Genomic DNA, 57,671 nt, shown 5'->3' on the forward strand with positions numbered 1-57,671 from the left:
TCGTCGCAGCCAAGTAACCCCGGCACACCCCCGAACCACTCATTCACGGCACCCAATTGAGACCACGTGGAGTTGTTCCGCATGACTGACAGAAGTCGCTCGAGACGGCGACGCGGTACCGGCATGTCAGGGCTCGCCCTGGGCCTGACGCTGAGCCTTCTCGGCTCGGCATGGGCCGAATCCGCCGCCGCGGCCGAAGTGGGCCTGCCCGCGGACGCGCGCGCACAGGTCCTCGACGCCTGGCACCTCGGCGGCCGCGCGGTACGCGCGGAAGCGGAGGCCGCGCTCGTCGGCGGCGACGAGAACCTCAAGGCCTTTCTCGACACGGGCCTGGTCCGCGCCCGCACCGAGGACGAACGCGTCGCCGTCCTGGCGATGCTCAACTACGCCGGCCCGGGCGTACGGGCGGCGGTCCAGCGCGCGCTCTCCGGTTCGGACGTCGAACTGCACGCCTTCGTGACGGAGGGCTACAAGAAGCCCCTGAACGACGACCGCAGGGCCGCGGTGCTCAACATCCTGGGGACCGGCGGGAAGGCGATCACCCGCGAGGCCAACAAGGCGCTCGACGACGGCTCCCCCACGGTCCTCGAAGCCTTCCTCAAGACGGGCCAGCACAAGGCCCGCGAGGAGGACGAACGCGCCGCGGCCTTCACCATGCTCAACGACGCCGGGCCGAACCTGACCCAGGCCGTCAACCGGGCCCTCGACGGAACCGCGGCCGACATCAGCCGGCTGCTGGAGAAGGACCAGTACCTGGCCCGGGCGCGCGATCAGGAATCGCTGACGATCGGCCAGCTGGTGGAGCAGGCCGAGAGCGCGGGGCGCCGGGCCCGTGAGGCCACGCAGGCGGCCAAGGACGCCTCCGAGCGAGCCGAGGCAGCATCCGCCGAGGCCAAGAAGGCAGCCCTGAAGGCGGCCGCGGAGAGCGCCCAGGCACAGTCCGACTCCGTCAAGGCGTCACGCGCCGCCGGACGCGCGGCCGACGCGGCGCAGGGCGCCGCCGACGCGGCCCGGACGGCGATCTCGGCCTCCCGGACGGCGATCTCCGCCGCAAAGACGGCGGCCTCCGCCGCCCAGGCCGCGGCCGGCGCTGCGGCTGCCGCGTCGAAGGCCTCGGTCCGCGCCCGCGACGCCGCCTCCGCGGCGTCCCAGGACGCCTCCCAGGCCGGCGCCGCCAGCGAGGCCGCCAAGACGGCCCGTGACACGGCGAAGATGGCCCGCAGGGCGGCGGACGCCGCCCAGGCGGCCGCCGACGCGGGTGTCTCGGCCCAGCAGTCGAGCGAGGCCGCGGCGCGCGCCGGGCAGAACGCGGCCGCCTCCGCCGAGGCGGCGGCCGACGCCGCCGCGGCCTCCGGCGTCTCCCAGGCGCAGGCCGATCGCGCCAGGCAGGCCGCGAACCTCGCCCGGTCCGCCGCCAACACCGCGACGCTCGCGGCCGACCGGGCGGGGAAGCTCGCCGCCCGCGCCGCGACCGAGGCACGGGCGGCGGGAGCCGCCGCCAGCAGTGCCGCCGTGCACGCCGACGCCGCCGCGGCGGCCGCCGAGGACGCGGCCGCCCACGCCGGACAGGCGGTGGACTGGGCCAACAAGGCCACGGCGAACGCCAACGCGGCCATCGCGGCCGCCGAGGACGCCGGCCGAGCGGTGGAGCAGGCCAAGAGGATCGCCCAGCTCGCCCGCGACACCGAGGCCGCCCAGCTCGCCGAGGAGCGCGCGCTGGCCATCGAGGTGGCCAAGAAGTTCAAGGCCGAGGAGAGCCGGTACCTCGCCCTGACCCAGAAGAACCAGGCCCAGGAGCAGTCGACCACCCTGGAGACCAAGGACCTGCTGAACCGGGCGAGCACCGAGCCCGACGCGGCCAAGGCCGCCTCCCTCGGCCGCAAGGCCGCGCTCAACCTGATGGACTCCTCGGGAGTCTGGACGCGCCAGGCGGCGCAGGAGGCACTGACCACCGACGACGAGGGCGTGGTCGGCTGGGCGAAGGAGGGGTACACCCACGCGGCGCAGCTCGACGACCGGGAGAAGGTCCTCACGCTGGCCAAGCTCAACAGGGTCGTCCTCTCGGAGGCCGCGCAGCGGACCCTGGAGAGCGACGACCCGCAAGCCGTGACCAACTTCCTGGTCAACGGCGCCAGGGACGTGCAGGCGGACGACTACCGCGCGGCCGTGCTGAAGTCCCTGAACGGCGCCGGCAAGGCGGTGACCGCGGCCGCCAACGCCGCGCTGGACAACGGCAGCATCCAGGCTCTGCACAAGTTCCTGCTCGTCGACCACTCCATCGCGAAGACCGAGGACGACCGCGCGGCGACCCTGGCCGCGCTGAAGGATGCCGGGCCCAATGTGGAGGCCGCGGCTCAGGCCGCCCTCGAGGGCCCGCAGTGGATGGTGCAGCAGTTCGTCGACTACGCCTACTACAAGGCTCAGGAGGCGGACCGGGACACCGCGACCCACGTGGAGTCCATCAGCGCGCAGATCAGCGCGGCGGCGCGCATCGCCGCGACCGCCTACCAGGACGCCGCGGAGGCTTCCCAGGCGGCCGCCCTGGCCCGCAAGGCGGGCGAGGAAGCCGTGATGTGGGCGACGAAGGCGTCCAAGTCGGCACAGGACGCGCGCTCGTTCGCGGACCAGGCGGCCGCCTCGTCCAGGGCCGCCGACAAGTCCGCCGCGGAGGCGCAGATATCGGCGAACACCGCGGCGTCGGCGGCGGCGTCCGCGCGTAGCGCGAGCCGTCAGGCCAACTACTCGGCCAACCAGGCAGCCCAGTCGGCCCGCGACGCGGTGGCCTCGGCCGCCAGTGCCCGGGCCTCCGCCGATCTCGCGCACGCCGCCCAGCTCGCCGCCGGCAAGAGCGCCGACGAGGCCAGGGCCGCGCGGAACGAGGCCCAGCAGGTCGCCGAGCAGAAGCGCAGGGACGAGATCACCGTCGAGGCCGCGAAGGCGGCCGAGTCGGCTCGTCAGAACGAGGCGAACAACGTCGACCCGGCCGACACGCCGGCCAACGACAGCATCGTCATGGGCCCGACCGAGGCGGAGGAGAAGGCCTCCGCCGCCAGGACGGCCACGCAGATGGCGACGATCAGTGCGGGCCTGGGCGGGGCGGCGATCGCCGTGGCCTTCGTTCCGGGCCTGCAGCCGCTTGCGGCGGGTCTGGCCGGGGCGTCGCTGGTGTTCGCCGGCATCAGTACCCTCTACAACGGCAAGGCCTACGGCTGGAAGAGCAAGGAGTTCATCACCGGTGTCGGCGGCATGGCCCTGAGCATCGGTCTCGGTGGTGTGGGAAGTCTCGCGGCTTCCATGGCGGTCACCAACACCGGTAAGGCCGCGGTCAGCGGCATCAACAACGCGGCGTCGACCCTCGTAGGCTGGTTCACGAGGTGATAGGACGCTCGACCGGACGGGCGGCGAGGGAGTCCCTCGCCGCCCGTCCGGGACAGCACGCCTCATCCGCCCTCAGACGGAAAGAGCATCGGTGATAGACAGAGCCTCCCCGCTGTGGTGGGTCTTCGCAGCAGGCACCGCGGCGCTCCAGCTCGCGGTGCTGTTCCCGGGCATGGTCACCCGAGGACAGAAGATCTTCGTTTCCTGTGGTCCGGTGGCGACATTTCTCGCGTTGACGGCTTTCAGCGCGGTCACCGGATGGCCCCTCACCCGGATGCTTCCCTGTTACTGCGCGATCAACCTGGGCATCATCACGGGCATGTTGGGCCACAGGAGGGCGCTTCGCTCCTACATGGCCGACCGGGCGGAGAACCCGAGCCTGCCCGAGGACGGAACGGCGACCCCGTGGGCCCTCCAGGTGGCGTTCACCCTCCCCGTCTTCCTCGGCCTGGCCTTCTGGTACATGCGCGGCTGAGCCCGCGTCGTTTCCGCCCCCATGAGGGAGCCTCGAGACCTGGCTCGCAGCTCGGCTGCTGCCCGGCAGAGCGTTCCGGAGATCTTCCCCAAACTCGGCACGACGGGCGAGGGCATCGAGCGGTACCGGGATGGTGGCGCTGGATGTCCCCCGGAGGCAGATTTGTCGCGGATCCTCAAGCTCCTGGAACACGGCGCGGCGGAGGGCTGGTGGCACTGGGCGGAGGGGCGCGTCACCGCTGCTTGGAGGTCGATGGACACAGGCTGAGTGGCAGGTCGCGACCGGCCCTACGTCCCCGCACCGGTCAACATGGGGCGGCATCCGCCGGCCAACCTCTGATCGAGCAGCGTCACAGCCACACATCACGATCGCCAGCCCGGGTGACCGGGGCCGGCTCGCATGCCTCGGCAACGGCCAGGCACCTGCCGAGCAACCTGCCGGACCCGATACGCCGCCATCCACCACCCCGAACAGGCATCGCACGATCCCCGAAACGACGAAGATCCCGCCCGATCTTGCGATCGGTCGGGATCTCGTCACCATTCCTGAGCTAACTCAAGAACAGTCGCCCGACGACTGGAGGAGACCGCTCGTGCTCCTTCCCCGCCCGCGCCGCCGGATCGGCCGGCCCCGCCCGCAGCGTCCCGGCCCCCGCTACCCGCAGCGCCCCGCCCGGCGCCCCGGCGCCTGGAGCAGGTGATGGACGATCAGGACCAGGACCTGGTCGACGTCGACCCACACGACCCCGGCGACGGTTCCCTCCCGGCCTACCGGTGGCGGCAGGCCGGCGCCGGGCTCGCGACCCGTCGCCAGCTGCCTGAAATGGGGCTGCGCCCCGGCGGCCAGGGGCCCGTCGCCCGGATCGAATGCCGCTGCGGCAAGCGCTTCGCATGGCTGTACCGGATCGACTTGGCGAAGCCGAAGTTCGCGATCACGCTCGCGAAAGAGGCCGCGCCCGACAAGGCGATGGCTGCTCGCCAGACATGTCCCGCCCCTGCCGCCGGCGCTGTTTCCACTGCCTCCCGCTCAAGACCTTGGGGGCCTGCCCGGATGCCTCAACCGCCCGAGGTGCGGTACCCCTGGGTGGCCGCGCGCAGGCGCTTGCCCCGCCGGCCCAGCACCACCTTCACCGGGACCAGCAACGCCCACCACAGCTCCGCGCCCGTCGGAGAGACGAAGGCGAGCGGAACGGCAACGGCGAAGACCAGCACCATCGACCCCAGGTCGAGCACGTCATTGCGCGCCACCGGATCGGACATCGCCGTGCTGCTCAGCCACGGGCGCTTCCACACCACGACCGTCAGAGAGAGCTGTACGGCCCCGATGGCCGCGACGGCGCCGGAATAGACGGCCACCGACTGCGACTCGTCCCCGTACTCGGCCAGCAGGGTGGTGGGGAAAGGCATCAGGGCGATGAGCCCCAGGCTGATCAGCCCGAGCTTGATGACGGTCCCGTCCACCTCCCGCACGTACCGGAAGACCTGATGGTGGCCCTGCCAGAAGGCTGCGATGACCACAAAGCTGAGGACGTACGCCCACAGGTTGGGCACGACCTCCCCCAGCGCCCCTTCGAAACCGGCCGAGTCCAGCCCGGCGGGCAGTCTGATGTCCAGTGCCAGCAGCGTCATCGCGATGGCGAAGACGCCGTCCGACAGCGCGAGGACCCGGGCCGCGCTCCCCTCGTCGTCGCGCGCTCGCTGGTAACCGTTCACCACGCCACCATAGGGTTGAACATCCCGAAATGTCTTGATCTACACGTACCCGAGGGCTGCCTCCGCCGCAGGGCCTCGTCCCGTAACCGGGCCCATCACGGGACTGTGACGCGGAACGGACGGTTCCTGCAAGCCAGACCACCGTGGTGCCGAAGGCGCCCCGTCGCCGACGGTGGCGGCGCGTATGCCCTGGACGAGGTCGGCGAGCTCCGGGTTCCGGGAGAGGTCCACGGTGACGTACGCGTGGAGCAGTGAGTGCCATCCCTCCCATGCGCCTTGGCCGTGCTGAAAGCGAAAGGGCTTCACCCAGAATCAGCCCTTCGGCGAGTCGGCCCAGGCATCGAGACGCCCCAGCCTTCCACCACGGTCGATCCAACTGCGGTCAGATCGAGCGTTCCCGGGCCGAACTCAAGCGCTCTGACCGCGCTTCAGCGAAGGCCCGTCGTGGTGTTCGCCCCGTCTGCTTTCGACATGGCGCTTCCCGCTGCTCAAGTGGTTTGAATGGTGGCTCGTCGGCCTGGACGCGGTCACCCTTCCGGCGTACTCGTCACGGAAGCGCGGCCAGAACCAACTGTGGCGCTCAGTCACACGTGCACGTCTTCACCGGCATGGCCGCCTCGGTGACCGAGGGCCTGACCCGCGCCCACCAGGTCTGCGATGCCGCGTTCGCCGCGCACCGCCGCACCGTCCACAACGCCGCGACTACGGCGACCGCCGCCACCCCATCGCGATCCAGCTCGACTTCTGATCCGAACCGGCACGCCGAAGGAGACCCGCTCATGGCCATGTCCGCCGCCGCGAAGGCGTACTACGACTCCCACTTCCAGGCCCTGCGCGAGCACGGCGCGATGAACGCCGCCCGCCTCGAGCCACGCCAGGCCCTGCAATACACCACCGTCAACGGCGCCCGCCTGCTGCCGTTCCCATCCCTGATGCCCGCCCGGTCCGTGGCACCGGCCGTCCACTCGGCAATCAAGAAGACCTGGTCCACGAGTACGACGTCGCCGCCCGCGACGGCTTCCCGCTGCGCATCGTCCACATCCGGCACGCCCCTGGCACCTGGTCCAGCGGCGAGGACGTCATCGACGTCTACGAGGTCCCCACCGCGGAGCCGTCCGTGCCGTAGCCGGTGACGGGCCTCCGTGCCGCCCCGGCCCCCGTTCGACGGAGGCCGGGGCGGTCGCCGTGGTCCCTCACCGCTTCGAAGAACGAAAGGAGATGGACGCCATGACCCTGCTCCCCCTCTACGAGGTCGACGTCCCGACAAGGAACACCGCCGGCCTGCGCCGTGTGCACGTCTTCACCGGCCACGCCGAAAGCCGCAGCGCCGCCGTACGGATAGCCCACGAGGTCTACGACCAGGCCGCCGCCGCACGGCAGGCCGGCCTCGAGGTCCCCGGCAGGCGGGCGGGCGGCTGGACGGCGCGCGGTTACCGTCCCGGCTGGGAGCTCGACTGGAAAGCGGCGACCGCCGGCCGTTGGAACGACCCGTCCAGCCGGACCCGCGCCGACGACGGCGACTTCGAGCTGTAGCCACGCCCCGGGACAGGCGTCCAGGCGTCCAGGCGTCCAAACCGACCGCCCGCCCCAGGGCCTTACCCATCCCTACGAGACGATCGCCAGTGGACTCCGTCCTCGCGTCGATCGCGGCCCGGCTCACGGCCTGGGCGGGTCCGCGCGCTGCGGTCGGCAGGCTCGGCGGCGATGAGTTCGCCGTCGCCCTGGACCTGCCCGCCCCACGCCGCGCTGCAGAGGGCCGCCGACGCCGCCCTGTACGACGGCAAGCACTCCGGCCACGCCGTCCTCGCCACCGCCGTGCACACCACGGTGCCGTCTGTCAACGGCCGCCGTGCCGGGCGCCCCGGCACGGCGAGCTGAGGGCGAGCAGCATGAGCCAGCCCACCGTGCCCGAAAGCGGCTGGATCCGGTACATCAGCATCAGGCAGCCCTGGGCCGCCTGATGCTGACCGGGGAGAAGACCGTGGAGAACCGGCCCCAGCCGTCATGGCGACCGGGCTGGGTACTGCTGCACGCGGCCAAGCAGATCGACCGGGCTGCCCTGCGCGAGCCGCTGGTCGCGTACGATCCGGGGCCGCGACCTGGTGACCGGCGCCGTGCTCGGCGTGGCCCGTATCACCGGCTCCCACCAGGGCCCCGACGGCTCGCCGCCCTGTTCCCCTTGGGCGCAGACCGGCGTCTGGCACCTGCTCCTCGACGACGTTCAGGAGCTCGCGCTGCCCATCCCGATCGAGCGGGGGCAGCTCGGCCCGTGGCGGCCGTCGCCGGACTTGGTCACGCAGGTGCTCCAGCAGTTGCCCCGCCTGCGGCCGTGACCCGCAAACGAGGCAAGCCGCTGTTCGAGCCGGGCTTGGTCCCGGCTCCCGGCGATCTCCTCGAATGGCGTGACAGCCGGCTCTTCGACGGCTGGCAGTCTCACCTCTCGCCGTGTGCGACAAGCCCACGCCTCTGCGCTCCCACTACGGGGAGCCAGCACGTGCGCCGAAAGCTGGATCGCCGCGAATCCCACCGAGGCGCGCCTCGGCCGGTTCGCCTCCGACGCCCGGCGCGGGCGCCGGCGCACGACGACCATGCCTGACCCCTCCAGCAGAAGGCCCCTCATGAGTAGCAACCGCGACGTCGACCACGCCTCCCCTGCCCCGAGCCGCCCGCCTCCCCGCTGTGGCATCGCCACGGCGTGAAGCCCCGGCCGTTCACCGATGCACAGCGCCAGCGCAACCGCGAGCTCCTCGTGCTCGCGCAGTACACCCCCCGACCCCGCTCCCCTTGCCTCACCGGGAACCGGGGCGGAGGCTAGTTGATGGACCAAGCACTGCGCCATCGACGGCCGGGGCGACGCGATCCCCGCCCCCGGCTCGCGCGGCACCCTTCGACCTCGTCGTCCGGCCCGCCGACATCGGCACGCTCGACGGGGACGCCCCCGACTGGGGTCGTTACTTGCAACGAGCGGAGACCCCCGCATCACGCACGAGCTGCTGAACGGCATCCAGTCGGCGACCTGCTGCGCGTCACCGGCAGCCTGGTTCAGCCTCTGGCGCCCGGTGAGCCCGCCCGGTTCACCGTCGACGCCGTGGAGGTCCTGGACACTGCGCTCGCCCCCGGTCCTGCGGGAGATGGTCATGGACCGGCACGGCGACTACTGCGTGATTTTCGACGCCGACCCGCAGCGCGGTCGGGTGCTTCGTCGTTCGGTGCGGGTGGCCGCGGTGGCACGGTGGATCTCGAGTCCGTTGATCGGCCGGGCGAGCAGTACGGCGACCGCGCTCATCGCGATCCCGCCGGCCCGGTGAGACGGCAGGCGGGCAATGTGGCGGCAGGCATCATCGGGAGGCTGTCGCACGCGGTGCGGCGGAGGTGTCGCACGTACTGCTCTCGAGGTATGAGAAGGGCGCCCAGGCCGCGGACGTGCGGGCTGTCCCGCTGGGCGTCGAGCAGCAGGCCGCCAGCCTGTCCGAAGCGCGCCGCGAGGTCGGCGACCGCGGCCTTCGAGGCACCGGGACGGTGAAAGAACATCGAGTCCATGCTGAAGACCGATCCGACCTGAAGACCGAAGACGCCGCCGACCAGATCGCCGTCCTCCCACACCTCGACGCTGTGAGCATGGCCCAGCTCGTGCAGGCGTACCAAGCTTGCGATCAGCTCGTCGGTGAGCCACAACGGGACGCGGTCGGCACGGCATTCGCGGACGACCTGCTCGAACCTCTGGTTCAGGCTGGTCGACCACGCCGGCCGACCGCGCAGCCGCCGGGCGAGGCTGCGGCTGATGTGCGCGGCCGGGACGGGCAGCACCGGCCTGGGATCGGGCGACCACCAGGAGGCGGCGTAGTGATCCGCTGATTCCTCCCCCACGAGCGGAATGCGGCCCTCGTCGACCTGGTCGGCGTAGACCACCTCGTTGAGGGCGCGGGCGTAGTCGTCGGATGCCGGGAACGGATAGACCCCGGCGCGGTACGCAGCCAGGAGGCCGGCGGGACTGAGGTCGGCACAGAAGGCCACCGGACCGTCGGGGGCCGCGTCCAGCACGTCGAGCGCCTCCCAGCTCGGGCATCGGCTCACCACCGTGCCGCTTCCCGTCCTTGGCTCCTCACCGGACGGACGGCGCCGGACCGTTGAAGAAAGTCGATGTGGCGGTCCATCATCTGCGCGTCCACCGGCGGAATGTCGATCGCGCTGTCCGCCAGGGCCCGCTCGGCGTTGTCGCGGGTGAACTCTGTGAAAACGCCCTGGAAGTACATTTCGCTCACGGTGATGTCGGCGTGCGCGCACCGGTCGACGAAGAGCGGGACGAACGGGGTGATCGGGTCGGTGGGGTGCCCGGCCGCGTACTTCACCAGAGCGGCGATCCACTCGGCGTACGGGATCTCCTGGACCGGGTAACCCCGTCGGCGAAGACGCTCGGCGAGCGAACTCAACAAGGTGGGCCGGGGGTTGGTGAGGTGGTAGACCTTGCCGCGGGCGGGGCAGCGGGTGGAGATGTGTCCGACGGCGCGGGCGAGCTGGTCGGCCGGCAGGAAGTCCAGCGGCAGCCGGATGGCCGGGCACAGCCCGGTCCGCGCGATGAAGTCGATGAGGGCGGCCATCTCGCTGCTGGTGTTCATCACGCCGGTTCCACTGCTGCCCGTGACGTCCATCAGGCGGTAGACGGTGACCGGCAGGCCCGCGTCGGACGCCTGCCGCAGCAGCGCCTCGCCCACCCACTTGGTCTCCACGTATCCCACCGACAGGTATTCGGGGAAGCGCAACGGGGTGCTCTCCGTCACCTCGCGCACCCCTGCGGGGCCGAATCCGGCGAGCACCGCCATGCTGGAGGTGAAGTGGACGGGTACGGCACGGCCGGCGGCGAGGCGGATGATCTCGAATGTTCCGTCGACATTGGCCGCGCGCAACTCGTGGTACGGGTAGATGAAGTTGACGTGTCCACCGAAGTGGTACACGGCGTCGATGGTCGATCCGAGCTCCTCGAACCGGCTGGGTGACAGCCCCAGCCCGGGCTTGCCCAGGTCGCCGACGACCGGCTGGACACGATCGCTGGACAGGTCGCCGAGGACGTGCCGCTGGTGACTCGCGCGGATCCGTTCCAGGCCGTGCTGTTCGTCGGAGGCCCGGACCAGGCACAGGACCCGTCCCGTCGTCCTGCGCAGTAGTTCGTCGATCATGTACGCCCCGCAGAACCCCGTCGCCCCGGTGAGGAGGACGTCGCCGGGGCGCCGGGGGTCCGGAGCCGGTGCGCCACGACCTACTTCCGGAAAGCTCCGGTCGGTCTCGGCGGTGAAGTCGACGCTCCCGCCGTCCGGGTGGGCCAGCGTCCCGGCACGTGCCTTCCGCACGGACTCGGCGAACGCGGCGAGCGTCGGATACCGCAGCAGTGAGCGGGTCAGGTCGCGGATCTGTGTGATGCCGATGCCGAATACGACGCGGGTCCGGGCGAGCATCTCCATGGCCAGCAGGGAGTTGCCGCCCAGCTCGAAGAAGTCGTCGTGCGGACGGACGTGGTCGACATCCAGGATCTGGCTCCACAACTGGGCCATCCCCTGCGGCACCGGACGGTCGTCGGCCCTGGCCGTCCGCGCCGCGGTCACGAGTTCCGGCACGGCCTTGCGGTCGAGCTTTCCTCCTGGCGTGAGGGGCAGTCGCTCCACCGCGTGGAAGGCCGCCGGGATCATGTAGCCCGGCAGGACCTCGGCGAGTGCCGACCGCAGCCGTGCGTACAGCACCGCCTCGCCGCCGGCCGACGGCGAGGTCGGCATGACGTAGGCGACGAGGTCCCGGTCGCCGCTGCTGCGTGTCCGGGCCACCACCATCGCCTGGCCGATCTCCGGGTGGGAGCCGAGCGCGGCCTCGACCTCGGCCGGGTCGACCCGGAAGCCGCGGATCTTCATCTGGTCGTCGACCCGGCCGAGCACTTCCAGGTTGCCGTCCGAGCGCCGACGGCCCAGATCCCCGGTGCGGTACATCCGGTCGCCGGGCGCCGAGCCATGCGGGTCGGGGAGGAACTGCTGTGCGGTCAGGGAAGGCTGGCGCCAGACACCGCGCGCCAACCCCGGACCGCCGATGTAGATCTCGCCGCGCTCGCCCGGCGGCACCCGGTTCAGTTCGGCGTCGAGTACGTGGACGCGAGTCCCCTCCAGAGGTCTGCCGACCGGTGCGAAGGCGGTGTCCGGCGCCGCGAGCAACTCCTCGTTCAGGTCGCAGAGCGTGGAGGTGATGGTGGTTTCGGAGAGCCCGTAGGCGTTGACGAGCCGGGCGCCGGGGATCCGGTGCAGGATGGCGCGACAGGCCTTCGCATGGACGATCTCGCCGCCGACGATGGCGAGCCTCAGCGATGCGAGGGCGTCGTCGTGGTCCGGGGCGGAGACGATCCGATGCCAGTAGGCGGGCGTCAGATCGGCGACGGTGATCCCGTGCTCCGGGAGACGGTGCAGCAAATCGGTGGGCGCCCACGTATGTGTTCCCGCGAGGACGAGTGTCGCGCCGCTGATCAGCGTGGCGAAGATCTGCTCCACCGAGGTGTCGAAGCCGAGTGCCGCGGCGTGCAGCACCCGGTCGCCGGGCGCGAGTTCGTAGGCCCTGGCCACCGCGGTGAGGGAGTGGGCCAGCGACCGGTGGCTGATCATCACTCCCTTGGGAGGTCCGGTGGATCCGGAGGTGTAGATCACGTAGGCCAGGTCGTCCGGCCGGGGGCCCGGTTCCGGGGCCGGTTCCGGGGCCGGCGGGGCCGGTTCCCCGGCGTGGAGGATGCGCGCCTCGCACCCGGCGAACTTCAGGGCGTGCTCGCGGTTGGAGACGATGAGACGTGAACCGGTCTCCCCGACCAGTCCGGCCATCCGTTGCCGCGGTGTCGCGGGGTCGAGGGGCAGGAACGCGCCGCCGGAGCTCAGCACCGCCAGCAGCGCGACGGCCAGCTCGGGCACACGGTCGAGGCACACGGTGACGACGGACTCCGCGTCGACGCCCGACTCCCGCAGTCGGCGGGCAAACCGGTCGGCACGGCCGGTCAGCTCGGCGTAGCTGAGCCGGCCCTCGTCCGAGAGAACCGCGAGAGCGGACGGCTCACGTCGCGCCCGCTCCCGGATCAGCTCGGGCACACTGCTCGGCCAGGGCTCCGGGGGCCGCCGCCCGGCGTGGGCGCTCGCGGGCCGCATGTCGGTCCACAAGCGGTCGACCAGACCCGCGCACCACCCGGCGGACTCCGGCCCGCCGACCTGACGCCACCCGGCCGGAGGCCGGCGACCGGCGGGCCAGATCGCGTACTGTTCCTCGGCGTTGCGCACTACGACACACAGCGCAGCCGGCTCTGTCGGAGGTCGGTCACGTTCCGTCACCTTGGGTCTCCTGCCTCGCGCAGAGTGTTGCGGACCACGACCTGCGCCACTCGCGGGAGAGGGCCGCCACGATCACGGCTTCCTATGCGCGGATATTCCGCGCAGTCCGGCCAGTTGGCCGAGCGGTGGGGCGAGGACGAGGTGCTCCGCCTCCTCGGCACTGACCGGCTCGGCGAAGAGGTACCCCTGGCCGAACGGGCAGCCCATGGAGATCAGCGACTCCTGCTGCCTCACGTCCTCCACTCCTTCGGCGATCACAGTGAGGCCGAGCGTGTCTGCGAGATGCGTGATGCCCTCGACCAGGGCGTACTGCTCGGGCGAGCGCCCGAGTTCGTCGACGAACGACTTGTCGATCTTGAGTATCGAGATCGGAAACTCCCGCAGATAGCTCAGCGACGAGTAGCCCGTTCCGAAGTCGTCGATCGCGATACGGATACCGAGGTCGGTGAGCGAACTCATCTCGGCCAGAATCCGTTCATCGTTGTACATCAGCACATTTTCGGTCAGCTCCAGTACGACGGACGACGGTTCGACACCGGAAAGCTCCAGAGCGCGCCGGATCACGTGGTAGAAACCCTCGTCCCGGAACTGACGCGGAGACACGTTCACGCTGACGTAGGGAGCGCTGTGGTCGGCCGTTCTCTCGCGCAGCACGGAGTTCTCCCACCGGACCGCCTCGGCCGCGGCCTGGTCGAGCACCCACGCTCCGAGCGGAACGATCTGCCCGCTCTCCTCGGCGAGCGTGATGAACTGTTCCGGTAGCACCATGCCCTGCGTGGAGTGGGGCCAGCGAACGAGTGCCTCGAAGCCGGCGATCCGCCCGCTGGCCAACTCCACGATGGGCTGGTAAAGCACCATGAAGGAACTCTCGATCGGCGAACTGTCCAGCCCTTCCTGCAACCTGGCACGTTCAGCCATGCCGCGCTGCAGATCCGGGTGGTAGCGGCGCCACTGGCGCTTGCCCGCCGTCTTCGCCGCGTACAGCGCGAGATCGGCATGCGTCAGCAGTTCGACCGAGTCGACGCTGTCCTCCGTCGTCGCGACGCCGATGCTGGCGTACGTGCTCAACGGCCCCACACTGAGCCGGAACGGTTCCGCGAACACGGACATCACGTGTTCGGTGAACCGCTCCACGCCCGTCGGCGTGGCGGAGCCCTCCACCAGCAGGGCGAACTCGTCGCCGCCGATGCGCGCGGCGGTGTCGGAGGCACGGACAGCGGTCTGCAGCCGGAGCGACAGCGCGACGAGGAGTTCGTCGCCCACACCGTGGCCGTGTATGTCGTTGACGACTTTGAAGTCGTCCACGTCGAGGAAGAGCACGCCCACCACCGTGCCGTCGCGCTGGGCCTGCACGAGGGCGTGGTTGACCCGCTCCTCGAAGAGCACGCGGTTGGCCAGGCCGGTGAGCGAGTCATGGAACGCCTGGTGGGTGAGTTCGCGTTCGAGCTTGCGCTGTTCGGTCACGTCCCGCAGGGTGAGCACCACCCCGCCGACGGTGGCCTCCTTGCGCAGGTCGCTCCACCTCACCTCGACCTCGATGGTCGCCCGGTCGGCGCGGACCATGCGCCAGTGCTCGCTCCTGGTCTGGTACTCGTGGCTCCGTATCCGCGCAAGCGTCTCGGCCACCGCGCGGCTGTCCTGCGGGGGCACCAGATCGACGATGTGGGCCCCCTCGAGGTGGTCGACGCCGAGCATCTGGTCGGCGGACGGGCTGGCGTAACGGACCCGGTCGTCGTCGAGGATCAGAATGACGTCGGAGGCGTTCTGCACCAGTGTGCGGAAGTACATCTCGCTGTTGCGCCGGTTGACCTCCTGGGCGAGGGCGACCCGCGTCACGGCGAGTGCCCCCTGCGCGGCGAGGGTCGCCAGCGTTTCGCGGAGCACAAGCAGCTTCCGCTCGTCCCCGGCCACGATCAGTGCCCCGATCAGCGGATCGCCCGACGGGTGATCCTGCGAGGTGAGCGGGCAGACCAGCGCATGGCCGGTGCGGGTCGGCTCCCCGGCCCGGCCCGTGAGGTAAGAGGTGAGCTCGGGCCCCACACCGTCGATCGTCACCAGGCGGGTCCCGTCCGACGCCATCAGTTCCCGGACCGTTGCGGTCACCGGCGCGGTCAGGGGGCCTCGTACGCCGCCGTGCGTCCGGTCCACCCAGAGCGTGTTGTCCGGCACGGTGAGCAGCGCGGAACGCGGCGGGCCGTGCGGCATCAGCTCCGCCACCGCGGAGAGGACGGCAGTGGCCACATCCCGCAGATCGCCCGCCCCGCCCAGCGACGACACCGCCTTGCGCAGCACCTTCTCCCGCCCCACTGCCCGCCGGTGGGTCGCCGCCACGCCCGACAGGCGGTACAGCACGAGGACGAAGAGCACCGCGGAGAACACCCCGATGACACCGACGTCGGCGTTCGCCCCGCGTACCGCCTCCGTCAGGAGGATGGCCGGCGCGATCAGCGACGCGACGGTGAGCAGGCTCAGCCGGCTCATGCCGGTCTCGCCGTGCCATGTCACCGGCTGGGTCAGCGACCGCATCGACGGATGGAGCGCGGCGGCCGCCCAGGCGCCGTACAGGACGGCCCAGCCGAGATCGACCGCGGTGCCGGTGCGCCAGGTCCCATGCAGTTGTATGAGGCCGTATGCCACGTCCGCCACGAGCAGGGCGAGGGTGCCCGTGGTGAGCAGGAGGAGCGAGAGGCTCTTGCCGCCCCGGCCGGCGAGCAGGCGCAGCAGCATCGCCAGGACGAGGATGTCGCCGAGCGGATAGGCGATGGAGAACGCCTTCTGTACCCAGGTGAGACCCGGGACCTGGGAGTAGGGCTCGATGAGATAGAGCCACACCAGCAGTGCCAGACCGACCGTCAGCGTCAGCGCGTCGACGAGGCTCGCCCGGTCGCGCCACCCCGTGCGCCAATGGACGAAGCCCAGCAGCCCGGCCGCATAGAGCGGATATGCCGCGAGATAGAAGCCGTCATGGATCGACGGAAACGGCAACTGTCCGGCGTGCGTCTCGATGAGGACGATCTGGGTGGCTTGGCCCGCGGCAAAGGCGAGATTCCCAGCGGCGAGCAGCAGCCAGGGAAGTCGATGTGCCGGGCGGTTGAAATAGACGCCCAGGCCAATACCGATGACGCCGATCGCTCCGATCACTACGAAGATCAGCCGCTGTTCCGGAAATATGTAGTAGAGCGCGATCAGCACGACGACGCATACGCTCACGGCGACCGTCGCGGCCTGGCTTCGCGGTCGCTGGTTCACCCCAAACCCACCTCCTGGCAGGGCCAGTTGTCGGGTGGACCGGGCTGGGTGAACGGCACCGGACGTCAGCTGTCATCCCGAGGAGTCGGGCTGACGGCTGAACGGGGAGAATTCTCCGGCCGGTCTCAGCCCTGGTCAACTGGGAACGCGTCCGGTATACCCAGTAAAGGTATACTCGCTCGCTCGCTGAAATCGCGGCTTTCTTGCTCCTTGCCGCCGAGACGACGTGTCCTTCCTCCAGCTTACCCAGCTCGGAATTTCCCGCACGCGCACGGGGGACACATCCCGCGTCGTTCCGCGAGCCACCCCGTTCCGCGCGTGGCCGAAGGCCCGGACCGACATCGGTTCCGGGCCTGCGCCGCTCCGTGGTGGCGCCGGACACTGGTTCGCCGTCGGTGCGGACCGGTGCGGCCCGTGAGGGCTGAACACGGCGTGCCGTTCAGTCGTCCGGCTGGCAGCGTGGACACCACACCGTGCCGCGGCCGGCCATGCGGGAGCGGTACGGGGGGAGCCGCAGCGGGGGCGGGCCGGGGCGGGGTCGTCGCGGTGGCCGGTGGGCCAGGAGTCGCGCGGCGGGATCCGGCCGGCGGTGACCGCGGAGCGCAGGGTGCGCCGCAAATGTGTGCAGAGGCGACGGCGTGCGTTCGGCTTCGGTGAGGTCGCTCGCCCGGCGGGTGGGGTGCAGTCCCGCACGCCACAGGATCTCGTCGGCGAGCGGATTGCCGAGTCCGGCCAGGACGGACTCGTCGGTGAGGTCGGTCTGACGCGGCCACGGTGGTGCAGGAGCCGTTCGACGCAGGGGTCGTCGGCGAGCCACAGCCCCCGGAGTTTGCGCTGGTCGCGGTAGCGGAGCCGACGGCCGTCCCCTACGGTGAACAGGACGCGGTCGTGGGGCCCGGCCGTCTCGTCGGGGTGGCCCCAGACCAGCAGGCCGGCCATGCCGAGACCGAGCACCGCGAGCCGCAGCCGGTCGGCGCCGCCCCGAGGCGGCCCGGGGGGGCAGGTCGTCGACCTGATGGCCGCGCTCAACGCCTCCGTGGAGCAGGCCCGGGCCACCCGCGGAGAGAGCGGTGAGCACGCCACCGTCCACGAGATGCCCCGACCGAAGAAGACGGCGGCCACGAAGACCGCCGAGAAGAAGACCCCGCCCGCAAGACCCGCAAGGACGGCTGACCGGTCCGCGGCTGCGGATACGCCCGGTGGGCGGCCACCATCACCGTGTGGGCGGCCACCTGCCGTCCGCCCCCCTGCCCCGTCCGCCGACGGCGGACGGACCCGGCGGGTCATAGGCGGGAGGTGCGCCCAAGTGGTGCGCGGGGTTCGCGGCGGGGCTGGATCCGGCCGGTGAGCAGGATGAGGCGGGCAGCCCGGTGGCGCTGCCCGGCCTTGGGGGGGCCAGGAGTTGCAGCATGTCGGTGTCGTCGGGGCCGCCGCGGCCGGTGAGGACGTAGCCGATGCGGCCGGGCAGGCGGAAATCGCCGAGGGTGGGGCGTCGGGGGCCGCTGGAGCGTCGCGGGCCTCGGCCGCACCGGCCCTCATCGCCGCTGGGCCCGGCCCGCGCGGCCACACCACCGCCGGCGACCGCTGCACGAGCGCCACCGCCGAGCTGGAGGTGGGGGTCGCCGGCGGCACGACCCGGCACGCCGTGCACGTCAACTCCCTGCTGCTGCAGAACATCCTGAGCGAGGAGTAGTGGCAGAAGCGGCTCACCGGCGCCGACCGGCGGGCCCCTGTCCCCGCTGTCCTGGACCCATGTGAACCCCTACGGCCGGTTCGAGCTGGGCATGAACTCCCACCTGGACCTCGCCGCTGCGGCGGCCACGATGCCCGGCCCTCGCACCGCGCCCGAGGCGGAAGCCGCCCGATCTGCGGCGGACAGTGGGTCCGGGTCGGCCGCCCGAAGACCCGCCCGCCCGGCGTCGCTCCCGTCAGCTGGATCGTTGACCGGGTGGGGGGCCGGGCCGGGGAGGGGCCCGAAGCCACCGTGCTCGCGGACCGCTCGGTTCGACTACGCGTCGCGCCTGTGCAGCAGCAGGCTGCCGACCAGCAGCGCGGCCGCGGCCCACGCGGCGAGTACGCTCAGGCCGGCCCATGGGCCGATGGGCAGCTCGTGCAGATGGACGGTGGCTTGGATCGCGAGCCCGGCGGTCATGGGCGAGATCTGCTGGAGGTGGCGCTGCCACTCCGGGTCGTTGATCACCTGGGTGACGACCGGGAAAAGGTAGAGCAGCCCGAGCACGATCCCGATGGCGCTCGCCGCCTCCCGTACCGCCGTCGCCACGCCGAGGCCGATCAGGGCGATCAGGACGAGGTAGAGGACCGAACCCACGGCCGCGCGCAGGGTCGGGCCGTCGGCCAGGGACAGCGGGGCATAGCCGCGGGCCTCGGTGAATCCGTTGCCTGGCAGGATGTAGCGGCCGGCAAGGAGCGAGGCGAGGACGGCAGCCGTCCCGGAGGTCAGGACGACCGTGGCGAGGACCGTCGCCTTGGCGGTGAGGACGGTGAGCCGGTTCGGCACCGCCGTGAGCGTGGTGCGGATCATCCCGGTGCCGTACTCGCCGCTGACGGCCAACACCGCCAAGACGGCGATGACCGCCTGCCCGACGGTGACGCCGGTCAGGGCGAGCTTGACGGCGTCCTGGCCGCACCCCGCATCCGGGCACTTCACGGCCTTGGCGGCGCCGCAGCCGACGGCCACGGTCAGCGCGACGGCGAGCAGGAGCAACCTGCCGATGTCCCCTGCGGTGCGCAGCTTCGTCCACTCCGCGCGCAGGGCGCGCCCGAAGTCCCCTCGCCACGCGCCGTCCGCCGTCGTGAGTCGTGCACCGCTCAGGAGACTCATACGTCCCTCCTGCGCAGCCGCACCACAGCCGGACCGAAGGCGAGCGCGGCGTATCCGCACAGCACGGCGAGGCCGGCCCATGGCTCCAGCGGGTAGTAGCCGGTCGACGGCTCGTACACGCTGAGCACCTGCGCGTACCGCGGCAGGGTCTGCTGGATCGCGAAGCCCGCAGCCGGGGTCACCCGCAGCAGCCACTCCGAGGCGCCCGGGGGCAGTACGCCGGAGGTGGCAAGCAGGAAGGGCAGCACGATCGACGCGATGACCAGGGCGACCGCCGTGCCGCTGCGCCGCAGCAGGGCACCGACGCCGAGAGCGAGCACGGCGGCGGCTGCGCAGAGCAGGCCGGTGCCGGCCATGACGCGCACTTCGGTCGCCGACGTGACGGGGAAGACATGGAAGCCCCTGCCGCGCGCGCTGCGTTCCCCGATGGGAAGAGTGATCGCGGCGGCCACCAGGCCGATGGCGAACGCGACGCCCCCGGCCACCAGTGCCTTGGCGCCAAGCACCCTGCCCCGCACGGGAGTTGCCGCCATGGTCGTACGCAGCAGACCGCGCCGGTACTCGCCGGTGATGAAGACCGTGCCCACGGCGATCACCACGATCAGCCCGGCGAAGGTGCCGACGAGAAAGTTCTCGACGGAAAAGCCGACGCCCATGACGGGCCCGCCGACGACCGGCGCGATGTCACCGGCCCCGGTCACGATGAACCCGCCGTCGTTGGTCGGGGTGAAGCCGCCCTTGGTGGTGTGGGAGTAGCTGCCGGAGGTGCCCGCGTCGCCGCCCACCTGTGTGCCGCTCCACGCGCTCTGGGACCAGTCGCCGGTGAGGGCGGGGCGGCCGAAGGCGCCGGTGGCCACGGCGGGGCTGAAGCCCGTGCCCGCCGCGGTGTCCTGCTTCGCTTGCGGTGACGTGGCGAAGAGCCCGGCCTGCACGGTGCGCGCAAGCCCTGGAAGCTTCGCATGGCCGACCTCGGTCCAGTGGGAGCCGTCGGTGGAGGTGGAACCGGTGAGGATGTCGCCGGAGCGGACCAGGCGCAGCCAGCGCGGGGACTGCCGGGTGACCTTGCCGGAAGGGCCCGCCGTGTCGTGCGTGTACTCGTACTGCATGCGCACACCGTGGCCGCCGGTGGCCATGACCGCCGCGTACGGGGATCCCTGGGTGAGGCTCTCCTTCACGATGATCCCGGCCTTCGCCCAGGGCTGGGCGCCGTGGGCCGTCTTGCCGGTCCCGGTGTCGGCCACACCGGTCAGCGACCGCAGCGGAACGGTGAGGGTGCCGTCGCCGGTGAGCGTCTTGCGGACGAAGTAGAAGCTGTCGTTGACGGCCTCGCCGCCGGGGCCCTTCGGGTACGAGGAGGACTCGGCGCCGCGACCGCCGGGGGCGGGGGCGGCCGTGCCGAGCAGGCCGACCACGATCGTCACCAGGAGCGCCCCCGCCATGGCGAGGACCCAGCCGCGTACCGTACGGAACTTCGTCCACTCGGCGTGCAGCGTCCTGAGGAACCCGCCCCGCTCGGCGCGCGTCGTGGCCGGGGGGCGAGGCGTGAGGGTGTCGGTCATGGCGTGACCTCCCCCGCCGGGATGCCCCGGTACTCCACCGCGTCCCGGGTGAGCTCCATGTACGCCTCTTCGAGCGTCGCCCGGTGCGCGGACACCTGGGCGAACGGCACCCCGTTCCGGGCGAGCAGGGCCACGATCTCCTCGTCGGGCAGGCCTGTGACGCCGAGGGTGTCGGGGCCGGTGGCGAGCACGGTGGCACCCGCGCCGTGCAGGACCCGGGCGGCGCGCGGAGGCGTGGAGGTACGCAGGGTGACCCGGCCGCCGGACGCCTCGGCAAGCAGTTCGGACACGCTGGTGTCCGCGACGACCCGGCCGCGGCCGATCACCACGAGATGGTCCGCGGTGTCTTCGAGTTCGCTCATCAGGTGACTGGAGACCAGAACGGCGCGGCCCTGCCGGGCCAGCGTCGACAGGAAGCCGCGCATCCACACGATGCCGTCGGGGTCGAGGCCGTTGAACGGCTCGTCCAGCATGACGACCGGAGGGTCACCGAGCAGCGCCGCCGCGATCCCCAGTCGCTGGCGCATGCCCAGCGAGAAGCCGCCGGCCTTGCGCCGGGCCGCCGTGCCCAGGCCGGCCTGTTCGATGACCTCGTCCACCCGCCGAGCAGGCAGGCCCTGTGAGTGGGCCAGCCACAGCAGGTGGTTACGGGCGGTGCGGCTCGGCTGCAGCGCGGAGGCGTCGAGCAGTGCCCCCAGATGCCGCAGCGGGCGACGCAGGGTGCGGTACGGCACCCCGTCGACCAGGGCCTTTCCCTCCTCCGCCGCGTCGAGGCCCAGGATCACGCGCATGGTGGTGGACTTGCCCGCGCCGTTCGGGCCGACGAAGCCGGTCACCCGTCCGGGCCGCACGGTGAACGTCATCCCGTCCAGAGCCAGCTGGGGCCCGAAGCATTTACGCAGACCGATGACCTCGATCGTCGCCTTCGTACTCTCATCGCTCATGGCCCCACCCTGTGACGGAGCGAGTTACAGGGGCCGAACGGCCATTGTCATCTCGCTGTTAGGCGCCTCGGCTTAGCCTGGCCTGGTACGTGTCCTGGTGCGATGGCGAGAGGGGAGCATGCGGATGACATGGGGTCCGCCCCGACGGCCCGCGGGCCTGACCGCCCGGCTCGGCCTGCGCCGTGGCACTGCCCGCACCCGCTTCACCGCCTTGTACGTGGCTCTGTTCCTGCTGTCGGGAACGGCGCTGCTGGCCATCGCGGCCGCAGTGGCATCCGGCGGATCGCGCTCCAGCCAGACCGCCCCCGATGGCGGCACCGATCAGCCCGCCACGGCGGCACAGGCGCAGGGCCGCATCGACGCGCTGGAGCAGCAGCTGGCCCAGGCGCACGACACCCAGTCCCGGCAGATCCTGATCGGCTCCGCCATCGCTCTCGGCGTGATGGCGGTGATCTCGGTCGGCCTCGGCTGGTTCATCGCCGGCCGGGTGCTGCGCCCACTGCGCGTGATGACAGCGACGACCCGCCGGATCACCGCCGACAGCCTGCACGAACGCCTGGCCATCAGCGGCCCCGGCGACGAGGTGAAGGACCTCGCCGACACCATCGACGACCTCCTCGGCCGCCTGGAGGGCTCCTTCGACGCCCAGCGTCTCTTCGTCGCCAACGCCTCCCACGAGCTGCGCACCCCACTCACCACGATGCGGGCCTCCCTGGACGTGGCCCTCGCCAAGCCGGGCCCGGTACCCGAGACCACGGCCACGCTGGCCGCCCGGATGCGCGCCGAACTCGACCAGGTGGACCGGCTGCTGGAGAGTTTCCTCGTCCTGGCTCGCACCCAGCACGGCGAGTTCACCGACTCGGCGCGCCTCGCCCTCGGCCAACTCGCGGTGACCGCCCTGACCGGACGGGCAAAGGACATCGCGGCCAAGGGCCTGACCGTGCGTGAAAACCGGATCGACGACTCCGCGTGGGTGTGGGGCAGCCGGACGCTGCTGCGCCGCGCGGCCGACAACGTGGTCGACAACGCGATCGCGCACAACGACCCCGGGGGCTGGATCAGTGTCGCGGTACGGGCCGAAGGAGACGACGCGGGCGCGGTGTCCCTCGTCGTCGAGTCCAGCGGGCCGGTCCTCGACCAGCAGCCGGTGGCGGAGCTCACGCAGCCTTTCCGCCGCCTTGGCGCCGACCGGACCGGCACCGGCCGGGGCAGCGGCCTCGGCCTCTCCATCGTCGCGGCCATCACCCAGGCCCACCACGGCACCCTGGACCTGCGGGCCCGCCCCGACGGCGGCTTGCGCGTCACCATCACCCTCCCCCGTACGGACGGCAGGGGGATGGCGGAGTCCCCCGACACAGAGATGGGCGCGGCGCGTTGAGAGTCCTGGTGGTGGAGGACGCCCGCCCCCTCGCCGAAGTCATCGCCGAGGGACTGCGCGACCAGGGCATGGCCGTGGACGTGGCCCACGACGGGCTCGGCGCCGCGGCCAAGCTGGACGTCAATAGGTACGACGTCGTCGTGCTCGACCGCGACCTGCCAGGCATCCACGGCGACACCCTCTGCCAAATGATCACCGAGCGGGACGGCCGCGTGATGGTCCTGATGCTGACCGCCGCCGACTCACCCGGCGACCGCGTGAGCGGCCTGATCCTGGGCGCCGACGACTACCTCGCCAAGCCCTTCCACTTTCCCGAACTCGTCCTTCGCATCCGTGCCCTGGCCCGCCGCCGACCCGCCGCCCGGTCCCGCACCCTGCGCGCGGCGGGCATCGAACTCGACCCGATGCGCCGCACCGCCGGCCGCGACGGCCACCAACTCGACCTGTCGGTCAAGGAGTTCGCGGTACTGGAAGCACTCCTGAACGCGAGCCCCGCCTTCCTCAGCACGGAGGACCTCCTCGAACAGGTCTGGGACGAACACGCCGACCCGTTCACCAACACCGTCACGGTGACCATCAGCCGCCTGCGCCGCAAACTCGGCAACCCCCCGGTCATCTCCACCACACCCGGCGTGGGGTATCGGATCATCGAACCAGCCGTCCCACCCGACTGAGCAATCGACGGGGCCGATGGCCACCCAGCACGGCTTTGACGAGGCACTTTTGTAGCCTCCGGTCGAGGCGCGCACAACGGTCCCAGCCTCGACACCTCCCGGTGACCTCACCTGGCACACCCGAGTCCTGCGTCGATACGGATCCGCAGGGAGCGCAACGCCTGCCTGAGCTCTGCCGGTTCGATGTCTGTGATGTCGGCGTCGAAAGTCAGGAGCAGTCCTGCCAGACCTGCCCATGACCACGCACCGAGCGTGAGTCGGCAGCTGGAGTCGGTTTCGTGCTCGACCATCGACCCGCCGGGGGCGAAACGGGCGACGATGGGTGCAGGCAACGCGACGAGAGCCGACCCGCAACATGGCCATTCCGCCAGAGTGTCGCCGCGGTCGTGCGTGCTCATGACGAATGCGACCGGATCGCCGTACGGGACGTCGCGGCGGTCGAAGGTTCTCCCCGTGGGCATGCGCGGTTCGAGGCGGTCGACGCGCATCGCGCGCCATCGGCCCGCGTCCGGTTCGAACGCGACCAGGTACCACCGTGCCGCCCACACGACGAGGCCGTGCGGTTCCAGCGTGAGCGTCGCCCGTTCGTCTTCGCCGGTGCAGTGCACACGAACGACGTGCTGTCGGTTGATCGCGCCGCCGATGACGCGGATGATCTCGGCATCAATGGGTGCTGCAGGGAATTCCCAGTAGTTGCGCGCCGCGGAGACGCTGAACGACTCGGTGCGGATACGGCTGCGGGCGGGCATCGCTTGCTGCAGCGTGGCGAGGGCGCGTGCCGAGTTCTCGCGGATACCGGAGAGGATCGTGGGGACGGTCTGGAGCGCCACGGCCGCGGCGACTGCTTGGTCCTCGTCGAAGACGACCGGCGGCAAGCGGGTGGCGCGGCCGAGCCGATAGCCTCCGCCCACCCCGCGCACGGCCTCGATCTCGTACCCGAGCTCTCTGAGTGTGTCGATGTCGCGTCGCACGGTCCGAAGGGAGACGCCGAGCCTTTCGGCGAGCTCCTCGGCGGTCAGGGTGGCGCCGATACCGAGGATCGACAACAGCCTGAGGGTCCGCGCGGAGGTCACAGCCATGATCCCCCCGGAAACCGGTCATTCGATGGCAACTATAGCTGTGACCCTGGCCGGCATGACCACTCCGCAAACATCCCGAGAGGGCACACGTGCCCCCGACGCTTCTCCCGCACCCCTGTCAGGCGCAGGTGCGAACGTGGCGCTCCTGGTCGTGCTGTTCGGCTCCTTCATGGACCTCGTCGACGCGACGATCGTCACCGTCGCGGCCCCGGCGATTGCCCGTGACATGGGAGCCGGGGACGCTCAGATCCAATGGACGATCGCTGCGTACACCCTCGCCCTGGGCGCGGGACTGATCACCGGCGGACGGCTCGGTGACCAGTTCGGCCGCAAGCGCCTGTTCATGACCGGGCTGGCCGGGTTCATGGTCACCTCCGCGCTCTGCGCGCTCGCCGTCACTCCTGGAACGCTCATCGGCATGCGCGCCGCACAAGGACTGACCGCGGGGATCATGGTCCCGCAGGTGTTCGGGGTGATCCGAGCATCGTTCGCGCCGGCAGAGCGTGCCAAGGCATTCGGCGCCTACGGGGCGGTCCAAGGGCTCGCCTCGGTGGCAGGCCCACTACTGGGCGGACTCCTCGTCGAGGCCGACCTGTTCGGTCTGGGGTGGCGCACCATCTTCTGGATCAACGTCCCCGTCTCGATCCTCGCCCTCGTCGTCGGGGGGAGGGTCTTGCCGGAGTCCCGTTCCGCCTCCACCGCGCGACTCGACCCCGTGGGTGCCCTATTGGCGGCCTCGGGCATCCTGCTCCTCCTGCTGCCGATCATCCAAGTCGAGACATGGGGATGGACCGCGGGCAGCTACGCCCTCCTGGCGGCCGGAATCGCCCTGCTCACGATCTTCCTCGTATACGAGCGCAGCCTCTCCATCCGCGGGGGCGAACCCGTCTTCGACCCGGCCCTGCTCAGGAATCGCGCCTTCATCATCGGCCTGAGCGCATCCGTGCTCTTCTTCGGCGGTATCGGATCGTTCTTCCTCACCCTGTCGGTCTACCTTCAGCTCGGCACCGGCCGGACCGCGTGGGAGACCGGCTTGGTGATCCTGCCCTACGCCCTTGGCTCGATCATCACTTCGGGACTCGGCGTCGCTCTCGCCGCCAAGGCGGGCCGAGTCCTGCTCATCACCGGCTCACTCACCATCGCGGCATCTCAGCTCGTGCTCTTGACCGTCATCGGGGGCGGCAGCGACCCCGGATACTGGCTCCTCGCGCTCGGCCTGTTCATCGGCGGCCTCGGACTCGGTCTCGCCGCACCCATCCTCGTCAACGTCGTGCTCGCCGGTATCCCCGGACGCCATGCGGGCGCGGCGGGCGGCGTCCTTTCCACCGTCAACCAGATCGGCGGATCCATCGGCATCGCCGTTCTCGGAACGATCTTCTTCGCCGCCGTCACCGGACCGACGACTGATGCACCAGGACCGGCCGACTACGGTCACGCGTTCAGCATCGTCCTCGTCGCCACCGCGGTGCTCTACCTCGTGACCGGCCTCGTGATGCTCGCGCTCCCGAAGGCCGCGGCCCAGCATGCCGACCAGTGAACCCGTGCGGGAGGGAAGCACACCGCTTGACCGGTGAGCTCGGTCTGCAAGCCGGTCAACTCCAGCTCGTGAGCACCGACCTCGACGAAGGGGTTATGTGGCAGTGGAACGAAGGGCAGTCAACCCGGTGACGTGGCGGCGGAGAGGGGATTCATCCACGGTGAGCTCGTCTCCGGGCACACCCGTGCCCTGTACTGCTCCGGGCAGACCGCGATGAGCGGCGACGGCAAGCCTCAGTATGACGGTGACATGTCCGCACAGTTGGCGCTGAGCCGTGACTATCTGGAGGCCGTGCTCGGCGAGGCCGGCATGGCGTTCGTGCACCTCGTCCGGTTCAACGTCTACACGACGCCGATCTGCTGTTCCCGCAGTACGGCGTGTTGACATCGCGGTTGCGCGCCGCCGGGGTGGCACCGGCCACCACGATGCTCGGGGTGACACAGCCGGCGATCCCCGGCCAGAGGGTCGAGATCGAGGGTTCCGCCGTCGCGTGATGCGACCTCGCCGTCTCTGCCGCTCGTGCCGGTCGAACCGGCACGAGCGGCTGTCGTCGGCGGTGCTCGGGCGGACCCGGCCGAAACGGTTGGCGGACGGGGGGCCACTGACGGGACCGAATCCGACCGACCGCACCAAGCCGGGATCGAAGATCCACCTGATCACCCACCGGAACGGACGGCCCCTGTCGCTGGGCATGTCCGGTGCCAACAGGCACGGCAGCCTCGGCCTGGCACCGCTCGGGCGCGGGATCCCGCCCATCCGCTCCCGACGCGGACCGCGCCGTTGAGGGCGAGAGCGGCTACAGCCGCCGGGACGGGGCCGCCGGGCTGGCGGCGCGGCTCTACATCGACGACTGGGAAGGCTGGGAGCCGAACTCTGCATCCATCATCCGCACCGGCACCACGGTATCGACCTCGCGCAATGGCGCGGGACACGTCCCGGCCTTGATGCGCCCTGTCCACGAGCCCGCCGCAGTGAGCCTCGGCGATTCGGCCAATCGCCCTATCCCACCGCCCCGTTACGGCAGAAGGGTCCGTGCACTCACCACACGCCGACGCGCGCTCCATCTCGGGAATCCGGGGCGACCGAAATACACCAGTTCGATATCCCGGCGCAGTCGTTGAGCATCACGACCACGCCGGACAACTGTCAGGGGGACCGCGTTGACAACGGCTGCCAGGAACGCGCAACAGCCCACCGAGCCTCCTCACCCGCCGCCCGCGGAGATCACGTACCGCGGGCAGTACTCGGTCAATCCGCTCGCCGAGGTCTCCTTCCGGCGGATGTGCGCGCAGATCCCGGCCGTCCTGGGCCGGATCGCGCGGCTGTCGTGGCGGACAGACCGGCGGGCCGTGCAGCTCCTGCTCGGCTGCCAGGTGGTCACGGGCGTCTCTGCCGCCGTACTGCTGGCCGCCACGGCCCGCGCCATGGCACCGGTCCTCGGGGACGGCACCGCCGGCGAGCGGCTGCGCGGCGCCCTTCCGGCGCTGCTGGTGGTGGCGCTCGCCGCCGCGCTGGCACGCGCGGCGGGGGCGGTCGCAGCGTACGCCGAGCGGCGGATCACTCCGCGGCTGACCACGGAGACGGACACCGCGCTGGTCGAGGCGGTGTGCCGGGTGGAGGCCTCGGCCTACGCGGAGGACGGCTTCTCGGACCGGCACGAGGCGGCCGAGATGGGTGTGATCCGTACGCACGTCATGGTCACCGACGCCCAGCGGTTCCTGTCCGCGCTGATCCGCATGGTCACCGCCGGCGGCGTGCTGTCGGTGCTGAACCCGTGGATGCTGCCACAGCTCCTGCTCGCGGTGCTGCCGGCCGGCGTCGGCGCCATCCTGACCGCACGGGTCGACTACGAGATCCACTACGCCAACATCGCCGACCGCAACGTACGCGGCATGATGCGCTGGTGGGCGACCGAGTCGAAGTACGGCGACGAGGTCCGCGCCAACTCGATGACCGACTACCTCATCTACTGGTACCGGGCCCTGTCCGACCGGTGCGACCGGCGCACCCTGGCCGCCGCGCCACGGACCCTGCGGATCGCCCTGCTCTCCGCGCTGGCCGGCGGTGTCTTCCTCGTCGCGACCTGGGGTGCGCTGGCGTGGCTGGCGGTCTCGGGCCGGGTCGAGCTCGCGGTCGTCGGCGCCAACGGATCAGGGAAGTCCACCCTCACCCGGCTGCTGACCGGGATCTACCTGCCCGACAAGGGCAGGGTCACGTGGAACGGCACCGACCTCGCCGAGGTGGACCCCGCCACGGTGTGGGCGAACACCGGACTGGTGCCGCAGATCTTCGCCCAGTGGCCGCTGCGGGTCCGCGAGAACGTCACCCTCGGCCAGCCCCGTACCCACGACGACGCCCCCGTGTGGGAGGCCGTCGACGCGGTCGGCCTGCGCGAGGCCGTCGAGGACCTCCCCGCGGGCCTGGACACCCTTCTGGCCCGTGACGTCTTCGGAGGCTCGGAGCTCTCCGGCGGCCAGTGGCAGCGCATCGCCTGTTCGAGGGCTCTGTACAGGCGGCCGGGGTTGCTGATCCTGGACGAGCCCACCTCTCAGATGGACCCGCGCGGTGAACACCAGATCTTCGAGCAGATCAAGGCCATCGCCGCCGACCGCATCACGATCGTGGTCACGCACCGCCTGGAGAACACCAGGATCGCCGACCACATCATCGTGATGGAGCACGGCCGGATCACCGAACAGGGCCGGTACGACGACCTTGTCCACGGCGGCGGGACCTTCGCCGAACTCCTGGAACTGTCGCAGGACCGCTGAACCGCCTCGCCCCCTCGTCCCGGCCCGCCCCGGCGGGACGGGCCCCGTCAAGGAGGACTCCGTGCCACCATCCCTCGCCTTCCGCTCCTCGTACGCATCGCATCCGAGCCCGAGGTGCACGGCGTGAGGCAGACCGAACCCCTGCCCACCGCTGTACGACGCTGGGCGGAGCAGCGAATCGGGCCGGTCGTGGCCGTGTGCGACGCCTCTCACGACTGGCACCGTTCCCGGGTGTGGGAGCTGACCGGGGAGGGCGGGGCCTGCTGGTATGTGAAGGTCTCGCCGTCGGTGAAGTTCTTCACCCGTGAGACCAGGGCCTACCGAGGCGTCGTTCCCGCGCTCGGGTACGGCCGGGCTCCCCGACTTCTCGACAGTTGCGCGGACGACTTGGCCCTGCTGCTCACAGTGGCACCTGGTGCTCCGGTGCCGGGGCTGGGTCTGACCTCCGCCCAGTGGCGGGCCGTGCACGCGCAGGCCGGCATGCTGTGCGCCCGGCTCCACGAAGTCGGTGCACTTGACCCTCGCGACCGGGCGGAGGCCGAGGCGTCGTTGGCGGCTGCGGCCGACGGCGCGGAGAAGTACCTGGGCCGCGCCGGGGACCGGCTCACTGAGGGCGAGCAGCAGCTGGTCCGCGACTACGCGGCCCGGCTCCGCCGCGTCGGGCCGGTGCCGCTCGGCTACATCCACGGTGACAACCAGCCGCGGAACTGGCTGTGGTCTGCGGCGGGGTTCGCGCTCGTCGACTTCGAGCGAACCCGGCCGGCTGCTCGCGTACAGGACCTCGTCATCCTCGCCGTCACCGAGTGGCTCGACCACCCCGACCGCGAGCAGGCATTCCTCGAGTCGTATGGGCCGACACTCACCACGCCCGAGCGACAGGCGCTGCGCTGCCTGACCGCGCTGGACGCGGTCAACTGCCTGGCCTGGGGCCCGGACAACGGCCATCCGGAGGTCACCGCTCGAGGCCGGCGGACCTTGGACCGGCTCATGAAGGAGGACCGGCCGTGAGCGACGTCCACCGGAGCATCACGCACGTCATGGTCCTGCTCCAGCACCCAGCGGACGGTCGGGTTCTCACCGTCCGGCACCAGCCGCGTTCGTGGCACTCCCCCGGGCTGCTCACCGTCGTGGGCGGCCGGCTCGAAGCCGACGAGTTCTTCGACGAGGGCGCCGCACGCGAGCTCGCCGAGGAGACCGGCATCCTGATCGCCCCGGCCCGGCTGGAGTTCTGCCAGCTGGTCCACCTGCACGCCGCGGACGGGGAACGGGTGACCGGCGTGGTGTTCTTGGCCCGGGGGTGGGAGGGCGAGCCGTACAACCGGGAGCCGGGCACCCACAGCGAGCTGGTGTGGGCCGACCCCGCCGGCCCGCCCGAAGACTGCCACCCCTTTACCCATGAGGTGCTGCGCCACTTCGCCGCCGGAGTGCGGTACGCCAACGTCGTCGCCCCGGAACCGACCGGCGGAGGTGAGTCGCCGTGACGGTCGCCGCCCAGGCCGCGAAGGCCACCGCGTGGTCGAAGCCCGCCTTCCGGTACCTGCTCGGCAGCGACGCCGTGACCCTGTCCGGGTCGGCGGTGAGCACCGTCGCCCTGCCCGCACTGGCCGTGGTGGAACTGCACGCGTCCACCACCGAGGTCGCCGTGCTCGCGTTCTTCGGACAGCTTCCGAACGCGGTCGCGCTGTGGGCCGGGGCGCTGTCCGACCGGCATCCCAAGCGGCTCCAGATGATCGCCTCGGACCTGGCGGCAGCCGGTGCGCTGGTGACCATCCCGGCCGCCGCCCTCGCCGGGGCGCTCACCGTCGGGCAGCTGTGCGCGGTCGGCATCGTCCTCGGGGCGGCCAAGGTGATGCGCGACGCAGCGGCGATCAGCCTTCTGCCGGCTCTCGTCGACCCGGGTCAGCTCCGCGACGCGAACTCGAAGATCGGCGCGGTCTCCTCGGTGGCCGACAGCGCCGGCACCAACGCCGGGGCCGCCCTGGTCGGCGCCGTCGGCCCCGCCCCCTCCGTCCTTGCCGATGCCCTGTCCTTCGTCGTCTCCGCGGTGCTCGTCCGGCGCATGCGCGTTCCCGAGGCCGCCACCGTGCCCCGCGCTCGTACGAGGCTGGCCCGGGACATCGCCGACGGAGTGCGCTACGTCCCTCTGCAGAACCGTCCCGCAGCAGCGCGAGCCAGCCATCGACTCCTGGCGATTTTGGCCCCTGGACGCACTGCCTGGCCCGCTGTTCGTGCGAGCGCACAGTGCCTGACTGCGTGGAACCCGGATCTGCCGCTCGATCACCCGCCTGCCGACTTCCAGGCCTACCGAGTTCCCGGCCGCCCGTAGTGCGACATTCCACGCCCCACCGCGTTCGACAGGAAGGCACCGTACGAGCAGCCGACCGGGCACCCCGGCCCCATCCACACCCACCGCGTGACCTTGCTCGCCGTCCACGCCGCCGGGCTCCCTCATCTCTACCCGCACGCCGGCACCCGTGGCAGGCCTCACCGCCGACGCCCGACACCGGATCCTCGCCACCGAGTGGTTCACGCGCCTGGACACCAAACCCGTGCCCGACCCGCTGAGGCACCTGACGCCCTGATCCCCCTCGGACGGCCGGCAACGGCCGGAACTTCGCTGACCTCTCAAGGAGCGCCCATTGAAAGCACATCCGACGAACCTGCCGCTGTGGGACGTGATCGGCCGGCTCGCAGACCTGTTCACCAGCCTGGACTCGGAGCGCGGAATGACGCCGGAGCAGCAGTGGACGCTGCAGGTCCTCAAGCTCTCCGAGGAGGTCGGCGAGTCCGCCCAGGCCGTGGTCGGGGCCTGGGGCACCAACCCCAGAAAGGGACAGAGCCACACGTGGTGTGACGTTCAGGAAGAAGTGGCCGACACCGCGATCACCAGCCTAGTCACACTGCACCGCATGCTCGGTGACGAGGCACCCGCATTCCTGGCCGCCGTGCTCGCCCAGAAAGCCGCGAGGTTCCTTCCCCAGAGCAGCTGGGAGGAGGCATGAGCGGCATGAGGGGGTGAGGTGCGTGGTGTCGACAACCTCGGCTTCGGCGTGCAGCCACGTGCGGGCCGCCTCGGGCGTAGGGCTCGACGTGGGCGAGTGGGGAGGGGGGCACGGCAATCGTTGCCGTCGTATGGCACGGATGTGGGTCTCGACCGCCAAGGCCGGCTGTATCCCCTCACGGAAACGTCGCACCCCCTGCGCATGCCGCCCAGTCGGGACAACAAACCAAACCCCAGTGCTTCGGCTCAGCCGTTTGAGCCGCATCCCCCCATGATCGGTGCCAGCCGTACTACAGGTCGCATTCGATGCAGTCGATGTCGGTGAACTCCACCAGCAGATCCTGGGCTCGTCGGCCACGGTCCTTGCAGCCCGTTCCCTGTAGCTCCTCAGCTGCGATGATGCGCAGCTGTCGCTCGGTGGTGACCGGTTCTCGCCGCCTACGCCGGCCCCTGTCTCCCGCCGTTTCCATCAGCCGCGTGACCGGGCCGGCCACGCGGCTGGTTCAAGAAGGGCGTGCCGAGGGTGGGCAGGCCGGCCGAGGCGGCGCCTGGAGTTCGTCTGCTCCACCAGCGGCGACCAGCTGCACCCGGCGGCGCTGAAGGTCGACCGCGATGACCTTCACCGTGATCAGCCCGCCTTCATCGACAAGCTGATCCGGGGTCTCGGTCGATTCGTCAGCCAGCTCCGAGAGGTGGAGGAACCCCACGACGTCGCGAGCAAGCTGCACGAGCACACCAAATGGAAGGATCTTGATGATCGGCCCAGTGAGAAAGCAACCCACCTGATCCACGAACCGGATGAGTGGGTCCTCCTGCAGAGCCTTCAACGAGAGCGTGACCTGTCCGGAGCGCGTCTCTGTGATGATCACCTCAGCGGTGATCCGCTGGCCGGCTTCGACCGCCTCGGAGGGGTGGTCGATCCAGCCCCACGTCAGATCCGGCACCCGGATGAATCCGGTGCAGAAGCCGTTCGGCTCACCATCGAGGTGAACGAAGACCCCGAAGTCGTGGCCCCGGCGACCGTCCCGGTCACGACCTGCCCTCGTTCCACCGCGAGAAGGAAGGATCTCAGGGCCGGAATCTCGCACGCCCTGGCGGAGAGGTGGAGCTCGCCTTCGCGCCAATGGCCGATCTCTTCGGCGTCGATCTCCTGGCCGACCTCGAACAGCTCGGATGGATGGTCCACCCGGCGCATCGACACCTCATGCCCAGGGATCCGACCGATCTCGGCCTTCTCCCCTTCGGCATCCATGAGCTCCACCAGAACGTCCGCCCCGTCGAAACCGGTGACCTTCACCGTTCTCACGGCTCCCGGCCGGAGCTGATCGACCAAGGACCGCAGGCGTGGGTCAGCAACTGGCTCGGACACGCGGTCGAGCCTAGTCGAGGCCGGTCGGACTGCTCGACCAGGGTGCTCTTGCCGGACCGTTCGGCCCGGACAGACGGATGGCGGCGCCCTGCTTGATTCGGCACCGCCGCCGGGTCACGGCCGGCCAGACGGCGGGCAGCGACCGCGGCGACCGACAGCACGGCGGTGAGCAGCACCGCGTCGACGGCCGGGGTGAGCGCGTCGCCGAACACCGTGCCGCTCAGGCGCAGGAGCGCCGTGGGGGGGAGCATGAGCACCGCGGTCACGACGCCCTCGACGACATCGCCGTCGGGGGCCGTTCGACGCGCCCGCCGGTGAACGCCTCGGTGTCGGGGACTAGGTACCAGGTGGCGACGACGGAGCAGCCCGCCGCGACGGCGACGGTCACCAGCAGCAGGACGGCGACCGGCCACTGCGCGCCGCGGCACCCCGCACAGCGCGGCCGCCCCGAGGAAGAACGGCGCGGTCGACGCGAGCACGGTGAGAGCCGAGGCCACCGCCTTGGCCGCCGGCCAGGCGCCGGTCGGGCCGGGGGACCGGCGCAGCGCGTCGCGGCAACCGCGGTCCGCCTCGATGCCGGCCACCTGCATCGCCTCGCCGGTGGTGACGAGGGCGACCGCGGTGAACAGCCCGGCCAGCACGGTGCTGCTCAATTGCCGGAGTGAAGCGTCCAGTTGGACGGCGGCCCCTGCGCACGCGGCACCCGCGAGCATGCTGAGCCGCTGCAGCCGGGCCGTGCCACCGGCGACGGTGGGATCGACGCGCCGTCGCCGCAGCCAGGTCAGGTGCAGAACGACGGCCAGGGCGTGACGGCGGGCGGAACGGCCGGACCCCCCTCGAAGGAGCGGACCGCCCTGTCGTGCGTACAGGTGACACGGGCGGGCCGGTGGGTGGCGCGGGAGTCGCGCCGCTCGGTCGCTCGTAGCCGCGCCCACGTCAGCAGCGCGGCGGCGACGACCACGGCCGCGTAGCCGAGGGCGGCCCACGGGAGGTATTCCGGTTCGTGCAGGTGCGTCCACAGCCGGGGCGACCGGTGGCGACGGCCTGGCCCAGACGTCGCGCGAGGTCCGCCTCCGTCGGGCTCGCCGCGCCGGCGAGCGCCTCCACGAAGGGCGCGGCGAGCATGCCGGCCAGCCGGCCGCCGCGGCGACGGCCGCGCGGGGCAGGTGCGCGACCCTGAGCACGCGGACCATGTAGGCGCTGACCGGCAGGCTCCGCAGGCTCGCCGCGCAGGCGACCGCACCGCACAGGTGCACCAGCGGCCGGCAGCGGACCCCGCCAGTCCGGTGAAGCGGCGAGCCACGGCACCACGACGGCGGCGACCGCGACGACGAGGGCGAGCGCGACACCGGCCGTGGGCAGGACGAAACGCGCGGCGACCAGATGCCCCCGGCCGACCGGCAGGGTGCCCACAACCACCTCGTCGGAGGGCCGCACCAGAGACCGGCCAGCCGACGGCTGGGCCGTCAGCAGTTGTTGGAGCACGCACAGCACGGCGGGCGCCCAGGTCCACGCCGCGAGCTCCGCGGCGGGGAGACCCCGGTGGCCGGTGCGAGCGCCCCGAGGGTACGGCCGAGCAGGAGCAGGGCGCCGAGTCCGGCGGCCGTGCCCGCGCCCACCACGAGGACGGCGAGGCGACGACGGGCGCGGCCCTGCTCGGCGGGGCCCGTCAGGAGGTTCAGGTGCCTGCGCGCGTCGGCCACGCACAGGGCGGTGACGACACGCGGTCGACGGGCGCTTCCGGCGGCGCGGGACCGTCGTCCGAACGGTCCCCGACGGCCCCGTACGGCCGCGGTTTCACGCGGCATGGGGCGACGGCCTTGCGGCGGACCGTGCCCGGCGGCCGGCGGCGAACCCCTGGGCGGGGCACAGTACGGTGGCCGGGACGACGAGCGCGAGGAAGACTCCCGCCAGCGCATGCAGTCCGGGCGCGGCCGGCAGTCTCAGCGCCAGGAACCCCAGCGGCGCCCACCACACCACCCCGCTCACGATGACGACCAGCCCACCCGTCCGGGCGATGGCGACGAGCAGACCGACGACGATCAGGGCGACGCCGCTGATCAGCCAGACGAGGCTGAGCAGTTGCAGGATGTCCATGACGTTATGGGGGTCGCCGGTGAGGTCGGGGGACGTCTCGACCGCCCGGCGGGAGGCGTCGCGTCCAGTACCACATCATCAAGTGCCGGCTTGGGTGTTGTTGATCGGTGTCCGCCCACGCTCAAGCCCTGCTGCGGCGGTGCGAGAACGGCCGGCAGTGGTGAGCACCGCACCACACGGTCCGGTTCGGCTCCACGGAGGTACCCGGACGATCAGAGCGACCCCCGCCTCCGGGGACGGGATCGCCGAGGACCACGCATGGTCAGTCCTTGTGCCCCGTGGACCGCCTTGCACTGCTGTTGAGCGCCGGCTGGACCAGACCGACAGCCAGTCCGATCAATGCCAGCGTCAGCGCCGCTTGCCACGGAGTACCGATGAAGCCGAACAAGACACCGAAAAGCGCGCCCAGGACAGCACCCACCACGATGCAGAGCAGGACGTATGACCACCTGATTCCCCGCTTGCTATTCATGATCACCCCTTTCGGGCGTACCTGTTCGTCGGAGAGCGGCGCCCCGGTACGCGGAAGCAGCCCTGACCGGACATCGTGATCACTCCGGCCACACTGTCACATGGGGACGAATATACGACTCAGAGCAGTCGCCACTCGGTCCATGTGTTGACCTGCGTGAACGTCTCGCTCTCGTGGAAAATTCCCAGCGACCGGCCCACCACGAAAGCAGCACCGTCCCAGTCAGCCAGGCCCTCGGAAAGATCCACGAATAGATCGTGCCAGAACACGTTCAATCCCGGCGAGCGTATTCGGTCGCCGTGCTAAGGGATGTCCGACGGATCACGGCCGGGGCCGCGACGCCTGGTGCGGCACTCCCCCGTAGCCCTTCGGGCACGGGAGGTGGCCCCCACGCCGCGTTGCCGGAGCGCCCTCGTGGCGGAGCTGTGAGGGCGCTCCGGCGCCTTTCGAGGCACCGGACCAGGCGCCGCGGCCTGTCCGGCCCTGATCCGCCGGACACCCGCCAACCACCAGAGGGCAGGCCGTCACTGACGCGGGACCTCGATGCCCGCCGCGCGCAGGTGCCCCTCGACCAGGGTGTTCAACCGGGCGATGGACGGCGCCTCGTCCTCCCGGTGGTGGTTGACCACTCCGTACCGGGAGACCGCGTCGGGCCGGTGCCGTTGCGCGGCCGGCATGGTCAGCAGCGCGCGGTCGGCCAGCAGGTTGGCGGCCACCGCGGAGGCCAGCTCCTCGATCCGCGGGTCGTCGGGATGCCAGGACCTCGCCTCCCAGCCGCACTTGGTCAGCTCGATGAACTCGGGGTCGCCGAGTCGGTGTTCGAGGTTGGCCAGGAAGAGGTCGAAGAGCTCGGGAGCCAGCGCCCGCGACAGCACCATGGCCTCCCGCTGGGTGGTGACGTAGTCGGGGTTGAAGTCGAGCTCGGCGAGTCGCTCCAGGACCGCGCAGGCCCGGTCGGGCAGCAGGGCGCGGTCGCCGTGGGCGAGCCGGTGCAGGGTGTCGCGGCGGGCGGTCAGCTCCTCGATCTGTTCGGTGAGCCGGCGGTGGACGTCGTCCAGAGCGGTGGCGAACCGCTCGGGGTCGGCGTCGAGCAGCTCGCCGATCTCCGCCAGCGGCACGCCCGCCCCGGCCAGGGCCCTGACCTGGACAAGCCGCAGCAGGTCGGCCGACCCGTAGCGCCGGTAGCCGGAATGGTCCCGTTCCGGTTCGGCGACCAGGCCGAGCCGGTGGTAGTGCCGAACCGTCTTGACGGTGATCCCGACGAAAGCCGCCGCCTGACCGATCGTGAGCCCCTCTGTCATGGGGCGAGAGTAACGCTCCTCCTCCGCCTTGACCTTGACCTTGGGTCAGGGTCCAACCTCGTCTCGCACCCGCTGACACGAGATGAGGAATCACCATGAGTGAGCAGAACGCCGCCGCCGCGCAGGACCGCTCCGAGCTGCGGCAGGCCATGCAGGAGGTCGTCGACGCCGGTTTCGCCGGGGTGCAGCTGCGCGTGAACGACGAGCTCGGCGAGTGGATCGGAAGCGCCGGCGTGAGCGAGCTGGGCATGACCGCGAAGCCGCCGACCGACGGGCACTTCCGGGTCGGCAGTGTCACCAAGACCTTCGTCGCGACCGTCGTCCTGCGGCTGGTGGCCGAGGGCAGGCTCGGCCTTGAGGACCTGGTGGCCGACCACCTGCCCGAGCTCGGGCTCGACCGGCGGATCACGGTACGGATGATGCTGCAGCACACCAGCGGGCTGTTCAACTTCACCGGCGAGTTCTCCGCCGACGGGACGGTCGAGCCCGGTGTGGTCGCCGGCTTCGGCAAGGAGTGGGCGGACCAGCAGTTCGTGACGTACCGGCCGGAGGAGTTGGTGCGGGGAGCGCTGGCGAAGCCGGCGCGGTTCGAGCCGGGGACGGCCTGGAGCTACTCCAACACCAACTACGTACTGGCCAGGCTGCTGATCGAGAAGGTCACCGGCCGCCCGCTGCCCGAGGAGACGCACCGGCTGATCCTGGGCCCGCTCGGGCTGACCGGCACCGTGCTGCCGGAGACCCGGGAGGAGATCCCCGAGCCGCACGCCCACGGCTACTTCGGCTACGACGACGCCGGCCAGTGGAAGGTGGTCGACACCACCCGCTTCAACCCTTCCTGGGCGTCCGCCGCCGGCGACATGATCTCGACCACCCGGGACCTCCACACGTTCTTCTCCGCACTGAACGGCGGCAGGCTCATCCCGTCCGAGCTGCTGGCCGAGATGCGCGTCCCGGATCCCACGATGGGTTACGGCCTCGGGGTGTTCGTGGAGGAACTGGAGGGCGGCGGCACGGTCCTCCACCACAACGGAGGGTTCTGGGGCTGGGGTGCGCTGATGTACAGCACGCCCGACGGCACCAAGACCCTGACCGGCTCGCTGACCTCCGGGGACGTCGAAATGGACCTGCCCACCATGGCCGGGACGTTCGAGAAGGTGAAGCAGACGCTGGTCAAGGCGGTGTTCGCGTAGCGGCCTCCCCCACCGGGCACCCCCTAAGGGCTGTCCGGTGGTGCACGAGCGAAGCCACAAGCGGTTGGCCCGCTGATCCTTGCGCTCGGGAATGGTGTGCTTGATGTGCCGACGCCGCAGGTGCCGGCGCTTCCGGCGGGACGAGTACGCCTTGTCGCCACCCGGGTGATCAGGGCCGTGCGCGGGTGACCACCGGCCGGACGCGGGATACGGATGCGTTCGAGGACAGGGACACTGGCCGGGTATGAGGACGAACCCGAGCGAACGCCTGCCGCCTTCACCGGCCGGATGGTTCTTGAACAGGCCGGCTCCGCCGTCCGGGGATACGTGCCGCGCCGGTGCGGGCGCCCGCAGCATGCTGATGGGCACGCCAGGAGGTCGGGTCCACACCGACCATGCTCCACTCGATCCGGCCTTCCGCGCCGGCGTCGGTCTGGACGCCCCGAAGGCTCCTCTCCCAGGTGCCGTCCGCCGATCATCTTCGGTGTCTGTCGTGCACCGTCTTCCACTCCCCGAAACCGCGTCCCGGATCGCGCTCCGCGAGAAGGTGGGCGACGTGCAAGGGACTGTCGTCGGCTGTTGATCGGGCGTCCACCGGCGCGACAAGCACCGGTCGACGCCGGACCAGGAACCGGCCGAGTGAATGCCGCCGGCAACCGGCCATCTCTGCGTGTCCTCGCCGTCTGATCGGTCATCAAGAGATGTGGTGGAGCACGCTCCGTCGGCAGGCCCGGATTCCTTCGCGAGAGCGGCGGCGAAGCGACACTGCACGGCAACGATCGGGATGCGCTGGAGATCCGCAGCGGGGAGCGGAGTTGCCCGCGGGCGAGGACATGACGGTCGTCCACGCCCTCGGCGGGGACCCGACTGCCACCGCCGGAACGAACCTGCGGAACGGCAGCGCCTCGTGCCCGGGCTCCGGGCGCGCCCTCAGTGCGACAAGGGCGGCAATTCTGGCCATGGCGGCCTTCCACGTTCCGGAGGCTGGAGCGTGGCCGGCCCCGCCGCCTCGCTCGTAGGCGCAGGGGCGTCGGCAGACTCCGGGGCGTCATAGGGCATATGCGTCGGTTAGTCATACTGGATCAAGCCATCGTGCGTGCCGGATGATCTCGGTTGAGGTTCAGGAACGGGTGTGCGAGACAAGCCGATTCGGCGCAACTTCGCCGCCCGCAACAGATGGAGACTCCCACCCGTGATAGTCCCGCCGCTCTTCTCCCCCATACCACCGGCGATCCACCCGCAGTACGCGGAGCTCGACGCGCGGACGGCGGTATGGGCCCAGGCCCATCGGATCGGCTCCGACGAGTTGCGTCGACGACTGGTCCAGCACGAGATCGGCACCTTCGCTGCCCGCGTCATGCCGCAGGGCCGCGAGGAAGTGGTGCAGCTGATGGCCGACTTCGTGCTATGGCTGTTCGGCGTGGACGACGGCTGCTGCGAGGAAGGCGAGCTGGGCCAGAAGCCGGGGGAACTCGCTGGAGCGCTGCACCGTTTGCTGCGCGTCGCACAGAACCCGGAGACGCCCCTGCTGCCGGACGACCCGCTGGCCGACGGGCTGCGCGACCTGCGCGCCCGGGCCGACAAGTACGGCACGGCCAGCCAGGTCGCGCGGTGGGTCGGTCATCTGCGTGAGTACTTCTTCTCGGTGGTGTGGGAGGCATCTCACCGTAGTGCCGGCACGGTGCCCAGCCTCACGGACTACTCCCTGATGCGGCTGTACGACGGGGCGACGACGGTGGTCTTCCCCCTGCTGGAGATGGCCCATGGGTACGAGCTCCAGCCCCACGAGCGTGACCATCGAGCCGTGCGCGCGGCCGAGGAGATGGCGTCCTTCGTCATCACGTGGGACAACGACATCCTCAGCGACCACAAGGAGCGGGCCGGCCACGGCTACCACCTGAACGTTCTCAGGGTCCTGGAAGCAGGCGGTCTCACTTCCCAGGAGGCGATGGCCACGGCCATCGCCCAGCGGGACCGCGTACTGGTGGCCTTCGTCCGCCTGGCCGACCATCTCTCGGCCGTGGGCAGCCCGCAGATGCGGCAGTACATGGCGGGCCTGCGCCACTTCATCCGCGGCTCGCAGGACTGGGGCGTCAGCTCCGTCCGCTACACCACGCCCGCGGACCCGGCCGGGCTCCCCACCGACTTCACGGACACGCCCACCGACGACAGCGCCGAGCCGCTGGGGATCGACGTGGTCTCGTGGTGGTGGGAGGTGGTGCCGGCCGGGCCGACTCCCCTGGGGACCCCGGCGGGGCCCCGGCTCCGGCGGGAGCGGCTGGTCGGCGCCCGCTGACACACGAGGGCCCGGCGGCCCCACATCGCTGTTCTGGTCGGGGCACGCCGGGGCCGGGGCGGGCCGAGGAGGCTACCGGCGGGGTACGACGGTCATCGGGATGCGATCGGCGTGGGCGACCGCCGAGGCGACCTCTCGCGGGGTGTGCCCGGGCGCTGGGACGAGCTTCCACTGGCGGAGGACAGTGGCTATGGCCATGGTCGCCTCGGTCCAGACGAACAGGTCGCCGATGCACCGGCGGTTGCCCGCCCCGAAGGGAATGTAGGCTCGTCGGCCCGGTCCTTGAGCCTGCCGTTCGGGCAGCCACCGATCCGGGTCGAACGCGTCGGCGTTCTCGTAAAGACGGGCGTCCCTGTGCAGGGCGTAGAGGCTGAAGGCGACCTCGGTGCCGGTCGGCATCTCGACCCCGCCCAGGGTCACGGGCACCGTGGTCCGCCTCATCAGGAGCGTGACGCCGTGCAGCCGGATGACCTCGTCGATCACCCTGCGTATGCCCTTCAGCTCGGGAACGTGCTGAGCGGTGACCGGTCCGTCGCCGACGACCCGGCGGATCTCGTCGATCAGCCCTTCTTCCACATCCGGACGGGCCGCCAGCTCGTGGAAGGTCCAGGCGAGGGTCGCGGCCGTGGTCTCCGCGCCGGCGAACAGGATCGTGGAGAGCTCGTCACGGACATTCGCGTCCGAGAGCCGGGTGCCGCTCTCGGGATCCTGCGCGGCCAGGAGCAGGGAGAGCAGGTCGTCATGGTCCGTGGGGCCGGCAGCGCGTGAAGTGGCGATCACCTCGTCGATGACGGCGCGGAGGTTGGCGGCGGCCTTGTCGAAGCGGCGGTTGGCGGGGATCGGTAGCCGGTCCAGCGCTTTCGGGGACGCCGCGCGTACGAGCAGGTTCGTCAGCAGTACCGGCAGGTTCTTGCGGACGGCGTCGACGGCGGGCAGACCGATGTCGGTGGAGAACAGGGTGCGCGCCAGGGTTTCGACCGCGTATCCGGCCATGGCCGGCTCGAGGTCGATGACGTCACCCGCACCCCATGAGTTCGCGAGCGCCTGAGCATTGCTGCTCATGATCTGGGAGTAGCCGGTGATGCGCTCCCGGGAGAACATCGGCTGGATCATCCGGCGGTGCTTCATGTGCAGCTCGCCGTCCGAGTTGGCAAGGCCGTTGCCGGCCAAGGGCCGCAGCCGGTCGAAGAAGCGGCCCTTCTCGAAGCTCCCGGCCTGCCGGACGGTGACCTCGTGGACGAGGTCAGGAGTGGTCACCACGTACATCGGCAGCGTGCCCAGGTCGACCCGTACCAGGTCCTCGCCGCGTTGATGCAGGGACGACAGGAACCCAAGGGGATCGCGCCACAGGGCGAGGGCATGGCCCAGGAGCGGTATGGCTCCCGGCGCGCGCGGGACGGATGTGATCGACCGCAGCTCGGCGACTGACGACATGGAAGTCCTCTCTGACGTGCACACCTGGCAGGGTTTCGGCCACTGTCCAGTGAACGGGTGGGCGGTCTCGCGTAGAAAGAGACGTCGGGCAAGATCAGCGTTACCCAAGTGTGGTCCCGCGTCACCGCAGTCGAGACGGGGGGTGCTCGCCTGGCAGGTACACGGCGCCGCTAGGCTGCACGGTGCTGACCCATCGTCACTCTCGGTACGGGCTGTCTCCGTTTGAGCCCTGCCGTCGCCCGGAGGCCACGTGACCACGCCACCCCCCTGCCCCGACTGCACACACCGCGGCCCTGGCCCCCGCCGGCTGTCCCGCGCACGCCCAGGCCCCCCGTGGCCTGCGTCCGCTGTACGGCCCCGAAGCGGAGGCGCAGCCGTACGCCCTGTATGAGCGGCTTCGCGCCGAACACGGGGCTGTGGCGCCCGTCCTGCTGTACGGGGACGTGCCGGCCTGGCTGGTGCTGGGTCACCGGGAGAACCTGGAGGTGATGCGCTCCAGCCGGTTCTCCTCGGACTCCCGTCACTGGCGGGCCATCCGGGAGGGGTCTGTCGCCGCGGACTCACCTCTGCTGCCCATCACCGCATGGCAGCCACTGGTGGCGCTGACCGACGGGGCCGAGCACGCCCGCTTGCGCACGGCGGTCACCGAGAGCCTGGGACGAGTGAACCGCCATCGGCTGCGCCGGTACATCACCCGCTACACCACCCGTCTCATCGGCGAGTTCGCCATGTCCGGGCGAGCTGATCTCGTGGCCGACTTCGCGAGGAAGCTGCCGGCGCTGGTCGTCTGCCAGCAGCTCGGCATACCCGAGAACGACGCCCTCACCGTGGGCGCGGCCGTGACCGACATGATCAGTGGCGGCGAGACCGCGCTGGCCAGCAACCAGCTCGTGGTCAAGCTGCTGCACGACCTGGTGGAGCGCAAGAAGACCCACCCGGGCGACGACCTCGCCAGCCACCTGCTGGAGCACCCCGCCGGACTCACCGACGAGGAAGTCCGCGAGCACCTTCGCCTCGTGCTGGTTGCCGCACTTGAGCCCACCGCCAACCTGATAGCCAGCGCGCTGCGCATGGTCCTGACCGACGGGCGCTTCCGCGGGCACCTGTCGGGCGGCCAGATGACCTTGCCGGACGCGTTGGAGCAGGTCCTCTGGGATCACCCGCCGCTGGCCGTGGTGCCGACTCGCTGGGCGACCGGCGACACCCAGCTGGGCGGCACACGGATCATGGCCGGCGACATGGTGATGCTGGGTCTGGCGGCCGGCAACGTCGACCCGTCCATCCGGCCCGACCTGACGGTCCCGATGCAGGGAAACCGTTCACACCTGGCCTTCGGCGCGGGTGTACACGAGTGCCCGGGCCAGGACCTCGGCCGCGCGATCGCCGAAGCCGGAGTCGATCTGCTCCTGGAGCGCATCCCGGACCTTCACCTCGCCGTTGACGACGATCAGGTGCAGGTCGTGGGCACCTGGATGGCACGCCGTATAACGAGCCTGCCGGTGGCCTTCGCTCCGCAGCGCGAGGAGAGGCCGGCTGCCGTTCAGCAGCGCCCCGAGCCACCAGTTGGTCACGATGTCACCCCGGCCCCCGGAGAACGGGCGGGAAGCAGGTGGTTCCGTCGCCGTCGCCCGTGAAACGGCGGTGGGCTTCGCCTGCAGGTCCGGGGGCCGCGCAGCTCGTCCGGCCCCCCGGCGCACCCCTGGAGTGGAGACGCGGCAAGTCTTCGGACAGCAGGCTGAGGTCGGGCAACGGTCCAGGAGATCGCCCGGGGTGATGTCGGCCACCGCTCGGGCCGGCGACGACCCGGGACAGTGGGGGGGAACGGTGGCCCCGAGGGACGCGGCCGCACACCTCCACAGGGACCACGTGTCCGAGCGCTCGCAAGGGGTCGGTCTCAGCAACGGCGTTGTCCGTCGGCGGGTCCCCGTCCGGGGCCCGGGACGTGGCGGGGCAACCACTGGACGCTTCGAAGCGCTTGACAACGTGGAGATCCCGATGGTCACCCTTGCCGACGGGGCCCAGTATGCCGGAGTCTCCGCCAGCACGGTGAGCTACGTCCTCAGCGGCAAGAGGCCCATCTCCGAGGGCACCAAGCAACGGGTCGAGCGCAGCATCAGGGAACTCGGCTACCTTCCCAATGCCGGGGCGAGGGCGCTGGCGAGCAGCAGGTCCAACATCATCGCGCTGATGATGCCGCTGCGCACGGACATGTACGTGCCCGTGATGATGGAGATCGCCATCGCGGTCGCCACCAACGCCCGGGAGCACGGGTTCGACGTCCTGATGCTCACCGGCGAGGAGGGGCCTTCGGCCGTACGGCGGGTGATCGGGAGCGGGTTGGCCGACGCCGTCATCCTGATGGACGTGGAGCTGGACGACGGGCGGCTGCCGCTGCTGCGGGAGAGCGGACGGCCGGCGGTGCTCATCGGCCTGCCGTCCCGGACCACCGGGTTCACCTGTGTCGACCTCGACTTCGCCGGTGCCGGCGCCCTGTGCGTGGAGCATCTGGCCGGGCTGGGACACCGGGAGATCGCCGTGATCGGCGAGGCGCCGGCCGTGTACGAGCGGAAGACCGGGTTCGCGGAGCGGACCGTGGACGGGTTGCGCTCCCGTGCGCGGCAGCTCGGTCTTCGTGTGCTCCACCGCCCGTGCGAGGGGACCTACGCGGCGATGGCGAGCGCCCTCGGCCAGATCTTCACCGAGCGTCCCGGCATCACGGGGTTCGTCGTGCAGAACGAACAGGCGGTGGAACCGCTGCTCGGTCTGTTGCGCCAGGACAGGCGGGCCGTCCCCGAGGACGTCTCGGTGGTCGCCGTCTGCCCCGAGCAGGTGGCCCTCCAGGGCTCGGTGCGGCTGACCTCGGTCACCATCCCCGCGTGAGATGGCTCGGCAGGCCGTCGACCACCTGATCGCCAAGATCGAGGGCCGGGCCGACGACGAGGTCGTCCTGCTCGAGCCGGAACTCGTCACACGTGCGAGCAGCGGCCCGGCACCGGCCTGAAGGCTGTCGCCGTTCGTCCGCCGGACCAGGTAGCCGCGGGCCGCACCCTCGGCGAACAGAGCCGATTTCCGCGCGATGTACGGGTTGATCCAGACGCTGATCCTCAAGTCCCGCTCCTTGAGCCGGGCCGGCATCCCCCGGGGTCGGGGAAGGCTTGGGGGTGGGCCGCGCGATCACGTAGTACTCGAGAGTCTGGTCCTCGACGCTGGACTGGACCTGGCCGACGATTCCGAACCGACGTCGAAGGACACCTTGCCCGGGTGGTCGACTCGACTCCGTAGCCGCGCGTCTCCGCACTGTCAGGGCCGAGGGCTCGGATCCGCAGTCCTGCGCACGCCCTGGAGCGAACGGAAGCGCGGGCACGGCCCTGGGTTTGAACGTCGTGCTGGGCAGTGATCACTGGTTGCCGGGGCATGCAGCTGACGAAGTGTCAAAACGTTTACAACGGGGTCGGGGTTGCGTTCGGTTTTTGGCTCTGGGACTGTCACTTACGCAACTCAAGCCCCTCACAGCGGACTTGGGGCGCAACGCCCAGCGCCCTGACCCGGCGCCATGCCCGGACGACTCGTCCCTCTGCGCCCTCACTCCTGCCCGCGGTTTTCCACCGACGCAGGACACCTGCCGCTGCCGCCAGGACTATCCCGGAGACCAGCACCGAATGAAACGCACGAGCACCCTCGTCGTGACCGCAGCACTGCTCGCCCCGTCCGCCCCGCTCGGCCTGCTCACCGTGGGAGCGGGCACCGCCCATGCTTCGGGCCGCACGTACTTCGTCAGCCCGAGCGGCAGCGACGGCAACCCGGGAACCTCGGCCGCGGCCCCCTTCCGCACCATCCAGAAGGCGGCGGACAGCGCCGGCCCGGGCGACACCGTCTCGATCATGAACGGCACGTACTCCGAGCAGGCAAAGGGTTCGAACGTGCTGACCGTCAGGCGCTCCGGCCGCCCCGGCGCGCCCATCACCTTCATGGCTCATCCGGGCCATCGCCCGGTGATCCACCCGGTGAACGCATGGAACGGCATCAGCATCCACGGCGCGTCCCACATCGCCGTCAAGAATCTCGAAGTCAAGGGCAACAGCGACGCTCTGACCCTGGCCGGGGCGGAGCGCCATGCGAAGAAGAACGACCCCACCTACAACACCAACTGCATCTGGGCGGAGCCGAACAAGGCGACGGGTGCCAAACCGCACCACATCGACATCGTCGGCAACACCGTCCACCACTGCCCCGGGCTCGGCATAGGCTCGCGCGGCGCGGACCACATGACGATCGACCGCAACCACGTCTACGCGACCTCGTGGTACACCGTCTACGCCACGAGCGGCATCTCGATCCTGGCGGCGCACGACGTCGGCCGCGGCGACCCTCGTACGTACAAGATCCGCGTCACCAACAACACGGTCCACGACAACGAGACCAAGGTGAAGTGGGAGCGCTGCCAGTGCTACTCGGACGGTAACGGCATCATCATCGACACCCTCAAGGACAAGTCGAAGGCCGGAGAAAGCGGCCCCGACTACCAGGGCAGGGTCCTGGTCGCCAACAACCTCTCCTACGACAACGGCGGCTCAGGCATCCACTCCTTCAAGAGCCAGCATGTCGACATCGTCCACAACACGGCGTACAAGAACGGTCGCAGCACCCGCATGGAGAGCTACGCCAACATCTTCGCGCATGACAGCACGGACGTACGGCTGCTCAACAACATCGCCTACGGCCGGCCCGGCCAGGCGACGAACAGCAAGTCCCGCAACGTCGACGTCACCTACGACTACAACATCTACTTCGGCGGCAAGGCCCCCGAGGTCAAGGGCCCCCACGACATCGTCGCCGACCCGAAGCTCACCGACCCGGGTACCGGGGCCGGGGCCGATTTCCGGCTGAGCAAGGGCTCTCCCGCGATCGGCTCGGGGACCCCGTTCGCCGCCGTGACGACCGACCTCACCGGTGCACGCCGGTCCGGCGGCGTCGCGTCCGACCGCGGCGCCTACGGCTTCACGACCGGAGGCAACGACGCCACGCAAGGGGCGTCCGGGGCTCCTACCGACGAGTCCGCCTCACCCGGCCCACTGAGCACCACCCCGGCAGAGCCTTCCGGCGGATCCGGCGCCGGCGCGTCGCCCGCCGCGGAAGGCCCCGCCGGCACCGGCGACGACTCCGGGCCCTCGACGCAGAACGGCGGAAGCGGGCCGCTCGCGGAGACCGGCGGTTCCAACCCGGTACTCCCCCTCGGCATAGCGGCGGCCGTCCTCGGCCTCGGCGGCGGCCTCCTCTTCGTCGCCCGCCGCAAGCGCGCCCGGCACTAGACACCTCGGACCGCCACGACGTGGTGCCGGCCCCACCTCCCCCGTGCTCAGAGGGGCCGGCCCCACCGCACACGGCGGTCCCCGAACCAGGGGAACGACCGCACCGACAGACTTGACGCCATGGCTGACGAGCACCAGAGCAGAACGGAGTCACCCACCGGTGACCCGGCACCCGACCCGCCGCGCGTCGCCTGGCGGAAACAGACGAGACTGCGCGTGCTGAACGCGGCTCGTGACCTGACCTGCGAAGCCGGCTGGGACCAGGTCAGCCTCTCAGCCGTCGCGGCCCGAGCCGAAGTGTCACGGCCCTCGGTCTACAAGGAGTTCGGCAGCCGGGCCGGCCTGGGCCGCGCCCTGGTGGTCCGCGAGACGCAGCAGTTCCTCGCCGGCGTCGCCGACACCCTCTACCCCGGCCTCCCGGACACCGACGCCTGCCTCGAGGCCGCCATCCTGTACGTGCTGAGGGAGGCCGATGACCAGCCGCTGATCCGGGCCGTGGTCACAGCCGCCCGTGAGGGCTCCGACAGCCTGCTCCCCTACCTCACTGCCCGGACGGACCCGATATTCGATGCGGGCCAGAACCTGGTGCGGAACTGGCTGGCCACGCGGTACCCGGATCAGGACATGGAGGCTGTCGAGGTGGCAGCGGACGTCATCGTCCGCATGACCATCAGCCATCTCGTCCTGCCCGGCGGCGAGCCACGACGCACCGCCCGCCGACTGGCCACAGCGGCACGGAAACTGCTGCGCTGAATCGAGGGAAGCGCCGGCTGCGTGCAGCGCTCCGGCGCGGGCGGCAGGCGTCCGGCCGGGAAGCGTGCCAGGCGACGGCGGAGGGCTGCGGGAAGCGGGTGATGCGCCGGGCCGGGACGACGGCCTCGCCCGTCCGGCGGGGATGCGGTGCTTCCGCCGGCCGGTCCCGCTCACGGGCGAGCCCGCGGGTCCCGCGTCCAGTGTCCGCCCGGCCCGGGGCGGCGGCAACGCGGGGTCGTGCCGTCAGCCGGCCGGTGATCCCCGTCGGCTCGCCACCGCAGTGCGCCGGCCGCCGGGCCACCGCGCTTCTCACCTCGTGCCGCATGCCGGGGCCGATGATGGTTACCCGCTCCGCGAAGGCGCCCTTCCACCGCCGCCCTTGGTGCTGCGCCTTGCACCTGGCGGAGCTTCGGTTCCCGCCGGTGGCGTGTGGCCGGTGGCGGTACGCGACGTTTCCGATGCACTCACGTCACGAAGGGTGAACGGTCATGGGTGCGGTGGTCGAAGCGGGGGCCATCTCCTTGCTCTGCTCGGGGGAGTTCGACCTCGATCAGTACATGGGGCTGATACTGATCGTGGCGGGCACACTGGTCGGCGCCTGGCTGGGGCTGCGCTGGCCGCATCGCTCGACCGTGCTGCTCGGGGCCGCGTCGGGTGTGCTGCTGGCAGTGGCCGGTGCCGACATCGTGCCGCACGCGATGCACGAGGCCGCACACGCGGGGCTCTCCGGCTGGGTTGTGCCGGCCGCCGTGGTGGTCGCCTTCACCCTCGCCTCGGTGGGGCGCCTGCGGGCCCGGCGGGGTGAGCCGGGGCGCATCGCGTGCGCGGGGGTGGCGGTCGGTCTCGTACTGCACCGTTTCGTGGAGGGTGTGACCGTGGTCCTGCTGCCCTCGGTCGCGGTGGTGGCCGCTCTGTTCGTGCACTCCGTCAGCGAGGGGCTCGCGCTGACCGCCGTCCTCGACGCGCGGGGGAGGCGGCGCGTCGCCCCGTGGCTGGTCGCCCTCTGCCTGAGCCCGCTCGTGGGCGGCTGGATCACCCATGCGGCGCCCGTGCCGGAATGGGTGCACGTGCTGCTGCTCGCCCTGGTCGCGGGCGTGCTGCTGCGAGGTGCGCTGACAGCCCTGGAGGTGGCGCGGCGCCGACGGCTCGACGGCACGTCCCCGGGGCCGCCCGTGCTGCTCGCGCTCGGGTCGGCGGTGGCCGTCACCACGGTCGCCTCGCTGGTCCTGCGCTGACTGCGGTTCTTCGGACCCTTCCGTCGAGTTGCCCGCCCATGACCCGGTGCAATGCTGGAAGTAGGGGTGCCCCTCCCCCAGCATGGTGCGCGGCAGACCGCTCTTCCGCCGCCGCACCTTCCCCCTCCCCTCCTGCGAAGAAGGCAGAGCCATGGCCGCAGCGGTTCGCATGCGTCGCGACACGACGAGAATGACGGAGATCTGGGACGATCAGCTCCTCTGGTACGCCCGGGCGGTACGGGTGATGCAGGGCAAGCCGGAGACCGATCCGACCAGCTGGCTCTTCCAGGCCAACATCCACGGTACGAGTGACGGCAGGGAGGATCCGGAGTGGAACAACTGCCCGCACGGGGGCTGGTTCTTCCTGCCCTGGCACCGCGCCTACATCCTCTGCTTCGAGGAGATCGTCCGCCGCGTCGTCGAGGAAGAGCTGGGCGGGCCCGACGACTGGGCACTGCCGTACTGGAACTACACCCGCGTGACGAACGGCGACCCGAACAGTCCGGAGTCCCAGGCGTGCCGGCGGCTGCCGAGCCCGTTCCTCAGCCCCGACTGGCCGGACGGAACCGGGGACAACCCGCTGTTCCTGGCACCGGGGCCCCAGGGCCGCGACCCGGATGCCGCCGAGGGATCGTCCATCGAATGGCCCGAGGTCAACCCGCACCAGGCCATGCAGGCACCCGACTTCACCGGCGCGATGCAGTTCGGCAGCGCGGACACCGACAGCCAGGCGGTCCACTTCAACCCGGGTGGGTCCGGCCTGCTGGAGATGCAGCCCCACAACCTCATCCACGGCTTCGTGGGAGGCGTGATGTCCCAGTTCTTCTCGCCCCAGGACCCCGTCTTCTGGCTGCACCATTCCAACATCGACCGGCTCTGGGCCGCGTGGCTCACGAATTCCGCCCACCGCAACCCGACCGACGCGGACTGGCTCGGTTTCACCCACCACTTCAGGAACGCCCAGGGTGCCCGGGTGGGTTTCACGACCCAGGATCTACTTTCCGAGCAGCAGCTCGGGTACAGCTACGAGTCGCTGACCGACGGCGTCGGCCTGAAGCCGCCCGAGCGGCTGGTCGCCATGCTGCCGGTCGGCGCCAACCCTCCGTCGGAGCAGGTGGTTGCCGCCACGGGCACGACCGACCTGGGGGCTGAGGCCCTCACCGTCCCCCTGACCCCTGAGCCCGGCGCCCGCCCGTCGGCCCTCCCTGAGGCCGCCTCGCCAGAAACGCCCTCCCGCGCGATCCTCACCATCGACGGCGTACGCGCCGATGCGCCGCCCGGAACCAACTACCGTGTCTTCGTCGGCGCCCGCCCGGACTCCGCGGAGGACCTCGACCCGGAAGGCCCGTATTTCATCGGCCACCTCCACTTCTTCGGCGCGGTCGGCGACAGCGCCCACCACCATCACCACGCCCACGCCGGTGCCGGGCTCACCTTCAGGTTCGACATCACCGACCACCTGACCGAGCTGCGCCGCCTGGGCACATGGGACGGCGAGGGCATTCCGCCCGTCGTGGTCACCCCGGCCCCGCTCGGCCCTCCTCCCGCCGCGCCCGGGACGGAGGCCCGGGAGGCTCTGGGGGCGCGGGAAAGAAGGGAGGCGCACCGGATGCCGACAGTTCCGCCCGACTCGCACCCCCGCATCGGCAGCATCTCCCTGATCACCACCTGACGGGGCGCCATGCGCTATGCGAACGCGCCGGACCCCATGGCCGCCTCGGCCTCCCCGCGGGTGGCCTTCTCCGATGAGCACACACGACCGGTGGACACCGGACGAGGTCGCTCAAGCCGGCCCCGGGCGCGCCCGGGGCCGGCTCCGGCGGGTCAGCTCCTGGCTCGGGCGGACGCCTCCCAGCTCTGCTTCTGCCAGAACAGCACGAGGAACAGTGCGAGGAGGAGGTCGTCGGGGAGCGACTCGCCCTCGCCGTCCAGGTGCAGGCGGATGGGGCGGCTCCCGCCCCGGTCGTAGAAGATCTCGAGCGGGCCGACGGCGCGCACCCGGTTGCCGAGGTGGTCGTACCGCAGCGCGTAGGGTCCGATGCGCCGCAGCGTCCCGCCGAACCTGCTGTGCTCGCAGCTCCACCGCCCGACGCTGAGCGGCAGAGCGGACCACCGGCGGTAGATGATCCCGACGCTGCCCACGGCGCTCAGGGTCGAGCTGAACCGCTGGTACTCGAGCGGCCACGGCCCCAGGGCTCGCGGTGTGGTGTCCAGCCACTCCCGCTTCCCGTAGGTGACGGGCACGCCCCCGATGTCGCGCAGCAGCCCTCTCCGATACGTCAGCTCGATGTCCATGCCCCCGGCTCACCTCCTCCCGCAGCACGCGCTGCCGAGGCGGGTGCGTGTGGGGAGTCACCTGCACCGTGTTGCTGGTCGACTAGCCCTGGTCGGCGTCCCCGAGGGGGCCGTCGCTAGTCGGCGCCCACGAGCCTCGCGGACGGCGTCAGGTTGAGCCGTGCCACGGCCTCGGGAACGTCCTGCGGCCAGATCCACAGCCGGTAGACGGGGTCGACCCGGAACCAGTCCTCCTGCCCGTGCAGCACCCGGGTGCGCATGTCCGCGCAGTACCGCTCCCGCCAGGAGTAGAGGTCCGCCGATGTCAGAGCCGGGTCCTCGGCGGCCTTCCTCGCCGTGACGCCGTGCAGCTTCTCCATCGCCCGGTACTCGTACGCCAGCAGTGCGGCCGGCTCCTCCCAGATGCCGCGCTGCTCCGTCATCGCCTTCTCGGCGGCGGCCAGCAGGATCGGCAGGTCGAGCTCGCCCGGGATGGTGGGGTAGAGGATGAAGGTCGGTGACCAGCCGGCCGCGACCAGGTCCAGGTTGAACGTCGCCCGCTCCTCGCGTGTGAGGTTGGCGAGTTCCGCCTTGGAGTAGGAGGGCGCGAGGTACGCCAGCAGACGGTTGTCGGGGGCGAACGGGGTGTCGGCGACACGGATGAAAAGGTTCCGGTCCGGCTTCTTGCCGGGCCTGTCGAGCCGGGCCTTCATATTGGCGCGGCTGAACTCGGACGCGGCCTTGCCCTGCCGGTACTGGAGGGTGCCCGCGCTGCCGGTCTCCAGCTTGGGCAGCACGAAGTCGGCGAGGCCGTGGGAGATGGGCGCGAGACCCTTGCGTATCCACTCGGCGAGCTGTGCGAAGTCCTCATCGACCTTCGCGGCGCCCTCGTCGTTCTCGGCGGTCACCTCCGGGGTGTCGACGGAGAGCATCCGGACCGGCATCCTGATCTTCGGGGTGTCGCCGTCGCTCGTGAGCGGATCGACCCAGGGCTGCGACCCCAGGGACGCCAAGGTCACACCTGCCGGTGACCACAGAACCTGCACGGGATCGATCATGGCCTGGACTCCCGCCTGATGGTGTGCGTACGGCTGCGCGGAGCTCCACATCCAGCATCACGCGCGCCTCGAACCCCGGCAACCGCAAGGCCGTTCGCGTGATCGAGCAGCGCCGCCCGTCACTCACGGTAGGAGCCTGGAGATCTCTTGCTGGTGCCGAGTCCGCGCCCTCGCCGACCCCGCGGTTCGGTCGCCGTGGACGACGCGGGGCTGGTGACGTACTCCCTCCGTCCGCGACCGAGGTGCTGCTCGTGGACGGCGACTTCGGTTCGCTCACCACGTGGTTCGCGCTGCGCGGCGCCCTTGAGGAGCGGTCCTTCGGCTGGAGGACGTGACGGACGCGGTACGGCCGGGAGCTTCCCGGTCAGCCTGGGCCGGCCCGCCACCCCCGGCCCGCACAGCGACGAGCAAACCGAAGCCGTGCAGGCCGAGGCACCCGCGCCCGCTCCGCCGACGGGGCGCCGGCGATGCACCAGCCCCGCGAGTACAGGGGCAGCAGAGCAGCGGGAGGGCCGCTACGGCCGCCTGGAGGGGTCGCGCCGATGGCGGTCAGGACGGCGTCGGGCGCGCCCGCCGCCCGTACCGATCAGCCGTACACCCGCTCGCCCGGCACCCCGGACTCGTACTGGGCGAGGTTCTTCCAGCAGTGCACGTTGAGGTTGACCGCGGTGCTGTCGACCCGGCACATGCGGTTGCCGCGCAGGTCGATGCCTTTGGTGTCACGTCCCGAGACGACGTTGACGTCGATCCAGACCCGGTCGCCGGGCTTGTACACGACGCCCAGCCGGAAGTCCGTGCCCAGTGCCTTGTTTCCGCTGCACGCGGCGCGCCCGTTGCCGCTGGTGGTCGACAGGAGGCAGAAGTCGGCGACGAACAGGGCACGGTGTGAGATCAGGATGTTGTAACTGCCCTCCGCGGCGGCGGCACGGACCTGGGGGCGCGCCGTGGTGGCGCTCTCTGCTGCGGCGTATGCGGGCGCGGCGAGGGTCGCCGGTAAGGCGGCCATGGCGGCCAGGGGCGCGAGCGTCCGTACGAGCGTGGTCTTGATGGACATGCGGTGATCCTCCGTTTTCGGTGAATGAAGGGTGACGCGGGGGTGGGTGGTGACAGAGGGGCGGGGGCGTCAGCGGGGCTGCGCCACGACGACCTGGACCGTGGCGTGCCGGCGCCGCAGCGCCTTCAGCGGCTGGTACGCGGGGGCGTCCCAGAAGGCCCGCGCGGCTTGAAGGCTGTCGAACTCGTGGATGACGAGCGTGGCCGGCCGCCAGTCGCCCTCCAGCACCAGGCAGTCGTCGTCGACGAGGTGGTTGCGGGCACCCGCCTCCTCGAGCAGGGGATTCACGGCGTCCACGTACTGCTGGAAGCCGGCGGGGTCATCGACATCGAGGTCGATCACCACGTAGGCACTCATGGGCAACTCCTCCGTGCGGTGAGCTCGGTCGTTCACTGGTACGACCGTACGGAGGGTCCCGCCGGCGTCTCCATGCCCTGGGCGCCGTGAAACATGCGTGATCGTCCGGGGTACCGGAGGACGGTACGTTCTTGCCATGGATGTCCTGAGCGATGTCGTCACCACCATGAAGGCCGGACGGCCCAAGATCACCCGCTCACGGCGCACCGGCCGCTGGGGCAGCCGATTCGGCCCCTACCCCGGGGCGGGTTTCCACCTCGTACTCCGCGGCGCGTGCTGGCTCCTGCCGCCCCGGGGTGCGCCGGTCCGGCTGACGGCCGGAGACATCGTGCTGCTGCCTCACGGGGCGGTGCACGGGATGAGCGACAGCGCCGACCACCGCGTCGACCAACTGCCCCTGGACACCACGGCGGCCGGGACGTCGTCCACGGTCACCGGCGTCGACATCGGCATCGGCGTCGGCGTCGGCGTCGGCGTCGAACCGGCGGGGGCGGACGACGAAGGTGACCACACCCTGCTGCTGTGCGGCGCCTACCGCCTCGACCGCGGGGTGGTGCATCCCTTCCTGCGCGGCCTGCCGGACGTCCTCCACCTTCCTGCCCGTCTCGGGCGCCACGCCTCGCTGCGCTCCACCATCGACCTGATCGCCACTGACCTCACCGAGGGCCGCCCGGGCGCCGACGTAGCGCTCCCCGCCCTGCTCGACCTGCTCCTCGTCTACGCCCTGCGGGCATGGCTGGAGGATCAGTGTCCGCAGGAGGCGGGCGGATGGTGCGCGGCACTCAAGGACCCGGCCGTCGCGGCCGCGCTGGACCGCATGCACCGCGACCCCGCCCATCCCTGGACGGTGCGGGAGCTCGCCGACGCCGTGGGACTCTCGCGCACCACCTTCGCGGCCCGCTTCACCGCGTACGTCGGCCGGCCGCCGATGGCCTACCTCACGTGGTGGCGGCTCTGCACCGCCGCACGGATGCTCCGGGACTCCTCGGCGCCGCTCGCCGGCATCGCCCGGCAGGTGGGGTACGGCTCCGAGTTCGCCTTCGCCCACGCCTTCAAGCGCGAGTTCGGCACCGCTCCCGGCGGCTTCCGCCGCAGCCGCACCGCCCCGGACGTATCCGCCCGGCCCGGCGGCGCGCAGGGCTGACAGCGGCAACCCGACAGGAACCCGCGCCCGTCGCATGCCCGGCCGCCGTGGCCGGGCATGAGCGGACCGTCTCCCGCGACAAAGAGACAGAACTGTGTTTGTGGTCTGGGGCTGCGCTGACGTCAGTGGCGTACGCGAGCGGTGTCGCCGTCGATACGGACGATGCACTCTTTGAAGAGCGCCATGGGCCGGCCTTCGTCCTCGACAACCAGCGTCAGTCCGAGGTCCATGATGGGCTTGATGGCCTGTGCTGTGCGAGAGCCATCGGGGTCCGGGCCGTGCAGAGCCGTCCAGCTCTCGAACAGCGCACGGACCCCTTCCCAGCCGGGTCCCGGGATGAAGTGGCAGAGGAACATCGGCTGGTCAACAGCGTATTGCCGTAACTCGGCGATCCGCGTGTCGCCCTGTGTGAGCCACCATGTCCCCTTCACTGCTGCCCCCTTCAGTCACCGATTCAGGTGGGTTCGCTGAACTTTCGAGCTGCGGTGCGTCGAATTGTCCGCCGAACGGGCTCCCTCATGGGGAAACCGATCGGACGTGTGGGCGACATCCGCCCGATGCTGCGCTCCGCCCAAGAAATGCGCCGAACTCGACGCAGGCCACGGGGATGAGCTTGCCGCACATCGACGCCCCGGGGAATCCGTTGGCCGAGTCGGGCGGGGCGGGGCCTGGCAGCCGCGCCGTCGGCGTGACGTCCCGACACCCATTGACGAGACGATACGTCTCGTCTAGCTCGATCTCAGTGGCCGGCCGGTCGAAACCGACCCAGGCCGTGGACCGATTCCGGCGACCGCGAAGGCGGTCGCCCTTTTGGAGGGGAAGCAGCATGCGCAGTTCCAAAGTGCATGGACCGCCGGGGACCAGCCCATTGCACCCGGCCTCACGCCTCGTGCTGAACCGACATGTCGACGGGGTCAATCCCGATGTGGCCGGCGTGCTTCCAGTGTGATGGTGAGGCGGGAGGCGGCGACTTCTCCCGAGGTGAGGGCGGCGTTGGTACTGCCGAAGGAGAAGTAGTCACCGGCCAGCATGACGCGGGAGGCGCGGTCGAGGCTGCGCAGGCCGTCGTGGAGTTCGGCGATGCTGCCGGGGTGGGTCAGCGGGACGCACGGGCGGCAGCGGGAGACGCTGGTCATCTCGATCCGTTGCGCCAGCCCGGGGAAGAGGTTCAGTCGTTCGAGGTCCCGGAGGGCCTGTGCGGTGACGTCGGCGTCGGGGAGATCGTAGAGGTCCTCGCTCGCGTGCGTCGGCCAGTACAGGGTGATCAGACCTTTGCCGTCGGGTGCTCTGCCGGGCGCGCGGTTGTGGTCGAGACACAGGCCGAGGCCACCGGGGTACTCGCGTCGGGGAACGAAGATCCACATGGACGGCTCCCGGGGCCGGGCGGACAGTCCGAACGACACGTGCAGACAGGTGGAGTAGCGCAATCTGGACAGGTAGGTGCGCATCGGGGCGGGCAGGCCGGGCCAGATGCCGGCGACGGACGGTCCGGGGACGGCGATGACGCAGGCTGCGACGGTCTCCCGGTGTTCGCCACGGTGGTCCGTGCAGGTGACGGTGACGGAGTCCTCGCTCTCCTCGACCGAGAGCACCCTGGTGCGGTGGCGGACGTCCAGTTGCCGGGCCAGGCCGCGAGGGAGGAAGGCGACTCCTCGGGGGGAGTTGAAGTAGCCGGTGCCCAGTGCGGATCCGGCGGCCAGGTACACGTGGGTCATCGACAGTTCTTCGGGGGGTGCGAAGTAGTAGTTGGTGCTCAGCGGTTCGATCAGGTAGTCGAACAGCTCTTCGTTCAGCCGCCGGTCGGTGTACGCGATACAGGACTCGTCCGCCTCGGGCGCACGGGTCAGGTCCCGGAAGTCGATGCGGTCGCCCAGGCGCCGGGTGTCGGCGGCGAGCCGGAGCAGGCGCAGCTTGCTGCGCGCGGACAGGAGCTTGGTGGTGAGCAGGTCGATAGGGATGTGCTTGCCGAAGCGGTGTATCCGCCCGTCGCGGAGGAAGCCGTAGACGTCTCCGGAGGGCACGACGTCCTGTGTCAGGCCGGCGTCGCGGATGAGGCGCCGCATCTGGTGGTAGCTGTCGGGAAGCATGGCCGCGCCGGTGTCGATGCGGAAGCCGTCGATCTCGTCGGTCCACATGCGGCCGCCCACGTGCGAGGTGCTTTCGAGCACCGAGACGTCGTACCCGGCCTGCTGGAGCCGGAAAGCGGCGGAGAGACCGGCGATCCCCGCCCCGATCACCAGGATCTTGTGCCGGGAGCGTGCGGAGGGGTGCGTCTGCGGACGGCTTTTCATGAGGGCCTCATCCGGCTGCTGGGGTGGGTGGAACGGCGGGGAGGGATGGCGGCGGTGGCGGGTGGCCGGGCCGGCAGGTCGGCTGTTCAGGCCAGGAG

At 70.9% G+C, this 57,671-nt stretch carries 46 protein-coding genes and 10 pseudogenes (1 of these 56 running past the window's edge); 27 read left to right on the forward strand and 29 right to left on the reverse strand.

The features are described from left to right. The first annotated feature begins 123 nt into the window (after positions 1 to 123). The 4 genes and pseudogenes from A4V12_RS18245 to A4V12_RS39790 all read left to right on the forward strand — a co-directional run. A complete protein-coding gene (locus tag A4V12_RS18245) occupies positions 124 to 3,378 on the forward strand; it encodes an ALF repeat-containing protein (RefSeq protein ID WP_064070428.1) in 3,255 nt (1,084 codons plus the stop codon). Positions 3,379 to 3,469: 91 nt separating this feature from the next. After that, positions 3,470 to 3,853, forward strand: coding sequence for a hypothetical protein (locus A4V12_RS18250; RefSeq protein WP_064070429.1), 384 nt, complete (start codon positions 3,470 to 3,472; stop codon positions 3,851 to 3,853). Positions 3,854 to 3,874: 21 nt separating this feature from the next. Further along, a complete protein-coding gene (locus A4V12_RS38065; RefSeq protein WP_199831315.1) occupies positions 3,875 to 4,120 on the forward strand; it encodes a hypothetical protein in 246 nt (81 codons plus the stop codon). A gap of 432 nt (positions 4,121 to 4,552) precedes the next feature. Next, positions 4,553 to 4,786: pseudogene (locus tag A4V12_RS39790) on the forward strand (RRQRL motif-containing zinc-binding protein); the annotation flags it as partial. Positions 4,787 to 4,908: 122 nt separating this feature from the next. Here A4V12_RS39790 and A4V12_RS18260 read toward each other — a convergent pair. Further along, positions 4,909 to 5,565 (reverse strand): TMEM175 family protein, encoded by a 657-nt coding sequence (locus A4V12_RS18260; protein ID WP_423564602.1) that lies wholly within the window; start codon positions 5,563 to 5,565, stop codon positions 4,909 to 4,911. 1,227 nt (positions 5,566 to 6,792) lie between these two features. Between A4V12_RS18260 and A4V12_RS18275 the strand changes: the two genes are divergently transcribed. From A4V12_RS18275 to A4V12_RS18280, 3 genes and pseudogenes are all read left to right on the forward strand, one after another. Then, positions 6,793 to 7,098 carry a hypothetical protein gene (locus tag A4V12_RS18275; RefSeq protein WP_064070484.1) on the forward strand — a complete coding sequence of 102 codons (306 nt, stop codon included), beginning with the start codon at positions 6,793 to 6,795 and terminating at the stop codon, positions 7,096 to 7,098. A 92-nt stretch (positions 7,099 to 7,190) separates the two neighbouring features. Continuing rightward, a pseudogene (locus tag A4V12_RS35200) lies at positions 7,191 to 7,443 on the forward strand (GGDEF domain-containing protein); the annotation flags it as partial. A gap of 11 nt (positions 7,444 to 7,454) precedes the next feature. Then, positions 7,455 to 7,898: pseudogene (locus A4V12_RS18280) on the forward strand (hypothetical protein). Between the two features lie 949 nt (positions 7,899 to 8,847). On the opposite strand, the gene A4V12_RS18285 reads toward A4V12_RS18280, so the two are convergent. The 5 genes and pseudogenes from A4V12_RS18285 to A4V12_RS39970 form a co-directional block, all read right to left on the reverse strand. Then, positions 8,848 to 9,639, reverse strand: coding sequence for a leucyl/phenylalanyl-tRNA--protein transferase (locus A4V12_RS18285; RefSeq protein ID WP_234372223.1), 792 nt, complete (start codon positions 9,637 to 9,639; stop codon positions 8,848 to 8,850). Then, positions 9,636 to 12,737 carry a non-ribosomal peptide synthetase gene (locus A4V12_RS18290; protein WP_234372224.1) on the reverse strand — a complete coding sequence of 1,034 codons (3,102 nt, stop codon included), beginning with the start codon at positions 12,735 to 12,737 and terminating at the stop codon, positions 9,636 to 9,638. The genes A4V12_RS18285 and A4V12_RS18290 overlap by 4 nt, the downstream gene beginning before the upstream one ends. 27 nt (positions 12,738 to 12,764) lie before the next feature. Further along, positions 12,765 to 12,905: pseudogene (locus tag A4V12_RS39795) on the reverse strand (MbtH family NRPS accessory protein); the annotation flags it as partial. A gap of 72 nt (positions 12,906 to 12,977) precedes the next feature. After that, entirely contained in the window at positions 12,978 to 16,154 is a 3,177-nt protein-coding gene (locus tag A4V12_RS18295) for a putative bifunctional diguanylate cyclase/phosphodiesterase (protein ID WP_064070433.1), read from the reverse strand. A 439-nt stretch (positions 16,155 to 16,593) separates the two neighbouring features. Further along, positions 16,594 to 17,244: a hypothetical protein gene (locus A4V12_RS39970; protein WP_434974780.1), complete on the reverse strand. Its 651-nt coding sequence runs from the start codon at positions 17,242 to 17,244 to the stop codon at positions 16,594 to 16,596. 312 nt (positions 17,245 to 17,556) lie between these two features. On the opposite strand from A4V12_RS39970, the gene A4V12_RS36845 reads away from it, so the two are divergent. After that, complete coding sequence (locus tag A4V12_RS36845) at positions 17,557 to 17,847, forward strand: hypothetical protein (RefSeq protein WP_064070434.1); 291 nt, start codon at positions 17,557 to 17,559, stop codon at positions 17,845 to 17,847. Between the two features lie 315 nt (positions 17,848 to 18,162). On the opposite strand, the gene A4V12_RS18305 is transcribed toward A4V12_RS36845, so the two are convergent. The 3 genes from A4V12_RS18305 to A4V12_RS18315 are packed head-to-tail and all read right to left on the reverse strand — an operon-like array spanning position 18,163 to position 21,499. Beyond that, the gene (locus A4V12_RS18305; RefSeq protein ID WP_234372225.1) at positions 18,163 to 18,996 is read right to left on the reverse strand and encodes an ABC transporter permease subunit; all 834 of its coding nucleotides are present in this window, start codon (positions 18,994 to 18,996) and stop codon (positions 18,163 to 18,165) included. Beyond that, on the reverse strand, positions 18,993 to 20,555 hold the full coding sequence (locus A4V12_RS18310) for an ABC transporter permease subunit (protein ID WP_064070435.1): 1,563 nt from the start codon (positions 20,553 to 20,555) through the stop codon (positions 18,993 to 18,995). The genes A4V12_RS18305 and A4V12_RS18310 overlap by 4 nt, the downstream gene beginning before the upstream one ends. Beyond that, positions 20,552 to 21,499 carry an ABC transporter ATP-binding protein gene (locus A4V12_RS18315; RefSeq protein ID WP_064070436.1) on the reverse strand — a complete coding sequence of 316 codons (948 nt, stop codon included), beginning with the start codon at positions 21,497 to 21,499 and terminating at the stop codon, positions 20,552 to 20,554. Before A4V12_RS18315 ends, A4V12_RS18310 begins: the two co-directional genes overlap by 4 nt. 124 nt (positions 21,500 to 21,623) lie before the next feature. Here A4V12_RS18315 and A4V12_RS18320 point away from each other — a divergent pair, with 124 nt between their 5' ends. Both A4V12_RS18320 and A4V12_RS18325 read left to right on the forward strand, forming a co-directional pair. Continuing rightward, on the forward strand, positions 21,624 to 22,877 hold the full coding sequence (locus tag A4V12_RS18320; RefSeq protein ID WP_234372226.1) for a sensor histidine kinase: 1,254 nt from the start codon (positions 21,624 to 21,626) through the stop codon (positions 22,875 to 22,877). Next, positions 22,874 to 23,551, forward strand: coding sequence for a response regulator transcription factor (locus tag A4V12_RS18325; RefSeq protein ID WP_199831316.1), 678 nt, complete (start codon positions 22,874 to 22,876; stop codon positions 23,549 to 23,551). Before A4V12_RS18320 ends, A4V12_RS18325 begins: the two co-directional genes overlap by 4 nt. A gap of 107 nt (positions 23,552 to 23,658) precedes the next feature. On the opposite strand, the gene A4V12_RS18330 is transcribed toward A4V12_RS18325, so the two are convergent. Next, positions 23,659 to 24,624, reverse strand: coding sequence for a helix-turn-helix transcriptional regulator (locus tag A4V12_RS18330; RefSeq protein WP_199831317.1), 966 nt, complete (start codon positions 24,622 to 24,624; stop codon positions 23,659 to 23,661). A 142-nt stretch (positions 24,625 to 24,766) separates the two neighbouring features. Here A4V12_RS18330 and A4V12_RS18335 point away from each other — a divergent pair, with 142 nt between their 5' ends. The 8 genes and pseudogenes from A4V12_RS18335 to A4V12_RS18365 all read left to right on the forward strand — a co-directional run bounded on the left by A4V12_RS18335 (position 24,767) and on the right by A4V12_RS18365 (position 31,940). After that, positions 24,767 to 26,167, forward strand: coding sequence for an MFS transporter (locus A4V12_RS18335; RefSeq protein ID WP_234372227.1), 1,401 nt, complete (start codon positions 24,767 to 24,769; stop codon positions 26,165 to 26,167). 103 nt (positions 26,168 to 26,270) lie between these two features. Continuing rightward, positions 26,271 to 26,661: pseudogene (locus tag A4V12_RS18340) on the forward strand (RidA family protein). Between the two features lie 101 nt (positions 26,662 to 26,762). Beyond that, positions 26,763 to 26,948 (forward strand): annotated as a pseudogene (locus A4V12_RS38070) (IS5/IS1182 family transposase); the annotation flags it as partial. A gap of 499 nt (positions 26,949 to 27,447) precedes the next feature. Continuing rightward, the gene (locus A4V12_RS18345) at positions 27,448 to 28,938 is read left to right on the forward strand and encodes an ATP-binding cassette domain-containing protein (protein WP_107415434.1); all 1,491 of its coding nucleotides are present in this window, start codon (positions 27,448 to 27,450) and stop codon (positions 28,936 to 28,938) included. A gap of 123 nt (positions 28,939 to 29,061) precedes the next feature. Then, positions 29,062 to 29,946, forward strand: a complete 885-nt coding sequence (locus A4V12_RS18350) for a phosphotransferase (RefSeq protein WP_234372228.1) — start codon at positions 29,062 to 29,064, stop codon at positions 29,944 to 29,946. Then, positions 29,943 to 30,419 carry an NUDIX domain-containing protein gene (locus tag A4V12_RS18355; protein ID WP_079137120.1) on the forward strand — a complete coding sequence of 159 codons (477 nt, stop codon included), beginning with the start codon at positions 29,943 to 29,945 and terminating at the stop codon, positions 30,417 to 30,419. The genes A4V12_RS18350 and A4V12_RS18355 overlap by 4 nt, the downstream gene beginning before the upstream one ends. Then, positions 30,416 to 31,264 (forward strand): MFS transporter, encoded by an 849-nt coding sequence (locus A4V12_RS36850; RefSeq protein WP_064070441.1) that lies wholly within the window; start codon positions 30,416 to 30,418, stop codon positions 31,262 to 31,264. The genes A4V12_RS18355 and A4V12_RS36850 overlap by 4 nt, the downstream gene beginning before the upstream one ends. Before the next feature lie 313 nt (positions 31,265 to 31,577). Next, positions 31,578 to 31,940, forward strand: coding sequence for a MazG-like family protein (locus A4V12_RS18365; protein WP_234372229.1), 363 nt, complete (start codon positions 31,578 to 31,580; stop codon positions 31,938 to 31,940). On the opposite strand, the pseudogene A4V12_RS39975 reads toward A4V12_RS18365, so the two are convergent. The 9 genes and pseudogenes from A4V12_RS39975 to A4V12_RS18400 form a co-directional block, all read right to left on the reverse strand. Beyond that, positions 31,830 to 32,061: pseudogene (locus tag A4V12_RS39975) on the reverse strand (hypothetical protein); the annotation flags it as partial. The gene A4V12_RS18365 and the pseudogene A4V12_RS39975 overlap by 111 nt on opposite strands. 381 nt (positions 32,062 to 32,442) lie before the next feature. Beyond that, positions 32,443 to 32,883: a S1 RNA-binding domain-containing protein gene (locus A4V12_RS38885; protein WP_234372230.1), complete on the reverse strand. Its 441-nt coding sequence runs from the start codon at positions 32,881 to 32,883 to the stop codon at positions 32,443 to 32,445. Beyond that, positions 32,871 to 33,245 (reverse strand): hypothetical protein, encoded by a 375-nt coding sequence (locus A4V12_RS38890; protein ID WP_234372231.1) that lies wholly within the window; start codon positions 33,243 to 33,245, stop codon positions 32,871 to 32,873. Before A4V12_RS38890 ends, A4V12_RS38885 begins: the two co-directional genes overlap by 13 nt. Beyond that, a complete protein-coding gene (locus A4V12_RS37570) occupies positions 33,242 to 33,961 on the reverse strand; it encodes a hypothetical protein (protein ID WP_159028885.1) in 720 nt (239 codons plus the stop codon). The genes A4V12_RS38890 and A4V12_RS37570 overlap by 4 nt, the downstream gene beginning before the upstream one ends. A 128-nt stretch (positions 33,962 to 34,089) precedes the next feature. Then, complete coding sequence (locus A4V12_RS18385) at positions 34,090 to 34,269, reverse strand: hypothetical protein (protein ID WP_064070444.1); 180 nt, start codon at positions 34,267 to 34,269, stop codon at positions 34,090 to 34,092. A gap of 836 nt (positions 34,270 to 35,105) precedes the next feature. Further along, positions 35,106 to 35,405 (reverse strand): hypothetical protein, encoded by a 300-nt coding sequence (locus A4V12_RS18390; RefSeq protein WP_064070445.1) that lies wholly within the window; start codon positions 35,403 to 35,405, stop codon positions 35,106 to 35,108. A gap of 262 nt (positions 35,406 to 35,667) precedes the next feature. Beyond that, entirely contained in the window at positions 35,668 to 35,877 is a 210-nt protein-coding gene (locus tag A4V12_RS18395; RefSeq protein ID WP_159028887.1) for a hypothetical protein, read from the reverse strand. Between the two features lie 119 nt (positions 35,878 to 35,996). Next, complete coding sequence (locus A4V12_RS39520; RefSeq protein ID WP_267893204.1) at positions 35,997 to 36,125, reverse strand: hypothetical protein; 129 nt, start codon at positions 36,123 to 36,125, stop codon at positions 35,997 to 35,999. Positions 36,126 to 36,401: 276 nt separating this feature from the next. Next, entirely contained in the window at positions 36,402 to 37,178 is a 777-nt protein-coding gene (locus A4V12_RS18400; RefSeq protein WP_064070447.1) for a MerR family transcriptional regulator, read from the reverse strand. Positions 37,179 to 37,273: 95 nt separating this feature from the next. On the opposite strand from A4V12_RS18400, the gene A4V12_RS18405 reads away from it, so the two are divergent. After that, complete coding sequence (locus A4V12_RS18405; protein WP_064070448.1) at positions 37,274 to 38,368, forward strand: serine hydrolase domain-containing protein; 1,095 nt, start codon at positions 37,274 to 37,276, stop codon at positions 38,366 to 38,368. 21 nt (positions 38,369 to 38,389) lie between these two features. On the opposite strand, the pseudogene A4V12_RS39980 reads toward A4V12_RS18405, so the two are convergent. After that, positions 38,390 to 38,903: pseudogene (locus A4V12_RS39980) on the reverse strand (IS5/IS1182 family transposase); the annotation flags it as partial. A 657-nt stretch (positions 38,904 to 39,560) separates the two neighbouring features. On the opposite strand from A4V12_RS39980, the gene A4V12_RS18410 reads away from it, so the two are divergent. Beyond that, positions 39,561 to 40,664, forward strand: coding sequence for a selina-4(15),7(11)-diene synthase (locus A4V12_RS18410; RefSeq protein WP_079137122.1), 1,104 nt, complete (start codon positions 39,561 to 39,563; stop codon positions 40,662 to 40,664). A gap of 72 nt (positions 40,665 to 40,736) precedes the next feature. Here the strand turns inward: A4V12_RS18410 and A4V12_RS18415 are convergent, their stop codons facing one another. Next, entirely contained in the window at positions 40,737 to 42,098 is a 1,362-nt protein-coding gene (locus A4V12_RS18415; protein WP_079137123.1) for a cytochrome P450, read from the reverse strand. Between the two features lie 416 nt (positions 42,099 to 42,514). Between A4V12_RS18415 and A4V12_RS18420 the strand changes: the two genes are divergently transcribed. Further along, on the forward strand, positions 42,515 to 43,732 hold the full coding sequence (locus A4V12_RS18420; RefSeq protein ID WP_064070449.1) for a cytochrome P450: 1,218 nt from the start codon (positions 42,515 to 42,517) through the stop codon (positions 43,730 to 43,732). A gap of 361 nt (positions 43,733 to 44,093) precedes the next feature. Continuing rightward, positions 44,094 to 45,099 (forward strand): annotated as a pseudogene (locus tag A4V12_RS18425) (LacI family DNA-binding transcriptional regulator). On the opposite strand, the pseudogene A4V12_RS38900 reads toward A4V12_RS18425, so the two are convergent. Further along, a pseudogene (locus A4V12_RS38900) lies at positions 45,096 to 45,403 on the reverse strand (TIM-barrel domain-containing protein); the annotation flags it as partial. The pseudogenes A4V12_RS18425 and A4V12_RS38900 overlap by 4 nt on opposite strands. 354 nt (positions 45,404 to 45,757) lie before the next feature. Between A4V12_RS38900 and A4V12_RS18430 the strand changes: the two are divergent. From A4V12_RS18430 to A4V12_RS18445, 4 genes are all read left to right on the forward strand, one after another. Then, positions 45,758 to 47,407, forward strand: coding sequence for a right-handed parallel beta-helix repeat-containing protein (locus tag A4V12_RS18430; RefSeq protein WP_064070450.1), 1,650 nt, complete (start codon positions 45,758 to 45,760; stop codon positions 47,405 to 47,407). A gap of 120 nt (positions 47,408 to 47,527) precedes the next feature. Continuing rightward, complete coding sequence (locus A4V12_RS18435) at positions 47,528 to 48,160, forward strand: TetR family transcriptional regulator (protein WP_079137124.1); 633 nt, start codon at positions 47,528 to 47,530, stop codon at positions 48,158 to 48,160. Positions 48,161 to 48,648: 488 nt separating this feature from the next. Further along, entirely contained in the window at positions 48,649 to 49,395 is a 747-nt protein-coding gene (locus tag A4V12_RS18440; protein ID WP_064070451.1) for a hypothetical protein, read from the forward strand. Positions 49,396 to 49,546: 151 nt separating this feature from the next. Then, positions 49,547 to 51,067, forward strand: a complete 1,521-nt coding sequence (locus tag A4V12_RS18445; protein ID WP_234372232.1) for a tyrosinase family protein — start codon at positions 49,547 to 49,549, stop codon at positions 51,065 to 51,067. Between the two features lie 152 nt (positions 51,068 to 51,219). On the opposite strand, the gene A4V12_RS18450 is transcribed toward A4V12_RS18445, so the two are convergent. The 4 genes from A4V12_RS18450 to A4V12_RS37580 form a co-directional block, all read right to left on the reverse strand. Continuing rightward, on the reverse strand, positions 51,220 to 51,690 hold the full coding sequence (locus tag A4V12_RS18450; RefSeq protein ID WP_064070453.1) for a hypothetical protein: 471 nt from the start codon (positions 51,688 to 51,690) through the stop codon (positions 51,220 to 51,222). A gap of 116 nt (positions 51,691 to 51,806) precedes the next feature. Then, the gene (locus A4V12_RS18455; protein WP_234372237.1) at positions 51,807 to 52,688 is read right to left on the reverse strand and encodes a nuclease; all 882 of its coding nucleotides are present in this window, start codon (positions 52,686 to 52,688) and stop codon (positions 51,807 to 51,809) included. A 625-nt stretch (positions 52,689 to 53,313) separates the two neighbouring features. Next, entirely contained in the window at positions 53,314 to 53,781 is a 468-nt protein-coding gene (locus A4V12_RS18460) for a hypothetical protein (protein WP_064070455.1), read from the reverse strand. Between the two features lie 69 nt (positions 53,782 to 53,850). Further along, entirely contained in the window at positions 53,851 to 54,138 is a 288-nt protein-coding gene (locus A4V12_RS37580) for a DUF1330 domain-containing protein (RefSeq protein ID WP_064070456.1), read from the reverse strand. 136 nt (positions 54,139 to 54,274) lie between these two features. Between A4V12_RS37580 and A4V12_RS18470 the strand changes: the two genes are divergently transcribed. Then, on the forward strand, positions 54,275 to 55,282 hold the full coding sequence (locus A4V12_RS18470; RefSeq protein WP_064070457.1) for an AraC family transcriptional regulator: 1,008 nt from the start codon (positions 54,275 to 54,277) through the stop codon (positions 55,280 to 55,282). A gap of 122 nt (positions 55,283 to 55,404) precedes the next feature. Here A4V12_RS18470 and A4V12_RS18475 read toward each other — a convergent pair whose 3' ends face one another. The 3 genes from A4V12_RS18475 to A4V12_RS18485 form a co-directional block, all read right to left on the reverse strand. After that, positions 55,405 to 55,713: a hypothetical protein gene (locus tag A4V12_RS18475; RefSeq protein ID WP_234372233.1), complete on the reverse strand. Its 309-nt coding sequence runs from the start codon at positions 55,711 to 55,713 to the stop codon at positions 55,405 to 55,407. 483 nt (positions 55,714 to 56,196) lie between these two features. Further along, the gene (locus A4V12_RS18480) at positions 56,197 to 57,573 is read right to left on the reverse strand and encodes a protoporphyrinogen/coproporphyrinogen oxidase (RefSeq protein ID WP_064070459.1); all 1,377 of its coding nucleotides are present in this window, start codon (positions 57,571 to 57,573) and stop codon (positions 56,197 to 56,199) included. 86 nt (positions 57,574 to 57,659) lie between these two features. After that, positions 57,660 to 57,671 carry the 3' end of a terpene synthase family protein gene (locus tag A4V12_RS18485; protein ID WP_064070460.1) on the reverse strand. The gene runs 1,074 nt beyond the window's last position, so only the last 12 of its 1,086 coding nucleotides appear in the window; the start codon falls outside the window, past its right edge; the stop codon is at positions 57,660 to 57,662.

Source organism: Streptomyces noursei (genome assembly GCF_001646665.1).
GTDB lineage: Bacteria > Actinomycetota > Actinomycetes > Streptomycetales > Streptomycetaceae > Streptomyces > Streptomyces lavendulocolor.

Bases quoted from the DNA above. Each gene is read 5' to 3' on its own strand.
- A4V12_RS18320 (WP_234372226.1), top strand. From the start codon at position 21,624: ATGACATGGGGTCCGCCCCGACGGCCCGCGGGCCTGACCGCCCGGCTC.
- A4V12_RS18400 (WP_064070447.1), bottom strand. From the start codon at position 37,178: ATGACAGAGGGGCTCACGATCGGTCAGGCGGCGGCTTTCGTCGGGATC.
- A4V12_RS18450 (WP_064070453.1), bottom strand. From the start codon at position 51,690: ATGGACATCGAGCTGACGTATCGGAGAGGGCTGCTGCGCGACATCGGG.
- A4V12_RS18445 (WP_234372232.1), top strand. From the start codon at position 49,547: ATGGCCGCAGCGGTTCGCATGCGTCGCGACACGACGAGAATGACGGAG.
- A4V12_RS18345 (WP_107415434.1), top strand. From the start codon at position 27,448: ATGTGCGCGCAGATCCCGGCCGTCCTGGGCCGGATCGCGCGGCTGTCG.
- A4V12_RS18415 (WP_079137123.1), bottom strand. From the start codon at position 42,098: ATGTCGTCAGTCGCCGAGCTGCGGTCGATCACATCCGTCCCGCGCGCG.
- A4V12_RS38065 (WP_199831315.1), top strand. From the start codon at position 3,875: ATGAGGGAGCCTCGAGACCTGGCTCGCAGCTCGGCTGCTGCCCGGCAG.
- A4V12_RS18390 (WP_064070445.1), bottom strand. From the start codon at position 35,405: ATGGACATCCTGCAACTGCTCAGCCTCGTCTGGCTGATCAGCGGCGTC.
- A4V12_RS18275 (WP_064070484.1), top strand. From the start codon at position 6,793: ATGACCCTGCTCCCCCTCTACGAGGTCGACGTCCCGACAAGGAACACC.
- A4V12_RS18305 (WP_234372225.1), bottom strand. From the start codon at position 18,996: ATGAGTCTCCTGAGCGGTGCACGACTCACGACGGCGGACGGCGCGTGG.
- A4V12_RS18470 (WP_064070457.1), top strand. From the start codon at position 54,275: ATGGATGTCCTGAGCGATGTCGTCACCACCATGAAGGCCGGACGGCCC.
- A4V12_RS18405 (WP_064070448.1), top strand. From the start codon at position 37,274: ATGAGTGAGCAGAACGCCGCCGCCGCGCAGGACCGCTCCGAGCTGCGG.
- A4V12_RS18480 (WP_064070459.1), bottom strand. From the start codon at position 57,573: ATGAAAAGCCGTCCGCAGACGCACCCCTCCGCACGCTCCCGGCACAAG.
- A4V12_RS18310 (WP_064070435.1), bottom strand. From the start codon at position 20,555: ATGACCGACACCCTCACGCCTCGCCCCCCGGCCACGACGCGCGCCGAG.
- A4V12_RS18440 (WP_064070451.1), top strand. From the start codon at position 48,649: ATGGGTGCGGTGGTCGAAGCGGGGGCCATCTCCTTGCTCTGCTCGGGG.
- A4V12_RS18460 (WP_064070455.1), bottom strand. From the start codon at position 53,781: ATGTCCATCAAGACCACGCTCGTACGGACGCTCGCGCCCCTGGCCGCC.
- A4V12_RS18435 (WP_079137124.1), top strand. From the start codon at position 47,528: ATGGCTGACGAGCACCAGAGCAGAACGGAGTCACCCACCGGTGACCCG.
- A4V12_RS18430 (WP_064070450.1), top strand. From the start codon at position 45,758: ATGAAACGCACGAGCACCCTCGTCGTGACCGCAGCACTGCTCGCCCCG.
- A4V12_RS18395 (WP_159028887.1), bottom strand. From the start codon at position 35,877: ATGAATAGCAAGCGGGGAATCAGGTGGTCATACGTCCTGCTCTGCATC.
- A4V12_RS18315 (WP_064070436.1), bottom strand. From the start codon at position 21,499: ATGAGCGATGAGAGTACGAAGGCGACGATCGAGGTCATCGGTCTGCGT.
- A4V12_RS37580 (WP_064070456.1), bottom strand. From the start codon at position 54,138: ATGAGTGCCTACGTGGTGATCGACCTCGATGTCGATGACCCCGCCGGC.
- A4V12_RS18245 (WP_064070428.1), top strand. From the start codon at position 124: ATGTCAGGGCTCGCCCTGGGCCTGACGCTGAGCCTTCTCGGCTCGGCA.